Origin of the sequence: Lysobacter sp. 5GHs7-4, assembly GCF_021284765.1 — a bacterium.
Classification (GTDB): domain Bacteria; phylum Pseudomonadota; class Gammaproteobacteria; order Xanthomonadales; family Xanthomonadaceae; genus Lysobacter.
This window is the reverse complement of sequence record NZ_CP089924.1, coordinates 3,130,613-3,188,283: the sequence shown is the minus strand read 5'-3', so window position 1 is coordinate 3,188,283 and position 57,671 is coordinate 3,130,613. Positions and strand designations below refer to the sequence as shown.

Below are 57,671 nucleotides of genomic sequence, written 5' to 3'. Positions count from 1 at the left end.
ACGCACCGCCTACGTCTGTTCCGAATGCGGCGCCGACCACACCAAGTGGCAGGGCCAGTGCGGCGAGTGCGGGGCCTGGAACACCCTTAGCGAGTTCGTGGTCGAGCCCGCGGCTAAGGGCGGCGGCGTCGCGGCCACGCGCCGCAGCAGTTGGGCCGGGCGCGCCGACGCGCCGGCGGTGACCGCGCTCAAGGACGTGCAGCACGGCGAGGAATCGCGCGTCAGCACCGGCATCGGCGAGTTCGACCGCGTGCTCGGCGGCGGCCTGGTGCACGGCGCGGTGGTGCTGGTCGGCGGCGATCCGGGCATCGGCAAATCGACCCTGCTGCTGCAGGCGATCGTGCGCATGGCCCAGAGCCTGCCGGGCCTGTACGTGACCGGCGAGGAATCGCTGGCCCAGGTCGCCGGCCGCGGCGCGCGTCTGGGGCTGCCGCTGAACGGTGTGCACGCGCTGGCCGAGACCGGCGTGGAGCGCATCCTCGAACACGCCGTGCGCATGAAGCCGGCGCTGATCGTGGCCGATTCGGTGCAGACCTTGTGGACCGAACAGCTCAGCGCCGCACCGGGCTCGGTCAGCCAGGTGCGCGAGAGCGCCGCGCGGCTGGTGCGCTACGCCAAGGAAACCGGCACCTCGGTGTTCCTGGTCGGCCATGTGACCAAGGAAGGCGGCATCGCCGGTCCGCGCGTGCTCGAGCACATGGTCGACGCGGTGCTGTACTTCGAAGGCGAGAGCGGCAGCCGTTTCCGAGTGCTGCGCGCGTTCAAGAACCGCTTCGGCGCGGTCAACGAGCTCGGCGTGTTCGCGATGGGCGACAAAGGCCTGCGTGAGGTGCCCAACCCGTCGGCGATTTTCCTGTCCGGCAGCCGCAGCCCGCAGCCGGGCAGTTGCGTGATGGTGACCCGCGAAGGCACCCGGCCGCTGCTGGTCGAGGTGCAGGCGCTGGTGGATTCCTCGCCGCTGTCCAATCCGCGCCGGGTCGCGGTGGGCATGGAGGGCAACCGCCTGGCCATGCTGTTGGCGGTGCTGCACCGCCACGGCGGGGTCGGGGTGGGCGATCAGGACGTATTCGTGAACGTGGTCGGCGGCATCCGAGTGCAGGAGACCGCGGCCGACCTGCCGGTGCTGCTGGCGGTGCTGTCCTCGCTGCGCGACCGGCCGCTGGCCGATCAGACCGTGGCCTTCGGCGAGGTCGGCCTGTCCGGCGAGATCCGCCCGGTGCCCAACGGCGAGGAGCGCCTGAAGGAAGCCTCGACCCACGGCTTCAAGCGCGCGATCGTGCCCAAGGCCAACGCGCCCAAGAGCGGGCGGGTGGGGGAGATGACGGTGATCGGCGTGGAACGGCTGGCCGATGCGCTGGAGGCGTCGGCGGACTGAGGGCGGGCGATGGCGCGCCGCGGCGAGCGCGCCGGATGGCCGACGTGCTGCAGGCGTCGTACCGCGGAGCGCTCCGTCGGGCTGGCGTTATCCGGCCGGCGCGGGCGACGGGGCAACCGTCGGCTCGGGCGCGGGTTCCGGCATCGTCACCGGCTTGGGCTCGGCGGCCTGCGCGCGCTTGGCTTCTTCCACGCTCGGCAACGGTATGTCCTTTTCCTCGGTCGGCAGGCCCAGGCCCTTGCGGCTGAATTTGATGGCGTCGGGCATCGGCGGCGGGCTGAGGCCGCGGGCTAGCGCGAACATCTGGCACTTACGCTGCCATTCGACCATGTGAGGTTTCACCGGCAGCCAGAAGATGCTTTCCAAAATCGGCTTCCGCAACGCCAGCTTGGCGCCGTCCTTGGTATCCGGCGGCACCCACATGCTCCTGCCCGGATCGGCGCCGTGCTGCAGCAACCAATAGGCTTTGTCGAAATTGCCCAGGCGCGCGTACCAATTGAGTACGGTGTCGTGGCCCTCGTAGCTCTCCGATTTGGCGAACAAGGGCTCGTTGATGCGTGCGCCGCGCTGCAAAAGCAGTTGTATGTTCTGCCAGCGGCCGGCCAGATAGGCCACGTGCATCAGCGACTCTTCATTGGAGCTGAGCGCGTTCGGGTCGCCGCCGTGGTCCAACAGCAGTTTGAGATAAATCGGATTCTCGGTGCGCGCCGCCAGCACCATCGCATTGTTGCGATACTGTCCCCGTTTGCGTTGCGGGTCGTATTTGCGCGCGTTCGGGTCGGCGCCGTTCTCCAGCAGCAGACGCAGGCCTTCGGGGTTCTCGTTGAACACCGGCCAGGCCACCAACGGCATGTCGCCCTTGTCGAACAGCCGATCCGGATTGATGCCCTGGTCGTGGATCATCCAGCGGATCTGTTCTGCCTTGCGACGATCGCTGGCCAGCGCCAATTGCAGCGCCGGACCCTCGAAGTAATCGCCCGGATCCCAGGGCAGCCGATCGCCACCGGCGGGCGGCATCGCCCAGCACGCGGTCAGCGCGCACAACATCAGGCCGGCGAGCCACCAGCGACGTAGCGGCGAGGGCGGTAGCGGCAGCGTCATGGCGGCGGTCGTCCTTGGCGTGGGGCGGCCCGAATGTAACAAAGCCGACGTTTGACAGGGGCGGGGCGAAGTGGCAGTTTCGGCCTCAGCTTAGCGCCGTTCAGGGATAGAACCGCCATGTCCACGCCCGAGCAGGAACTCCCGTCGCAAACCCCGCGCACGGTCGAGGAGAAGATCGCTCAGCTGCGCGAACAGCAGGCCCTGCTGGCCTCGATGCGCGCCGGCGGCGACCGCGAGTCGATGGCCCAGGCGGATGCCTTGCAACGCCAATACCACGCCCGTGAAATGGCCGGTCTGGCCGCCGATGTCTACCGTTCCGCCGAGCATGTCGGACAGCCGCCGCCGGGCTGGTTACGCGGCAGCGAACATCCCGAACTCCTGCGCGGCTCCGGCGTGGCCTGGAACAACGCGCGTATCGATCAGTTGCTGCAACCTGACGATTCCGCGTTCCGGGCCGAGATCTATTTGCCCGACCCTCGGGTGTTCGGCCCCGAAGTGAAGCCGGTGCTCAGCTACAAGGGTTCCAACGGCCCGGTCGTGTTCGATGAGGGCGGCAGGCAGGTGACGCGCGAATCCGCGCCAGAAGACTGGATGAACAACGGCAGGCAAGGCCTGGGGCTGCAAAGCAACTACTACGACCGGGCGATGGAGGTTGCGGTCGAGTTCAGAAACTCCGGAGTGGGCAGTAATTTCGAAATCGTCGGCCACTCCCTCGGCGGCGGCATGGCCTCGGCCGGTTCGGCCATCACCGGCGTGCCCGCCACCACCTTCAACGCCGCCGGCCTGCACCAAGCCACCGCGCAGCGCTACGCGGATCAGAACGGCCTGACCGTTCACAACCCCAACCAGAACGTTGTCGCCTACCAGGTCACCGGCGAGGTGCTGACCGACGTGCAGACCAGCATCGACCGCATGAACGGTCTGCGCCGGGCCGAACTCGGTCGCGTCGCCAATCAGGCCTCGGACCTGATGCGTCTGCCGGGCGCGAAGGAACTGCTGGGCCAGCAACTCGCGCAGCACCTGCCGTACAGCCGCGAGGCGCAGGCCGATGCGCGCGGGCTGGTCGACGCCTTGGCCACGCAGTCGGGCAACCGCGCCCTGCGCGAGATGCCGCTGGCGGCGGGCCAGGTGCAGCCCTTGCTGACGCCCAAGACGCGCGATGCGCAGGGCAGCCTGATCGACCGCCCGCAGGCGATGTCCTTGGGGCAGGCGGGCGAATTCGCAGGCCCCTTGCTGCGCGTGGCGACGGTGTCGCTGGCCGGCGCCCAGGTCGGCCGGCAGGCCGGCGAAGTGGTCGCCGGCGGTGGCCGCGTGGTGGATCGCGGCCTGGACCTGGCCGGCGATGGCGCCCGCGTGGGCCTGCAGACCAGCGGCCGCGTGGCCCAGGCCGGCACCCACACGGTCGGCCAGATCGGCAGCTGGCAGGTGCGCACCGGCGGCGAAGCCGTGGCCCAGGTGCAACTGGTGTCCGGCCGCGCCGCGGCCGCGGTCGACATGGTCCAGTGCGAAGGCGCCAAATGGACCAACAGCGCCACCAACAGTTTCCTGCGCGGCGCCGGGCGTTGGGTGCCGATGCTCAACGACATCGCCGACCAGCGCGACCGCGCCACCGCCCAGTATTGCGAAACGCAGCGCGGCGAAGCGCGCGCGGCGCTGGCCGGCTCGCAGCAGGCCGCCAATAACACCCGCGCCAGCGCCAACCAGGGCGCGCGCGCGATCGAGCAGACCGCCGACGCCCTGGGCGCCAACGTGCGCCGCGCCGCCGACGGCGCCGGCCATTCCATCGACGCCACCCTCGACGCCACCGGCTACCAGATCCGCCGCACCACCAGCTACGCGCCGCTGGGGTTCGCCCTGACCGGCGCGACCGTGGCCGGCATCGGCGGCGCGGCGGTGACCTTCGATCCGACCCGTCCCAGTGGCATCGGCAATATCGTCCAGACCAAGGTGCTGTTCGACAACATCGGCCAGGCCGCCGGCGAGGCGGTGCAGCGGCACGGCATGGTCGACACCGTGCTGCCCAGCCTGGATTTCCGCACCCGCGAGATGGAGCAGGCCGCGCTCAGGCGACTGCCGACGATCGCGCCGCCGGGCCAGGACGCGCCGGTGACGCCGCAGCCCGAGCCGGGCGCGCGCGGCGCGAACGCCACGCCGACCGGCGCGCGGTCCAGTCCCGACGGCGACGGCGTGCTGCTCAACGACCCTCGCCATAGCCAGTATCCGCTGTACCGCGGCGCGGCCGAAGGCGTATATGCGCTGGACGCGCGCCACGCGCGCGCGTCCGATCCGCGCAGCGACCAGCTCGCCGGCTCGCTTGCGGTGGCGGCGATGCGCAGCGGCATGCAGGAAATCCACCACGTCGAACTCAGCCGCGACGCCAGCCGTGTGTTCGCGGTGCAGGGCCGGCTGGACGACCCGGCGCGCCTCAACGCCAGCGTCGAGACCGCGCGCGGCATGGACACGCCGTTGCGCGAGAGCACCCAACGCGCGGCCGAGATCGAAGCCGCGCGCGCACCGGCCCAGGCGCAATCGCAGCAGCAGGGGCAGGACGCGCAGAGCGCGGAACGCGCCGCACGCCGCGCCTGATCGCCGCGCGCGGCGACGCGGCGCGCATTCGTCCGCGCCGCGTCGGCCAGTCGAAGATCGCCGTCCGCATCCGCCGGAATCCGGCACGCCGTTCGTCGGCAAGCCGCTAGTCGGCACCGCGGCCGAGGCCTGCCGTTCGTGCACCCAACGCGGCCTCGCGCCGCATCCGCGCCCGTTCCCACGCAGGCCTGCGACTCGGTATCCGACCGCCGTCCAGGTTTGACCGGTCCGCCGCGAAGAACGCGTAAGAACTGTGACTAGGGAGCGAGTTTGCCCGTCGGCCTTGGCCGACAGTGAAGTCACACGGACGAACAAGGACTGTTCGATGGCACTGCGCATATTGCTCTTGTGCACGGCGTGCAATGGACTGTCGCAGCTGGCCGCATGCCGGCTGTCGGAGCTGGGCCACGACGTCGTCATCCAGGTCGCCAGCGACCCCGAAACCATGCAGCAGGCGGCGCAGCGCGAGCGCCCCGACCTGATCGTGGCACCGATGCTGAAATCGGCGATACCCGAGGCGATCTGGAATCGCACCACCTGCCTGATCGTGCATCCCGGCATCGTCGGCGATCGCGGCGCGTCCTCGCTGGACTGGGCCATCCTCGACGGCGAGCGCGAATGGGGCGTGACCGTGCTGCAGGCGGCGGCGGAAATGGACGCCGGCGATATCTGGGCCAGCGCCACGTTCCCCATGCGCGAGGTCGGGAAGAGCGAACTGTATCGCCACGAAGTCGCGCAAGCCGCGATGCGCGCCTTGCTGCAGGCGGTAGAACGCTACGCCTCGGGCCTGCACACGCCGCGCGCGCTGGACTACCGCGACGCCGACGTGCGCGGGCGCCTGCGTCCGTCGATGCGCGCGGCCGACCGCGCGGTCGACTGGGATCTGCCCAGCGCCACCGTCCTGCGCCGCGTGCGCTGCGGCGACAGCGCGCCCGGCGCGCGCGCGATCCTGGCCGGGCTGCCGTGCCAGCTCTACGACGCGTGGCCGGAAGCGCAACTGCGCGGGCGGCCGGGCGACCTGCTGGCGCAGCGCGAGGGCGCGGTCTGCGTGGCCAGCGGCGACGGCGCCGTGTGGCTGGGCCATCTGCGCATCAAGGACGGGGTCAAGCTGCCGGCCGCGCAGGTGCTGGGGCCGCGGCGCATGGCGCGCGTGCCGGAGCGATCGCTGCCGATCGACGCGCCCGATCGTGGCGACACCTGGCGCGACATCCACTACCGCGAGGACGGCGCGGTCGGCTACCTGCATTTCGACTTCTACAACGGCGCCATGTCGACGCGGCAGTGCGAGCGGCTGCGCGCCGCGTTCCTGCATGCGCGCGCGCGGCCCACGCGCGCGATCGTCTTGATGGGCGGCCGCGACGTGTGGAGCAACGGCATCCACCTCAATCAGATCGAGGCCGCCGCCGATCCGGCGCTGGAATCCTGGCGCAACATCCTGGCCATGAACGCGCTGGTGCGCGAGATCGTGCTGACCGACAGCCACCGCGTGGTCGCCGCGATGCAGGGCAACGCCGGCGCCGGCGGCGTGGTGCTGGCGCTGGCCGCGGACCAGGTCTGGGCGCGCGAGGGACTGGTGCTGAATCCGCACTACAAGGGCATGGGCGGCTTGTACGGCTCGGAGTACTGGACGTATCTGCTGCCGCGCCGTGTCGGCGTCGCGCGTGCGCAGGAACTCACCGACAGCCTGCAGCCGTTGACCAGCGAGCATGCCGAACGCATCGGCCTGATCGACGCCGCGTTCGGCGCGGATGGCGCGGCGTTCCGCGCGCAGGTGGAGACGCGGATCCAGGGCCTGATCGAGCCGGACGCCTGGCGCAAGGCGATGGGCGTGAAGCGTCGCCGCCGCGCCAGCGACGAGCGCCGCAAGCCGCTGGAGAGCTACGCCGCCGAGGAACTCAGCCACATGTACCGCAACTTCTTCGGTCCCGATCCCGCCTACCACGAGGCCCGCCACCGCTTCGTGCGCAAGGGCGCGGCGCTGCCGTCGGCCGAGCCGTTGCGCGACCCGCACACGGCGCCGTCGCTGGCTTGAGCCTAAAAAAACAGGGCCGGAACAATCCGGCCCTGTTCGTATGCGCGCCGCGTCGCGCTTAGTGACCGCCGCCCGCCGGCGCGCCGGCCTTGGCCTGGAACGGCGGCTTGGCGAACCACACGAACACGATCACGCCCAGGAAGATCAGTCCCAGCAGGTGGAAGATCTCGTTGAAGCCGATCTGCGCGGCCTGGTTGGAGATCATCCGTTCCAACATCGCCGCGCCGGTCTGCAGATTGCCGCCGCCCATGCGCGTGGCGGTCTCGATCAGGTTGGGATCGTAAGCCGACAGCTTCTCGGTCAGGTGGGCGTGGTGCACCGCGCCGCGCTCGGTCCAGGCGTAGGTGGTCAGCGAGGCGGCGAAGCTGCCGCCCAGCGTGCGCATGAACGTCGCCAGGCCGGAGCCGGCCGCGATCTCGTGCGGCTGCAGGTCCGACAGCAGGATCTGCAGCACCGGCATGAAGAACAGCGCCACGCCGAAGCCCTGGAACAGCTGCACCATCGCGATGTGGTTGAAGTCGACGTCCAGGTTGAAGCCCGAGCGCGCGAAGCTGGTCAGCGACATCGCGATGAAGGCGAACGTGGCCAGCCAGCGCAGGTCGAACTTGTGCGCGTACCTGCCCACGAACGGTGTCAGCAATACCGGCAATATGCCGATCGGCGCGGTCGCGAAACCGGCCCAGATCGCGGTGAAACCCAGATTGCGCTGCAACCACAGCGGCACCAGGATGCCGACGGCGAAGAAGGCCGCGTAGGCGATCACCATGGCCGCGGTGCCGGCGGCGAAATTGCGGTGCCGGAACAGGCGCAGATTGACGATGGGATCCTTGTCGGTGAGTTCCCAGATCACGAACACCGCCAGCGCGATCGCCGACACGATCGCCAGGATCACGATCAGGTTGGAGCGGAACCAATCCTCGTCGTTGCCCAGGTCCAGCAGGATCTGCAGCGCGCCGACGCCGATCACCAGGGTGATCAGGCCGATGTAGTCCATCTTCGGCTTTTCCAGCTTCTCCGGCCGGCCGCGCAGCTGGCTGCCGACCACCAGGCTGGCGAAGATGCCGATCGGCACGTTGATGAAGAAGATCCATTCCCAGCTGTAGTTGTCGGTGATCCAGCCGCCCAGGATCGGGCCGGCGATCGGCGCGACCACGGTGACCATGGCCAGCAAGGCGATCGCCTGTCCGCGTTTGTGCGGTGGATAGATCGAGATCAGCAGGGCCTGGGTGATCGGGTACATCGGGCCGGCGACGAAGCCCTGCAGCGCGCGCGCGGCCACCAGCAGGCCCATGCTGTTGGCCAGGCCGCACAGCAGGGAGGCGATCACGAACAGGAACGTAGCCCACACGAACAGCTTGCGCTCGCCGAAGTGGCGGGTCAGCCAGCCGGTCAGCGGCAGCGCGATGGCGTTGCTGACCGCGAAGGAGGTGATCACCCAGGTCGCCTGATTGGCGCTGCCGCCGAGGTTGCCGGAGATGGTCGGCAGCGACACGTTGGCGATGGTCAGGTCGAGCACCTGCATGAACGACGCCAGCGCGAGGCCCAATGTGGTCAGCGGAATGTTCGGCGGCCGGAAGCCGGCTTGCGGGGCGGGCGCGGCGGCGGTGGCGGTAGCGGACATGGGTCGGCCTTGAAATGGAGCGGCGTGCGTTGTGTTTGCTCGTCATTCCCGGCGATGCGGGAACGACGAGCCGATACCGAAGTGACTAGCCAATGCCTTGACGACGAACGGAACCGGCGGGGGGGCGAATGCGCTGGCGGCGAGACCGTTCAGCCGTGACGGTTGGGCAGGTTCTCGTTGACGATCTTCTCGATCAGCGCATCGGCGTCGGCCAGCTGCTTGGCGTAGGCATCAGTGGTCAGCACCGGCTTGGCCGGCGCAGCCTGGGCCAGCATCGCGCCGTCCTGGCCGCGGATGTTGACGTCCACGTGCATGCTCAGGCCCAGACGCAGCGGGTGTTCGGCGACCTGCTTGCGGTCGACCTCGATGCGCACCGGCACGCGCTGCACGATCTTGATCCAGTTGCCGCTGGCGTTCTGCGCCGGCAGCAGGGCGAACGCGCTGCCGGTGCCCATGCCGATCGCGGCGACCTTGCCGTCGAAGGCGATGTCGCTGCCGTAAAGATCCGAATGCAGTTCCACCGGCTGGCCGATGCGCATGTTGTTGAGCTGGGTTTCCTTGAAGTTGGCGTCCACCCAGACCTGTTCCAGCGGCACGATGGTCATCAGCGTGGCGCCCGGCTGCACGCGCTGGCCCAGCTGCACGTTGCGCTTGGCGACGTAGCCCGAGACCGGCGCGACGATCGCCGCGCGTTGCAGGTTGAGGTAGGCCTGGCGCAGCTGCGCGGCGGCGGCGGCGACCTGCGGCTGCTTGCCCAGGGTGGTGGCGTCGACCAGCGCGCGGTTGCGCGACAGCGTGCCGCGCGAGGACGACAGCGAGGCTTCGGCGGCGGCGAGTTCGTCGCGCGCATGCGCCAGTTCCTCGGCCGAGACCGCGCCGCTGGCGACCAGGCCTTCGCGGCGCTTCACGTCGGCGCGCGCCTTCTGCACGGCGACTTCGCGCGCGCTCAGGTCGGCCTGGCCGGCATCGACCGCGCTGTACAGGCCGCGCACTTGGCGCACCGTGTTGGCGAGGTTGGCCACCGCCTGTTCGTAGGCGACCTGGGCGTCGTTGGGATCGAGCTGCACCAGCACCTGGCCGGCCTCGACTTTCATGCCGTCGTCGGCGCCGATGCTGACCACGGTGCCGATCGATTGCGGCGTGATGCTGACGACGTTGCCCTGCACGTAGGCGTCGTCGGTGTCCTGATGCCAGCGCGCGACCAACAGGTACCACGCCGTCCATGCGATCGCGGCGATCACCACCACGGCCAGCAGGAGGAGCAGGAACTTGCGGCGCTTGCCGTTGGTCGGCGCGGCCGGAGCCGCGGCTTGCGGATTGATTTCGGTGGTCATGGCGTGGAGGCCTTGGCGATGTCGGAGTTGGAAACTTCGGTAGTGGGAGCGGCCAGCACGAGCCCGCCGCCGAGCGCGCGATCGAGGTCGATCGAGGCGCTCAGGCGCTGCGCGCGCAGCGCGGTGATCTGTTGGTCCAGCTGCAGCAGCGGGCGCTGCGCGGACAGCACGTCGAGTTGGGTGCCCAGGCCGCCGCGGTAGCGCGCCGTGGCCAGCTGCCAGGCCGCCTGCGCGGCGTCGCGCGCCTGTTGCGCCGATACCAGCTGCGCATCCAGCGAACGCGCGGCCTGCAAGGCGTCGGCGACTTCGCGCAACGCTCCGACCAGGCTCTGGTTGTAGTTGGCCACGGCCAGGTCGTAGTCGGCGTCGCTCTTAGCCAGTTGGTTGCGCAGGCGGCCGCCGTCGAAGATCGGCATGCTGATCGCCGGGCCGCCCTGCAGCAGCAAGGCGTCGCTGGAGAACAGGTCGGACAGGCCGCCCGATGCCAGGCCGATCATGGCGCTGAGGTTCACGGTCGGATAGAAGTCGGCCTTGCTGGCGTCGATGCCGTGCGCGGCGGCTTCCACGCGCCAGCGCGCGGCGACCACGTCGGGACGGTGGCCGAGCAATTCGCTGGACGCGACCGAGGGAATCGCCGGTGCGGCGGCGCTGAGCAAGGCCGGCTTGGCGATGCTCAAACCGCGGTCCGGGCCCTTGCCGAGCAGGGCGGCGATCGCGTTGCGGGTGGCGTCGATCTGCTGCTGCGCGGCCTGCGCCTGCTGCTGCGCGGCGGCGACGGTGCTTTCGGCGTTGCGGATCTGCAGTTGGTTGTCCAGGCCGGCCTTGACGCGCTGGCGGCCAAGACCGAGCAGACGGCTGGCGCGCTCCTGCTCGGCGACGGCGACGTCCTGCGCGGCATGCGCCTGCGCCAGCGAGACGTAGGCGCGCGCGATGTTCGACGACAGCGTCAGACGCGCGGCCTGCGCCTCTACCTCGGCGGCGCGGGCCTGGCCCAGGGCCGATTGCCAGCGCGCGCGGTGGCCGCCCCACAGGTCGGGGCTGTACTTGAAGCTCAGCGACAGCAGTTCGACGCCGCTGTAGTGGCCGCCCAGCGGTTCCGGGGCGACGGTTTCGGGTATGCGCACGCCCGCGTACTGCGCGCTGGCGCCGACCGTGGCCTTGCGCGCGGCGTCGGCCAGGCCGGCCTGCGCGATCGCCTGGCGCACGCGCGCGTCGGCGGCGTCCAGGCCGGGCGTGCCGGCCAGGGCCTCGGCGATCAGCGCGTCGAGCTGCGGATCGCCCAACCCGGTCCACCAGTCCTGCTTGGGGAACGCCGCGTCGGAGACCGCATAGGCGCCCAGGCTGCGCTGGCTTTCCAGCGTATCGGCGTCGAGCGCACGGCCTTCGGGGGACAGGCCGTGGGTGCTCGCGCAGCCGGCCAGGATCAGCGCGGCGGCCAGGGCGGTGAGCAGGGGACGCAGCGCGCGTCGGGGCGGGGCGGTGGTGTGCATGGCTCAGGAACCGGAGGGAGTGAGGTTGTCGCGCACCTGTTCGAGCAGGCGCGTGAGGGTGTTGCGTTCTTCGTCGCTCATGCCGCTCAACGCCTGCTCGCGCACGCGCTGGCCGCACTTGTTGATGTCCTGCCAGATCGTTACACCGGCGTCGGTGAGATGGATGTTCAAAGCCCGGCGATCCGACGGATCGGCGACGCGCTCGACCAGGCCGCGCGCTTCCAGCTTGTCCAGCAGACGGGTCATGGCGCCGGGGTTGAGCTCGGCGGCCCGGGCCAGGTCGGTCACGCCGGCGGTGCCGTCGGCCAGCTTCTTCAGGGTGATGTACTGGCTGAACGTGAGCTCATGGCCGGCGGCGGCCAGCTCGCGTTCCATCTGCGCCCACATGGCGTCGCGGACTTGGCGGAACAGCAGGCCCAGGGTGGAGCCGCTGCAGGCGATAGGGGGAGGGGCGGTCGTCATGGGGCGGCATATTGCTACCCCGTGCAATAGTTGTCAATGCAAATATTGTTACGTCAATGGAACGCCGTGTCGCGACGCGCGCAGGCGCCGCCGCTGGCCCCGGAGCGGGGGCGACGATTCTGGGTGTAAATCAATTAAATCAGTCAGATAGACTGAATTTATCGGCTAGGACAGGGCCGCGAACGCAATCGCATCGAGCAGGGCATGGGCCAGCACCAGCGGCCACAGGCGCCCGCTGCGGGCGTACCAGCCGGCGAAGATCAGGCCCATCGGCACGATCCCCAGCACCCCGGCCGAGCCCTGATAGAGGTGGTAGGCCACGCGGATCGCGGTGCTGACGTGGATCGCCGGCCACAGACCCCAGCGCTCGCGCAGCGCCACCAGGACATAGCCGCAAACGAACAGCTCCTCGTAGAGGCCGTTCACCGCCGAGGCCGCGAGGATCAGGATCCAGTTCACGCCCGGCGTCATCTGCGCCGGCTTGAGTCCGGCGCCGCTGGACAACGCCAGCGCCGCGAGCAATTGGAAGGACACGATCGACACCGCCACCAGCGCCAGCGCCGGCAGCAGATCGCGCGCCTGCGCCGGCGGCCCGAAATGCGCGAGGGTCCAGCCGCGCAGGCGCAGGAAGTAACCGAGCATCGCAATCACCGTCAGCTCGACGATAAGCACGCTCCACAAGTCGGCGGCGCTGAAGGTGTAGGCCGCGTCCGCCTGCGCCGACGCGCCGGACAGCACGCTCTGCAAGCTGGACAGCAAGGCCCAGCCGAACGCCAGCCCGATCACCACCACGAACTCGCTGCGCGGCGACAGCGAGCGTATCCAGTCCTGCATGCGGATTACCGTTGGTTGGGCCTTGGACTCAGGAGCGGCGCAGCACCAGTTCCAGCACGAACTTGCTGCCGAAGAACGCCAGCACCAGCAGCGCCATCGCCGCCAGCGTCCAGCGCACCGCGGTGCCGCCGCGCCAGCCGTAGCGCCAGCGTCCGACCAGCAGGCCGCCGAAAGCCAGCCACGACAGCACGCTGAGCGCGGTCTTGTGCACCAGATGCTGGGCCAGCAGGTTCTCCACGAACAGCAGACCGGTCAGCAGGGTCGCCGTCAGCAGCACGAAGCCGACCGCGATGGTGCGAAACAGCAGCGTCTCCAGCTCCACCAGTGGCGGCAGCCCGCGCAGCCAGCCGTGGAATTCGCGCCGTCGCAGCGCGCGTTCCTGCAGCCACAGCATCACCGCCAGCAGCGCCGCGATCGCCAGCGTGGCGTAGGCGAGCAGGGCGAACCAGGCGTGCAGCTGCAGGCGCCAGTCCAGCGGCTCGGCCAGCACGTGGCCGTAGCTGTGATAGCCGATCAGGGTCAGCGCGGCCAGCGGGAACACCACCACGCCCAGCGCCGCCATGCGCCCGGACGCGCCGACCACCGCGGTCAGCACCGCCATGCCCAGGCCGACCAGCGACAGCGCGGCGAAGAAATGCAGATCGGCGCCGCCGGCCAGTTTCCAGGCCATCAGGTGCGCCGCGCCGTGCAGCAGCACCGCCAGGTCGGCCGGCAGCAGCCACAGCCGGGCCTTGCGCCCGCCGTCCTTGCGCACGGCCGCGACCAACAGCCCGGCGGCGACCAGATAGAGAGCGACGGCGATGAGAACGATTGTCATCGCCGCAGTGTGGCATATCGGCCAGGATTCGGGATTCGCTTTCCTCCCCTTTGGAGAAAGGGGATCGAGGGGATTTGCGTTTCGCCCTAAGAACCCCGCCCACAGCCTCCCGCCCCTCGGACGCTATACTTGGCGATTCCGCCCAACGCCCCCGACGCCCCATGTTCGAATCCCTGACCCAACGCCTGTCCGGCACCATCGAGCGCCTGCGCGGCCGCGGCCGGCTGACCGAGGAGAACATCCGCGAGGCCACCCGCGAAGTCCGCATCGCGCTGCTCGAGGCCGACGTGGCGTTGCCGGTGGTGCAGGCCCTGATCGAGCGCATCAAGGTGCGCGCGGTCGGCCAGGAAGTGCTGAAGTCGCTGACCCCGGGCCAGGCCCTGATCAAGGTCGTGCGCGACGAGCTGACCGCGGTCATGGGTTCGCAGGCCGCCGACCTCAATCTCAACGTGCCGGCGCCGGCGGTGATCCTGATGGCCGGCCTGCAGGGCGCGGGCAAGACCACCACCGTCGCCAAGCTCGCCAAGCACCTCAAGGAACGCCGCAAGAAGAAGGTGATGGTGGTCTCGGCCGACGTCTACCGTCCGGCCGCGATCGAACAGCTCAAGACCCTGGCCGAGCAGGTCGAGGTGCTGTTCTTCGCCTCCAGCGCCGACCAGAAGCCCGAAGCCATCGTGCGCGCGGCCATCGACGACGCGCGCAAGTCCTACGTCGACGTGCTGATCGTCGACACCGCCGGCCGCACCAGCATCGACGAAGCGATGATGGCCGAGATCAAGGCGCTGCACGCGGCGGTGACGCCGGTGGAAACCTTGTTCGTGGTCGATTCGATGACCGGCCAGGACGCCGCGGTCACCGCCAAGCACTTCAGCGAAGCGCTGCCGTTGACCGGCGTGGTGCTGACCAAGACCGACGGCGACGCGCGCGGCGGCGCCGCGCTGTCGGTGCGCTACATCACCGGCCGTCCGATCAAGTTCATCGGCGTCGGCGAAAAGCCCGACGGTCTGGACGTGTTCCATCCCGACCGCGTCGCCAGCCGCATCCTCGACATGGGCGACGTGCTGTCGCTGGTCGAGCAGGTCGAGCAGCAGGTCGACAAGGACAAGGCGCAGAAACTCGCCGAGAAGGTCGCCAAGGGCAAGAAGTTCGATCTCAACGACATGAAGGACCAGCTCGAGCAGATGCAGAACATGGGCGGCCTGCACGGGCTCATGGACAAGTTGCCGGGCATGGGCCAGATCCCCGACGCGGTCAAGAACCAGGTCACCGGCAAGGAAGTGCCGCGCATGGTCGCGATCATCAACTCGATGACCAAGAAGGAGCGCCGCAACCCGGCGCTGCTCAACGGCTCGCGCCGCGCGCGCATCGCCAAGGGGTCGGGCATGACGCCGGCCGACGTCAACAAGCTGATGAAGCAGTTCCAGCAGATGGAAAAGATGATGAGCAAGCTCTCCGGCGGCGGCATGAAGGGCCTGATGCGCGGCATGAAGGGCATGATGGGCGGCCGCGGCGGCATGCCGTTCCGCTGATCGGCGCGATAGCGCGTTGCACATGAAACGGCGGCCGATGGCCGCCGTTTTCGTTTGCGGCTGGCGCGGTGTCAGGTCTTCGCCAGTCGACGCTCGCGGCACACGGCACACGGCACACGGCACACGGCACACGGCACACGGCACACGGCACACGGCACACGGCACACGGCACACGGCACACGGCACACGGCACACGGCACACGGCACACGGCACACGGCACACGGCACACGGCACACGGCACACGGCTAGCGGCTAGCCGCTCGAGCCCGCGATAGCGCGTCACGCATTCTGTGGGAGCGGCGTAAGCCGCGATTGCCCCCCGATCGCCTGGTCAACCGGCTCAATCGCAAGCGGCGCATGCGGCGAACGCAATGCTCCTGGCCCGCGTCGTCGTTCGCCTTTCGCTATCGCGGCTCACGCCGCTCCCACAGAAAGCCGCGCGCCCGCTTCGGAGTAGGAGCGGCGTAAGCCGCGACCGCGAAACCGCATGCGCGAACGCAAGCTCGACGGCCTCGGTCCTCACCGTTCGCCACGCATCGGCATAGGTACACCACACGCGTATCGCCCATTGCGATTACGCGCGCCGCGCATCGCCGGACAGGCGGCATCCGCAGTCTCGGTCAGGGAGACGCCCGAATCCGATCATATCCCTCGTCGCGCGATGCAGGACCGCAGCGCACGACGGAGTCGCCACGACTCGCCGCCGTCGCATTCGCGCCGGCGCATTCGCCATAGGCCGAGCCGTTCCCGTCCCGGGAGCCGCCGGCCGCCCTCAAGGAGTGAACGAGCCCATGACGAAGTTCCACCCGACCTGTTTTGCCGCTGCTCTCGCGTTCGCAAGCGTTGTCGCCGCGCCCGCGCAAGCGGCCACGCTGTTCTCCACCACCAGCCAGCCCGGCGATCCCGTCGGCCTGGGCCAGTCGGCCGTGTACACCGATGCCGACGCCAGCCTCACGCTCGACGCCGATGCGCGTTCGATCCGCCTCATGGTCTCGCGCGACGACGACAGCTGGTACGTGTCGCTGGGCGCGCCGCGCGACCGCAAGTTCGAGGTCGGCCGCTACTACGACGCCGAAAACCCCACCCGCCGTACCGGGCGCGCGCCTTACGTTTACTTGGCCAACAACGGCCGCCGCTGCGACGACGCCTGGGGCGAGATCCACATCCAGCAACTGGAACTGGACGCCGACGAGCGTGTGGTCGCGTTGGAGGCCACGGTGCTGCAGCACTGCAACAGCGCCGACGCGCCGGTGCTGGCGGCGGTGATCCGCCACAACGTCGCGCCGCTGTCGCTGAAGATCGACAGCGACCCCGGCGACGTGGTCGGCGAAGGCCTGCAGAAGTCGTACTACGGCGACACCTCGGTGTTCGAGCTGTGGGGCGGCGGACAGTCGGCGATGTTCAACGCCCACGGTCAGCGCGACTACTGGCGGGCCAGCCTGTTCGCGCCCTATGGGCAGACCTTGCAGGTCGGCACCTACGCCATCGGCGACACCGCGCCGGCCGGCAGCGCCGTGTTCGTGTTCGAGCGTCCCAACCGTCCGTGCATGCGGGTCAGCAGCGGCACGCTGCGCATCGAGGCGGTCGAGTACGACCCCGATGGCGTGATCACCGCGCTGCACGCGCAGTTCGAGCAGCACTGCGACGGCGCGGCCGAGGCGCTGCGGGGCACGATCCGCTACCGCCTCTGAGGAATCGCCTACAGCCCTGCCAGGGGAAGGCGGGGCCGGCCACGGACGGCCGAACAACGAGTGGCGTGGCGGGCCAGGGAGGGCCCGCCGCGCCACTCTTCTTTTTTTGAGCGCCCCTGCGCCTGGGCTGCCTGGACGGACAGGGCTCCTGCAGCGCGGGGAGGCAGGGCGGGGGAGGGGTCGGGCGCCTCCGGTCGGGCCGGCAGCGCAGGGTGGGCAAGGTTCGCGAGGAAGGCGCAGGCCGCTCCGCACCGTGCCAAGGCCCCCGCAGGAGGCCGCTGAGGCCCGTTTCAGGACCCCACGGGCCGGTCAGGCCGGGCCGCAGTTTGCCTAAGCCCACGAATCCGCTACAATTTCCGGCTTACCTCGCCAATCCGGCGACTGGGCAACACAGGAACTGTAAAGATGGTCAAGATTCGCCTGACTCGTGGCGGCGCCAAGAAGCGTCCGTTCTACCACATCATCGTCACCGACAGCCGCAGCGCCCGCGACGGCCGCAACATCGAGCGCGTCGGTTACTACAATCCCGTTGCCACCGGCAACGAGAAGCGCGTCGAGCTCGACCTCGAGCGCGTCAAGCATTGGGTGAGCCAGGGCGCTCAGCTGACCGAGAAGGTCGCCAGCCTCTACAAGCAGGCCGGCAAGGCCGCTCCGGCCGCCTAAGCCGTTTCGCCGCGCGCCCCGTGCGCGCGGCGACCGCCTCACGGCCGCATCGCAATGACCGATTCCACGCGTCGCATCCTGCTGGGCAGGGTGCTGGGCGCTTTCGGCATTCGTGGCGAGCTCAAGCTCGAGTCCTGGACCGAGCCGCGCAGCGCCATCTTCCGCTACCAGCCCTGGATCGTGCGCGACCCGCAAGGCCGCGAGCGCGAACTGTCGGGCGTGCGTGGCCGCGAAAGCGGCAAGTACCTGATCGCCAGCTTCCCCGACGTCGCCGACCGCGACGCGGTCGAAGCCCTGCGCGGCACCGAAATCTACGTCCCGCGTTCGGCCCTGCCGCCGCCCAGCGAAGGCGAGTACTACTGGGTCGACCTGGAAGGCCTGCGCGTGGTCACCGTCGACGGTGTGGCGCTGGGCACGGTCTCGCATCTGTTCGCCACCGGCGCCAACGACGTGCTGGTGGCGCGCGACGACGAGCGCGAGCGCATGATCCCGTTCGTGGTGCCGCAGTACGTGACTTCGGTGGACTTCGAGCAAGGGCTCGTCACCGTCGATTGGGATCCTGATTTCTGAGACAGTGAGCCTGGAGCCGTGAGTGGCGTACGCGCCGCTTGCGTTTGCTTACTTCTCACTCCTCCACGCTCACTCCTGGCCCATGCGCATCGACGTCGTCAGCCTGTTCCCCGAATTCGTCGCCCAGTGCGCCGCCTTCGGCGTGGTCGGACGCGCCGTCGAGCGTGGCCTGCTGTCGATGCAGGGCTGGAATCCGCGCGACTACGCCGAGGGCAACTACCGCCGCGTCGACGACCGTCCCTTCGGCGGCGGTCCCGGCATGGTGATGCTGATCGACCCCTTGCGCGCCAGTTTGCGCGCCGCGCGCGCGGCCGACCCGGCGCCGGCGCGGGTGATCTACCTCAGCCCGCAGGGCGCGCGCCTGACCCAGGCCAAAGTCCGTGAGCTGGCCCAGGCCGAGCGCCTGATCCTGCTGTGCGGCCGCTACGAGGGCGTGGACGAGCGTCTGATCCGGGCCGAGGTCGACGAGGAACTGTCGATCGGCGACTACGTGCTGTCCGGTGGCGAGCTGGCCGCGGCGGTGGTGGTGGACGCGGTCGCGCGCCTGCGCGAGGGCGTGCTCAACGACGCCGAATCGGCGGTCCAGGACAGCTTCGAGGACGACGGCCTGCTGGACTGCCCGCACTACACCCGTCCGGTCGAACACGAGCTGGGCGCCGTGCCGGAGGTGCTGATGTCCGGCAACCACGCCCGAATCGCGCGCTGGCGGCGCCAGCAGGCGCTGGGCCGCACCGCCGAGCGGCGCCCCGATTTGCTCGACGAAGCCGGATTATCCAAGGTGGATCGCGGCTTGTTGGCCGAATATCGTGCCGAGCGCGCTGCCGAGGCCGCCGCCGGGGCGGCCGCCACAACGACACCAGCGGCGGGCGAGGGCGCCGGGACCGACCCGGTCGGTCCGGCCGAATCGGCTAAGCCCTAGTCACGCAACGAAAAAGGCCGTTATAATGCGCGGCTTCATTGCTCCATCCATGCCATGACGCGGGTCCTCGTGCACTCGCGCAACAACTAATCCAACAGGCCGTGCCATGAACAAGCCCTCGCTCAATACCCTGCTGCAGAATTTCGAAGCCGAACAGGTCCAGCGCCAGCTGCCCGACTTCGGCCCCGGCGACACCATCGTCGTCAACGTGAAGGTCAAGGAAGGCAACCGCGAACGCGTCCAGGCCTACGAAGGCGTGGTCATCGCGAAGAAGAACGCCGGCCTGAACTCCTCGTTCACCGTGCGCAAGATCTCGCACGGCTTCGGCGTCGAGCGCGTGTTCCAGACCCACAGCGCGATCATCGACTCGGTCGACGTCAAGCGCCGCGGTAAGGTCCGCTCCGGCAAGCTGTACTACCTGCGTGGCCTGGAAGGCAAGAAGGCGCGCATCAAGGAAGACCTGGCCGCCTACGCGCGCGCCAAGAACGCCGCCGAGTAATTCCGCCTCGCGCGCATTGCGCGCAGCGCAGAAAACGGCCGCCGCGAGGCGGCCGTTTTCGTTGCAGCGGACGCGCGCCGCCCACGCGTGCCGCGCAACTGTTCCCCCTTTTTTAGTTCCCCCCTTTGAAAAAGGGGGGCTAGGGGGATTTGCTTTTACTCTTGCCCCCGCCCAGAAAAGCCAACAGCAAATCTCCGCTAATCCCTCTTTTCCAAAGAGGGGAACCCAATGCGAGCTCTGCGTGCCTCACGCCGGCTTCGAAGAGATCCGAGCGGCGGCGATCGCGCCGTCATGGCATGGCATCTCGTCCAAGCCTCTGAATGCAGCGCTCAACGCAACGCCGCTATCCCGGTCGCGGTCCATTGCGATCGCACACGCCCGGCCCCAAAGTCCTGATAACGGACGCCGCATCCTCTACCGTCAATCGCGTGCCGCTACACCCGTTGCCGATCCGCCCATCGCCTCACTCGCCAAGCTCATGAAACCGAACGCCGACGCTTCCTCCTCTCCCGCGACCGCGACCGCGGCCAGCATGCGTCTGGATCTGTGGCTGTGGGCGGCGCGCTTCTACAAGACCCGCAGCCTCGCGCGCACCGCCATCGAAACCGGCAAGGTCGAGGTCGGCGGTCAGCGCGCCAAGGCTTCGCGCGCGCTGCGTGCGGGCGATGGCTTACGCATCTCGCGCGGCGAGGAACAGTTCGAGGTCCACGTACTCGCGCTCAGCGACACGCGCGGGCCGGCCAGCGTCGCCCAAACCCTGTACGCCGAGACCGAAGCATCGCGCGCCGCGCGCGAAGCCGCGCGCGCCTTGCGCGCGGCCGAACGCAACGGCTACCAGGCGCCGGAGACCAAGCCCGACAAGCGCGCGCGGCGTCTGATCCGCGCCCTGGGCGACATCGACGCGCTGTAACGGCGCTGGCGCGAGCGGCCGCAGCCCCGCAATCGCGGCTCACGCCGCTCCCACAGAAAGCCAGTAGACGCCGCGGCCGCAGCGCGAACCGCACTTACCGCACGGGCTGTAACGGCGCTGGCGCGTGCGGCCGCAGCCCCGCAATCGCGGCTCACGCCGCTCCCACAGAAAGCCAATAGGCGCTGCGGCCGCACAGCGCACCGCACCTACCGCAAATGCCGCACCGCCCCTGTAGGAGCGGCGTAAGCCGCGACCGATCCAGGCCGAACCCCAGCTATCGCGAATGCCACGCAGCCTCTTGTAGGAGCGACGTAAGCCGCGGCCCGATCCAGGCCGATCCGTTTCTTCGCCGCGAACGCCGCGCTGCTGCTGTGGGAGCGACGTGAGTCGCGATCGATACAGGACGCCGCTCGGCCGCCACAAATGCTACGAGTCCAGCTTGGCGGCCGGGCGGCCGCGCTCCCAATCCGCAGCACGCGCCCCAAAACGACTGCGGCCGCGTCGAAACGCGGCCGCAGTGGCGTGCAAGTCGGCCGATACTCGTCAGCGGTTGCCGCCGCCGCCCAGCAGGCCGCCGCCGATCTTAAGCAGATCGCCCAGGCCAAGCTGGCCGTCGCCGTCCTGGTCCAGCACCGCCCCCAGCAGGCCGCCGGCGCCGCTGTCCTGCTGGATGCGCTGGCGCTCCTGGCCGAGCACGTCGCCCAGCGCCTGCGGCGAGGCCGCCGCGGCCTGGCCGCCGCCGGAGAACATGCGCTGCGCCAGATACGACAGCACGATCGGCGCCAGGATCTTGAGCAAGGTGTTGGCCTGGCCGCCACCGAGGCCGGTGGCCTGGCCCAGGCCCTGGGCCGCGGTTTCCTGGCGGCCGCCGAAAATGTGGCCGAGGATGCCGGCGCCGTCGGTCTGGCGGCTGGCACCGCCGCCGCCCAGCACCGCGCCCAGCACGCTGCCGATGTCCAGGCCGTTGCCGCCGGCGTGGTCGCGCTGCAAGGCGCCGAACAGCGCCTCGGCGCCCTGCGGCTGGCTGGCGTTGCGGCCCAGCGCACCCATCAGCAGCGGCAGCGCCGCCGACACCGCGCCCGCGGTCTGCGACTGCGACAGCCCGAGCTGACTGCTCATCTGCTCCAGCGGCTGGCCCTGGAGTTGGCGGAGGAGGTCGTCGGTCAAAGAGCTCATGGGGGCGCGTCCTTATGGCAGTGGAAGCCGATCCTAGCGCCGTTTGAGGCGCCCGTGGTGACGCCGCCGACGCGTCCGTCGGCGGGTGTGGCCGCGCGCTCGCGGGCGCCTCGCGGAATGGCACAAGAACGGTGCCGGTGGATCGATCATGTGCGGCCGGCCGGGTGCGAGATCGATACCTGGTCGTGCCGACGCAGGCCGACCCCCCGGTTCGATCTGGCCCATGTCGCTCGCGGCTTCGACGGGTTCGCGGCGAACCGAACGGCGGCTTGCTGCGTCGCCGAAACGAAGGCAGGGAAGGAGCGACCGCTCGCGCCGCGCAACCGACCGATCCGGTATCCCCCTCGACGTACGACTGCGGTCACGATAGGCACTCAGCCTGTGCAGCCAACGCACACTCGCAGGCACTCCGTGCCCGCCCACGACTCAAGACGAGCCGCCACGCCATGACCGAATCGCCCACCGCCCCGCGCGCCGACCTGTCCAGGCCCGATCCCGAGAGCGCCCTGCGCCCCTGGCGTCAGCGCTGGAATCTGCACGCCGACGGTGCCGCGTTCGACACCCCGTCCAGCGCCCTGCAACCGGTGCTGCTGGCCGGTGCGCCGGCCATGCTCAAGCTGGCTTACGACGCCGAGGAGCAGTGGGGCGGCGCGCTGATGCGCTGGTGGAACGGCGATGGCGCCGCGCGCGTGCTGGCCTACGACGGCCACGTGCTGCTGATCGAACGCGCGACCGGCCGCGACTCGCTGCTGGCGATGGCCTCCGACGGCCGCGACGATCAGGCCTGCCGCATCCTGTGCGAGGTCGCGCGCCAGCTGCACACGCGCACGGCGCCGCCGCCGGACGGCTTGCAGCCGCTGGCCAGTTACTTCGAGTCGCTGGCGTCGGCCGCGCAGGCGCACGGCGGCCTGTACGCACGCGCGTGGCGGATCGCCGAGCCGCTGCTGCAGGCCGGCGCCGATCCGGTACCACTGCACGGCGACCTGCACCACGAGAACGTGCTGGACTTCGGCCCCCGGCGCGGCTGGCTGGCGATCGATCCCAAGCGGGTGATCGGCGATCGCGGCTACGACCACGCGACGATGTTCGGCGACCCGCTGCAGTTGGGCCGCGAACTGCCGCGCCGCCTCGAGCACCGCCTGCAGGTGGTCGCCGACGCCAGCGGTTTGGCGCCGTCGCGGCTGCTGCGCTGGATCGCCGCCCAGCAAGGCCTGTCGGCGGCCTGGCATCTGGAGGACGACGAAGCCGAGGAGGCGCAGTTGCCCTTGTCGGTGCTGGCCGCGGCCCTGGCGCTGGGCGCGGACGAACGCGACGACTGATCGCGCGCGCGGCGCGCGCAAAAAAAGGGCCCGGCGGTTGCCGGGCCAGAGGTGCTGCACAGGAATCGGAACGATGCGGCCGCCAGGCATCGCGCCCGACGGCCGCTGCGGGCGTTACGCGAGGTCGAACCGGTCCAGGTTCATCACCTTGGTCCAGGCCGCCGCGAAGTCGTCGACGAACTTGTCCTTCGCGTCCGAGCTGGCATAGACCTCGGCCAGCGCGCGCAGCTGCGAGTGCGAACCGAAGATCAGGTCGGCGCGCGTCGCGGTCCACTTGGGCGCATTGGTTTTGCGGTCGCGGCCTTCGAACACGTCCTTGGCGTCGGACACCGCCTTCCACTGCGTGCCCATGTCGAGCAGGTTGACGAAGAAGTCGTTGCTGAGCGTGCCGACGCGCTGGGTGAGCACGCCGTGCTGGCTGCCGCCGGCGTTGGCGCCGAGCACGCGCAGGCCGCCGACCAGCACGGTCAGCTCCGGCGCGGTCAGAGTCAGCAGTTGCGCCTTGTCCACCAGCAGCGCTTCGCTGGACACGCCGACCTTGCCCTTGAGGTAATTGCGGAAACCGTCGGCGATGGGCTCGAGCACAGCGAAGGAATGCGCGTCGGTCTGCTCCTGCGAGGCGTCGGTGCGCCCGGCGGCGAAGGGCAGCTTGAGCTCGCGCCCGGCCTGCTTGGCGGCCTGCTCGACGCCGGCGTCGCCGGCCAGCACGATCAGATCGGCCAGCGACACTTTCTTGCCGCCCGACTGCGCAGCGTTGAAGTCGCGCTGTATGCCTTCCAGCGTCTGCAGCACCTGCGCCAGCTGGGCGGGCTGGTTGACCTCCCAATCCTTCTGCGGCGCCAGCCGGATGCGCGCGCCGTTGGCGCCGCCGCGCTTGTCCGAACCGCGGAAGCTGGACGCCGAGGCCCAGGCGGTGGACACCAGCTGCGACACCGACAAGCCGCTGGCCAACACCTTGGCCTTGAGCGCGGCGACGTCCTGCGCGTCGATCAGGGCGTGATCGACGGCCGGCACCGGGTCTTGCCAGATCAGTTCTTCGGCCGGCACTTCCGCACCGAGGTAGCGCGAGCGCGGGCCCATGTCGCGATGGGTGAGCTTGAACCAGGCGCGTGCGAAAGCGTCGGCGAACTGGTCGGGGTTTTCGAAGAAGCGACGCGAGATTTTCTCGTAGGCCGGATCGAAACGCAGCGACAGGTCGGTGGTCAGCATGGTCGGCGCGCGCCGGCCGGTGCCGAACGCGTCGGGGATGGTGCCCGCGCCCGCGCCGTCCTTCGCGATCCACTGGTGCGCACCGGCCGGGCTCTTGCTGGGCTCCCATTCGTAGCCGAACAAGTGCTCGAAGAACTCGTTGCTCCACTGGGTCGGGTTGCGGGTCCAGGTCACGTCCAGTCCGCTGGTGATCGCGTCGCCGGCGATGCCGCTGTTGTAGCTGCTGGCCCAGCCCAGGCCCTGCTGCTCGATGTCGCCGCCCTCGGGCTCGCGGCCGACGTGCGATTCCGGACCGGCGCCGTGGGTCTTGCCGAAGGTGTGGCCGCCGGCGATCAGGGCCACGGTTTCCTCGTCGTCCATCGCCATGCGCGCGAAGGTGTCGCGGATGTCGCGCGCCGCCGCCACCGGATCGGGATTGCCGTTCGGACCTTGCGGATTGACGTAGATCAGGCCCATCTGCACGGCGCCCAGCGGGTTCTCCAGGTTGCGGTCGCCGCTGTAGCGCTGGTCGCCCAGCCAGGTGGTCTCGGCGCCCCAGTACACCTCTTCGGGCTCCCACACGTCGGCGCGGCCGCCGGCGAAACCGAAGGTCTTGAAGCCCATCGATTCCAGCGCGACGTTGCCGGTGAGGATCATCAGGTCGGCCCAGGAAATCTTGTTGCCGTACTTTTGCTTGATCGGCCACAGCAGGCGGCGCGCCTTGTCGAGGTTGCCGTTGTCCGGCCAGCTGTTGAGCGGCGCGAAGCGCTGTTGGCCGGCGCCGCCGCCGCCGCGGCCGTCGATGGTGCGGTAGGTGCCCGCGCTATGCCAGGCCATGCGGATGAACAAGGGGCCGTAGTGGCCGAAATCGGCCGGCCACCATTCCTGCGAATCGGTCATCAGCGCGGTCAGGTCGCGCTTGAGCGCCTGCAGGTCGAGCGTTTTGAACGCCGCGGCGTAATCGAAGTCCGGGTCCATCGGATCGGACTGCGGGGTTTGCTGGTGCAGAACCTTGAGGTTGACCTGATGCGGCCACCAATCGCGGTTCGAGGTACCGCCGCCAGCGGTGTGGTTGAACGGGCACTTCGCTTCGTTGGACATGGGTGGTTTGCCTCTTCGCTGTTGACGATGCGGACGCAACGATTGGGTAGGTGGAAGCGGGATGCCGATGGACAGGAGGAATCCAGTCCGGCGATCGCGGGCGCGGTGCCCGGCGCGGCGCAGGAGCCACGACCTTAATCCGGCCGATCATTCATGGGAAATAGATCGTTTCGACAGCATCGATAGGGGTGGGCTATGAATGCGGTTCGCAACCTCCTACGGGTTGCGTTCGCGTCCACCGCCGCGAATCGGCGCCGCGGCTGGGCTAAGGTCGGTGCGTGCGTGGGCCAGGGATTCGGGCGCAGCGCGGGCCGGGCCGATACGCATCGCAGCCGTCATGGAGGATCACACGATGAAGCGTTTCCGCATCCGTTATCTGGCAGTGGCCTTGCTCGCCTTCGGGCTGGGCTTCGGCGGTACCGTGTTCGCGTTCGGCGACGACCCGTTCTGCGTGGCGTCGTGTCAGGAGCAGTTGAACGATTGCCGCGCGCAGAATCCGGGCAACAGTTCGCACTGCGGGCCGATCTATCGCGCCTGCATCGCCGCCTGCGACGCTCAGTAGGATCGAGACGCGAGGGCATCGCGACAGGCGGCGATCCGGCCGCCTGTCGCGTTCCGGATCTAGGCCAGCGCCTTGATCCGGTACAGCGCTTCCAGCGCCTGCTTGGGCGTGAGCTCGTCGGGGTCCACCGCGGCCAGCGCATCCAGCGCGGCGGAGGACGGCGCGAACAGGCCGAACTGCTGCGGCTGATCCAGCGCGGCCTGGGCGAACGACGGCGTGGGGTTGTCGCGGCCTTGCTGCTCCAGTTCGATCAGGCGCCCGCGCGCCTGCTTGACCACCGACTTGGGCAGGCCGGCCAGCGCCGCCACCTGCAGGCCGAAGCTGCGGTCGGCCGGACCGTCCTTGACCGCGTGCATGAACACCAGTTGCTCGCCGTGCTCGACCGCGTCCAGATGCACGTTGGCGATGCCGCTGCCGGGTTCGGCCAGGGCGGTGAGCTCGAAGTAGTGCGTCGCGAACAGGGTGTAGGCGCGATTGTGCTGGGCCAGATGGCGCGCGCAAGCCTCCGCCAGCGCCAGGCCGTCGTAGGTCGAGGTGCCGCGGCCGATCTCGTCCATCAGCACCAGCGACTGGTCGCTGGCGTGGTGGAGGATGTAGCTGGTTTCGCTCATCTCGACCATGAAGGTCGACTGGCCGCGCGCGAGGTCGTCGCCGGCGCCGATGCGGGTCAGGATGCGGTCGATCGGGCCCAGCGTCGCGCGCGCGGCGGGCACGAAGCTGCCGATGTGCGCCAGCAGCACGATCAGCGCGTTCTGGCGCATGTAGGTCGACTTGCCGCCCATGTTGGGGCCGGTGATGACCAGCATGCGGCGGCCGTTGGCCTCGTCCAGGATCAGGTCGTTGGGCTCGAACGGCTCGCTGCGCACCGCCTCGACCACCGGATGGCGGCCGCGTTCGATGCGCAGGCCGGGTTCGTCGCGCAGTTCCGGCGGCGACCAGTCCAGCGATTGCGCGCGTTCGGCGAAGCCGCACAGCACGTCGAGTTCGGCCAGCGCGGCCGCGCAACGCTTGAGCGGCGCCAGGCGTTCGTTGAGCGCGTCCAGCAGTTGTTCGTACAGCAGGCGCTCGCGGCTGAGCGAGCGCTCGCGCGCCGACAGCACCTTGTCCTCGAACTGCTTGAGCTCCTCGGTGATGTAGCGCTCGGCGTTGCTCAGGGTCTGACGGCGCGTGTAGTGCGTCGGCGCCTTCTCGGCCTGGGCCTTGCTGACTTCCAGGTAGTAGCCGTGGACGCGGTTGTAGCCGACCTTGAGGGTGGGAATGCCGCTGGCGACGCGCTCGCGCGCTTCCAGGTCGACCAGGAACTGGTCGGCGTTGGTCGAGAGCGTGCGCAGTTCGTCCAGCTCGGCGTCGAAGCCGGTCGCGAACACGCCGCCGTCGCGCGCCAGCACCGGCGGCTGCGGCACGATCGCCTGGGTCAGCAAGTGCGCATGTTCGGCGTGTTCGCCCAGTTCGGCCGCCAACTCGTTCAGCAGCGGCGCGTCCAACGGCGCGAGCAGGCCGCGCACGTCGGGCAGCAGGCACAGGCCGTCGCGCAGCGTCGACAGGTCGCGCGGGCGCGCGCTGCGCAGGGCGATGCGCGAGAGGATGCGTTCGAGATCGCCTAGCGCGCGGAAGCGTTCGCGCACGCCGTCGCCGGCGCGCGAGTCGATCAGGGTCGCCACCGCCTGATGGCGCAGGCGCAGGGTGGGGCGGTCGCGCAGCGGGCGGTGCAGCCAGCGCCGCAGCAGGCGGCCGCCCATCGGCGTGACCGTGCTGTCGAGCACGCCCAGCAGGGTGGTGCGGCTGTCGCCGTCGATGCGGCTGTCGAGTTCGAGGTGGCGGCGGGTGGCCGCGTTCATCGCGATCGCGCCGTCGCCGGATTCCACCGCGATCGAGGTCAGGTGCGGCAGGCGCTGCTTCTGGGTTTCCTCGACGTAGCCCAGCAGCGCGGCGGCGGCGGCGATCGCCAGCGGGCGGTCCTCCAGGCCGAAACCGGTCAGGTCGTGCAGACCGAAGAAGCGCAGCAGCTGGCGGCGGCCGCTGTCGACGTCGAACAGCCAGGGCGCGCGCCGGCGCAGGCCGCTGCGCTCGGCCACGAACGGGGCCCAGCCTTCCTCGTCGGCGATCAGGGTCTCGGCCGGTTCCAGGCGCGCCAGTTCGGCCTCCAGCGCATCCTCGCTGGCGACTTCGTTGACCAGGAAGCGGCCGCCGGCCAGATCGGCCCAGGCCACGCCGTAACCGTGCTTGCCGCGCGCGATGGTCAGCAACAGGGTGTCGCGGCGCTCGTGCAGCAGGGCCTCGTCGGTGACCGTGCCCGGGGTGACGATGCGCACCACCTTGCGCTCGACGATGCCCTTGGCCAGGGCCGGGTCGCCGATCTGCTCGCAGATCGCCACCGACTCGCCCAGCGCGACCAGGCGCGCCAGGTAGCCCTCGGCCGAATGGTGCGGCACGCCCGCCATCGGAATCGGCTGGCCGGCCGAATTGCCGCGCTGGGTCAGGGTGATGTCGAGCAGCCGCGCCGCCTTGCGGGCGTCGTCGTAGAACAGCTCGTAGAAGTCGCCCATGCGGAAGAACAGCAGCACGTCCGGGTGCTCGGACTTGGCGGCGAAGAACTGCCGCATCAGCGGGGTGTGTTCTTCGTGGCCCTTCCCTGAACCGGTCTTTGGATTGTTATGCATTTGATTCAAGGCTTTACGAATCTCGGGTTCGGTGGAGTGCGGGCGGGCGCCAGGACGATGGCGCTCGCGGCCACGGCGGCCTGGGACAGCGCGGGTTCGCGCGTATCCCGTCATCGGCGGTACCGGCAAGGCCGTCAATTTTGCCCCGAATACGCCCCGGTAGCGCTATGCGGTGTTCGGCGACCACCGGTACGCAGCACTCGGGCTCGGGCGGAGGTCGTGCCAGGGCATGAAAGTCGCGATCGGCAGCGGCCGGTTGCGGTCCCTGTCAAAACATACGCATGCGTACTGTTCGACTCTTGCCAGCGCCCGCACGCGGGTTGGTTTGCTCGTTTCGCAGGGGCGCGAGCACCGCCGCTTGCAAGCCACCGACGTTGGGGCTGCCGCTCCTTACCGTGCCCCGCGGTCCGAAGGCGTCCCTGGATCGCGTTGTTCTTGACGTCATGCGCCAGATATTCCATGCCGCCGTGCTGCTGGCCTGCTGCTGGACGGGCGGCAGTCCGGCTGCGCAGCCGGCATCGCGGGCTGCGACTTCGCCGGACGCATCGCCGCGCGCGAGGGGCGGATCCGCTACGCCGCCGAATATCGACGCCGTCCGCGATTCGATCGCCGGCCCCTTGATCGACGCGATATCGATGCGGCTCGGCGGTCGTGCCGTGGAGCTGCGATTGGGGGCCGTCGATATCCGGGCCATCGACGGCGATGAACGCGCCATCAGCGGCACCGGCGACGCGCAGATCATAGGGCTGCAGGGCTGGATCGGCTTTCGGTTCGGCTTGCGATACGACGGCCGCCTGCGCAGATTGAGCGCTCCGGATGTCAGCATCGATCGCGTCGCGGCCGGAGAGCGCGATCTTCCCAACGACCCGCTGCTGGTACGGCAGCTCGAAGCCCTGGTGACCGCGGATCTGGCCCAGGAGTACCGCAAGCCGTCGGCCCGGCTCCATCTCGAACGGGTCTCCACGGTCGAAGGCGATGGCCAGCGCCTGCGGATCGACGCACAGGCCACCGCCTACCTCGATCCTTATGGCCCCGGCATGCCGTTGACCGTCGTGGCCCTCTACGATCGTTCCGGCGGCGCCTGGCTGAAGCTGGAATACCGCCCCGGCCTCGATGCCGCAAGCCATGCCTGGGATCGGCAAGCGTCGGCCCGTTGATGCGCCATGGCCGCGGCGCGCACCGGTGCATCGGCGCGCCGCCCGCGCAGGCGCGGCGGATAGCGCCGACACGTCGCCCGCCTGAGCCGGGGTTGCGGCCGGATGGTTTCGATGACGATGGGCAGGATCGACGGTCCCCGCGCATCCGACGGCCGGAACGCCACGATTCTGTCGTTGCTCAGGTTGAGCCAGCCCGTTTGGATAGCGAGCGTCCTTTGCCCGGGAACGGGGTAGCCAGGAGTGAGGGCTACGTATCGGCAGGTAGAGCGTCATGAAGGGCCACCCGGCAGCGTACCTTCGCTTCGATCCTAGTTCAGCGCGGAAACCAAGCAGACCACATCCGTCGTCGCGTGCGTCGCACGCAAGGCGGGTGGCGTCGTGAGCATCGCACTGGCCAGTCGCAAGAATCGCGCGTTGCTGCTGCTTTGGCTGGGCGAGACCTGGCTGCTGATCCTGTCGGTCATGGTGGCGGCATGGCTGCGCTTCCAGGACACATCGCAAAGTTTGTTCAGCTTCTTCCAATGGGCGCCCGTGCGCGCGTTCGTGTTCGCCGTCTTCATCACCGTGTCGATGGTGGCGTTCGGCTTGTATCAGGTGCACGTGCGCCACAACCGGATGGAGTTCTTCGTCAGGTTGCTGCTGTCCTTCGCATCCGGCGGCATCGTGTTGCTGGTGCTGTACTACGTGGCCCCCGCCGCCTATATCGGCCGCGGCGTGTTGGCGATGGCATTGGTGATCGGCTTCGTCGTGGTGGCCGCGCTGCGTATGATCGTCGAGCGGGTGTTCAAGACCGATTTGTTCAGGCGCCGGGTACTGGTGTTCGGCGCGGGCAAGAACGCCGATCTCATCAATACCCGCTTGCGGCGGGGATCCGACCGGAGATCCTTCGTGGTCGTGGGCTTCGTGCCGGTGCCGGGGCAGCCGGTACTGGTGCGCGAGAACCTGCTGCTGAGTACGGATTTCGCGTTGTCCGAAATCGCGGAGTGGCTGCACGTCTACGAGATCGTCGTTGCGCCCGACGAGCGACGCGGCGCGCTGCCGATGGAGGAGATGCTGACGTGCGCGCAGCGCGGAGTCACCGTGACCGATCTGTCGACGTTCTTCGAACGCGAGGCCGGCATGGTGAAACTGAACGTGGCGGACCCGTCGTGGCTCGCGTTTTCGGGCGGCTTCGACCACTCGATGCCGCGCCGCCTCAACAAGCGCTTCTTCGACCTGGCCGCGGCTTGCGCGCTGTTGCTGGTCGCCTGGCCCTTCATGCTGCTGGTCGCGGCATGCATCACGCTGGAGTCGCGCGGTCCGGTCCTGTATCGGCAAACGCGGATCGGTGAGAACGGACGCACGTTCGAGCTGATCAAGTTCCGCAGCATGCGCGTGGATGCGGAATCCGACGGTGTGGCGAGGTGGGCTACCCAGAACGACGATCGCACCACCCGGGTCGGCAAGATCATCCGCCTGTCGCGCCTCGACGAGCTTCCGCAATTGTTCAATATCCTGCTGGGGGAGATGAGCTTCGTCGGCCCGCGGCCTGAGCGGCCGAAGTTCGTCGACATGCTCAACCAGGAAGTGCGCTACTACAACGTCCGCCATTGCGTGAAACCCGGCCTGACCGGCTGGGCGCAACTGCGCTATCCCTACGGCGCGTCCGTGCAGGATGCCGAGGAGAAGCTCACGTTCGATCTGTTCTACGTGAAGAACCACGGGCTGGTATTCGACCTGCTGATCCTGCTGCAGACGGTCGAGGTGGTTCTGTTCCGCCGCGGTTCGCGCTGATGCCGCCGGCGTGCGCTGGCGCCCGTTCCCGAGATCAGTTCGCAGGCTCGGATGCGTCCGCGTCGTTGTGCATGCCGGCGAAGGAGAATCGCACTTCGCCGTAGCGTTTCGCGATGTAGTTCAGCAGCGCATGGATGAAAACGATGACGCCTGTCATCTCCATGCCTTCTTCCAGGCTGACCAGCAGGTGATAGGTGAGGTTCCTGTGTCCGTGCGCCTCGCGCCACCATCCCTCGACGAGTTCGACGCCCAAGGCGCCGCCCAGGTAGATCGCGGCGGAAATCACGAAGGCGATCGCCGTCCGGCGCGGCAGGCGGAACAGGAAACGCAGGAAGAACGCGCCTAGGGCGGCGACCAGCGCGAAGCCCGGAATCACCCAGGCGAAAAAGAAGATCCCCAGGTGCTGGCCGCCGAGCAGCGTGCGCAGCGGCGCGATCAGCAATTCGTGGAACGACAAGTCTTCGTCCAGGGTCATCAGCATGAAGCCGGCGGCGAGAATCGCCCACTTCGACACGTCGACACCCTCGTGCTGCCTTTCCAGCACGGCGATCAGCGACAGGGTCAGCGAGGCGCAGAACAGCAGCAGGGTCGAAAACAACGCCGGCAGGTTGTTTTCTCCGTCCAGACTGATCATCGCCAGGCCGACGACATGCTCCTGGTGCGCGATCAGCCGATAGGCCTGCAAGCTGATGTTGGCGGCCACCAGCAAGACCGTCGCGAGGGACAGGGGCCCGGTGATGGCCCATGGGTTGAGCGGGATCTTCCTGGCGTCCATCGTTTCACCAGTCGCCTGTGTGGTTTGGTTTCCGCCTCGCGCCTGCCTCATGAACAACGGGCCTGGGCCGCGTCTGCGGACATCGCGACCAGGTGTGGCGCCTTCGTAAATGCGGATGCCGACAGGCGCGGATGCGCGATCGCGGGCCTGCTACCTCAGCCATTCCCCGGAGGCGAGCGCCAGCAGGCCGAACAAGAGGATCAGGACCGCGACCGCCAGTACCAATGCGGCCCGCGACGGCGCGGGCGGGCTAGGGTCGGAGGAAGGGCGGGACTCGACAGGGCGTGAGTCGAAAGGGCGAGACTCGTAAGGGCGTGGGCTGTAGGCGGCATAGGTCCGAGGCGCGCCGGCCTGCGATGGACCGCCACCGCCGATCCGGCGCGGGGCTTCCCCGGGCAGGCGCCCGTAGCGGCGATGGAAGCGGGTGGCCGTGGTGTAAAGGCCGATCAGATCGCACAGGTAAGCCGATTCCTGCGATGGCAGCTTCGCTCCGGGGCGCCGGGGGTGCAGCTCGGAAATCCGCCGGCGATAGGCAAGCTGAAGTTCCTCCAGGCTGCAGTTGGGCCTCAGCCCCAGTTCGGAGTAGAGCAGCGTCAGGTCGGCTTTCATCGGAGACCTCCCATGGCCCCATCGTAGCGCGCAGAGCGCGCGTGGGAAGCGATTTGCCTGCAATTCGCGCATGGCCGCATGGCCACCCCGACGGCGTTTGTCATGACATCGACGCGCGATCCTGACCCTGCCGGATGCCGAAAGGGGAGACACGACTGGGATGTCATCACGGGAGGGTCGCCAGGTGCTGCGGGCGAGGGCAGGGGAAACATGGGTAAGAACGAACTATCCGATGATTCTTCGCAGTACCGCCCGCTCGCCTGCATACCGCAACTGGTCGAACAGCAGGCGGCCGCGCAGCCGGATGCGATCGCCGTCAGCTGCGACGGCGCCAGCCTGAGCTATCGCGAGCTGAACCGTCGTGCCAACCAGCTCGCCCATCGCCTGCGTTCGCTTGGGGTGGGGCCGGAGACCTTGGTGGCGATCGGTTTGGAACGCTCCTTGGATATGGTGGTTGGGTTGCTCGGCATCCTGAAGTCGGGCGGCGCCTACCTGCCCGTCGATGCCTCCTATCCGCGCGATCGCGTGCAGTTCATGTTCGAGGACGCGCGTCCCGCCGTCTTGCTGACATCGACGCGGCAGCGCGACGCCTTGCCCGCGACCGGCATAGCGACCTTGATCCTGGACAGCGACTGGGCCGAGTTCGCCGCGGAGCCGACGCACGATCCCGAGCCGCTGGCGCAGCTCGAAAATCTGGCCTATGTCATCTACACCTCCGGCTCGACGGGAACGCCCAAGGGTTGCCAAGTCACCCATGCCAACGTCGCGCGACTGTTCGTCGCGACCCAGCCCTGGTTCGGCTTCGGCCGCGACGATGTGTGGACCTTCTTCCATTCGCATGCCTTCGATTTCTCGGTGTGGGAGATATGGGGCGCCCTGATCTACGGCGGTCGCGTCGTGGTCGTGCCGTTTCTGGCCAGTCGCTCGCCGGAAGCGTTCCACGCGCTGCTGCTGCGCGAGCGGGTGACCGTGCTCAATCAGACGCCGTCGGCGTTTCGCGGGCTCATCCACGCCGACCTCGCGTCCGCCAGCGGCCCCTCGGAGCTGGCGCTGCGCTACGTGGTGTTCGGCGGCGAAGCCCTGGAACTGCAGATGCTGCGCCCGTGGTTCGAGCGTCACGGCGACCGATCGCCGCGGCTGATCAACATGTACGGCATTACCGAAACCACGGTCCATGTCACCTACCGGCCGATCGCGCTCGCGGACGTGGAGCGCAACGCGGGCAGCGTGATCGGCGACCCCATCCCCGACCTGCGCCTGTATGTGCTCGATCCCGAACTCGTGCCGGTCGCGGTCGGGGAAGTCGGCGAGATCCACGTTGCGGGCGCCGGGGTGAGCCGCGGCTATCTCAATCGCCCCGATCTGACCGCCGAACGGTTCTTCCACTGGCGCTCGCCCCAAGGGCAGAGCGTGCGTCTCTACAAGACCGGCGACCTTGCCCGTTCGCTGGTCGATGGCGATCTGGAATACCTCGGCCGCAGCGATCACCAGGTCAAGATCCGCGGCTTTCGCATCGAGACCGGCGAAATCGAGAGCGTGCTGGCGAGGCACCCGTCCGTCCGGGCCTGCGCCGTGATCGCTCTCGACGACCGCGCCAGCGGCGAGGCGCGGCTGGTCGCCTACATCGTTCCAGCCGACGCGCACGCTTCCCACGCGTCCTTGCGCGACCATCTCGCGACGGTCCTGCCGGACTACATGGTCCCTAGCGCGTTCGTCGAACTGCAGGCGCTGCCGTTGACCGAAAACGGCAAGCTCGACCGTCGCGCGCTGCCGGCCCCGACCCGGCAGCGGCCCGAACTCGCCCATGCGTTCGAGCCGGCGGTCGGTGCGCTCGAGGCCGCGCTGTGCGCCGCGTTCGGCGACATCCTCGCGGTCGACGACGTCGGGCGGAACGACAACTTCTTCGAACTCGGCGGCGATTCATTGCTGGCGGCAAGGCTGCTGCAACGGCTCCAGCAAGCCGGAGCGCACGCCAGCGCCATTCCGACCGCGCAACTGTTCCGCTATCCGACGCCGGCGACGCTGGCCGACTCGCTCGAAGGCCGCGGCGCTGCGGGGATCGATCCGGCACGTTATGCGTCGGCGCATCGGAAGCAAGGCGGCGGGACCGTCGCCGAGCCCATCGCCATCGTCGCCATGTCGGGGCGCTTTCCGGGCGCTACGGATGTCGAGGCGTTCTGGCGCAACCTCTGCGACGGACGCGATTCGATCACGGTGTTCGGCCCGGAGGATCTGGATCCCGCCGTCGCTGCGCGCGATCGCGACGATCCGGCGTATGTGCCCGCGCGCGGCGTGATCGACGGCGTCGAGCGGTTCGACGCGGCGTTCTTCGGCATCGGTCCGAAGGAAGCCGAGCTGATGGACCCGCAACACAGGATCTTCCTGGAACTCGCTTGGGAGTGCCTGGAGCGCGGCGGCCACGTGCCCGACGCCAGCTCGGCCCCGGTAGGCGTGTTCGGCGGCATGTTCAATGCCAGCTATTTCCAGCGGCATGTGTCCGCGCACCCGGACCTGGTCGACAAGGTCGGCGCGTTCCAGGTGATGTTGAACAACGAGAAGGACTTCGTCGCCACCCGGGTGGCGCATAAGCTCAATCTGACCGGCCCGGCGGTCAGCGTGCATACGGCGTGTTCGACATCGCTGGTGGCGATCTGCCAAGCCGTCGACAGCCTGACGCTCGGCCATTGCGACATGGCCCTGGCCGGCGGCGTCGCCGTCACTTGCCCGCCGCGCAGCGGCTACTTCTATCAGGAAGGATCGATGTTGTCGCCCGACGGCCACACCCGGCCGTTCGATGCGAGCGCGCAGGGCACCGTGTTCAGCGATGGCGCGGCGATCGTGCTGCTCAAGCGCCTGTCCGATGCCTTGGCGGACGGCAACCCGATATTCGCGGTGATTCGCGGCAGCGCGGTCAACAACGACGGCGCCGGCAAAGCCAGTTTCACCGCCCCCAGCAGCGAAGGCCAGGCGGCGGTCATTTCCATGGCCCACGATCGCGCGCACGTGGATCCGCGCAGCATCGGCTACGTCGAGACCCACGGTACCGCCACGCCGGTAGGCGATCCGATCGAGATCGAGGGCCTGACGCGCGCATTCCGCAGGGGCACGCAGGAATGCGGCTTCTGCAGGATCGGCTCGGTGAAGAGCAACGTCGGTCACCTGGTCATAGCCGCGGGCGCGGCCGGCGTGATCAAGACCGCGCTGGCATTGGCCGAACAGCGCATTCCGGCAACCGCGCATTTCAAATCGCCGAACCCGGCCATCGATTTTTCCGGGTCGCCGTTCGTAGTCAACGACGCGCTGACGGACTGGCCCGCCACGGACGTCCCGCGTCGAGCGGGCGTGAGTTCGTTCGGCGTGGGAGGCACCAATGCGCACGTCGTGCTGGAGGAGGCGCCGACGCGGCCGGTCTCGGACCCGGCGCATGGGCCGCAATTGCTGGCGCTGTCCGCGCGCACGCCGGCGGCGCTCGCGCGCGCGGCGACGCGCCTGGCCGACCATCTGGATTCGGATGCGACCATCAACCTGGCCGATGTGGCGTGGACGCTGGCCGTGGGCCGCAAGGCGTTCGCACATCGCATCGCCGTCGTCGCCGACGACGTCGCCGGTGCGGTCGCGCAGCTGCGCAGTCCGGAAATCGCAGCGGCTGCGGCACGCGGCCAGCCGGTACGGCAGGGCGAGGTGGTGTTCCTGTTTCCCGGACAGGGCGCGACCTACCCGGGCATGGGGCGTGGCCTGTACGGCACCGAGCCGGCCTTCCAGGCAGCGTTCGACGATTGCGCCGATGCGCTGCTCGCCGAACTCGGCTTCGACCTGCGCGAACGCGTTTTCTCGGACGACCCGGAAGCGCTGCTTCCCACCGCGATCATGCAGCCGGCGACGTTCGCGATCGAGTACGCGATCGCGCAACTGTGGATGAGTCACGGCATCGCGCCGAAGGCGATGATCGGACACAGCATCGGCGAATTCGTCGCCGCGACGCTGGCCGGCGTGTTCACCTTGCCCGACGCGCTGAAGCTGGTTGCGCGGCGCGGCGCGCTGATGCAGGCGCAGCCGGCCGGCGGCATGCTGTCGGTACGGCTGGCGTTGGACGAACTGCTGGCCGCAATGCCAGCGGACCTGTCGCTGGCCGCCGAGAACGCGCCGGGCAGCGCCGTCGTATCGGGCAGCTTGGAGGCGGTTGCGCGCTTCCAGGCCGAACTCGAGGCCCAGGGCGTTGCATGCCGCGCGCTGCGTACCTCGCACGCCTTCCATTCGCAGATGATGGAGCCGGTGGTGGCGCCGTTCCGTGCCGAGGTGGCCGCGCTGAAACTGTCCTCGCCCCTGATTCCCATCGTTTCGACCGCGACCGGGGATTGGCTGGAGGCACAGTCGGCGAGATCTCCCGACTACTGGGCCTCGCACCTGCGCGAACCCGTGCGCTACGCGAAAGCGCTAGCCAAGGTGCTGGAAACACCGGCGCGGGTGCTGCTCGAAGCGGGCCCGCGCGCCACCCTGAGCACGCTGTCGCGTCAGCAGCCTGCGATGCTGAAACAGCAGGCCACGGCGGTGCCGTCGCTTGCCGACGACCCTGCGCTCGAAGCTGCCAGCATCCTGTCCGCCGCGGGTCAGCTGTGGTGCCGCGGCACGCCGCTCGACATCGCCGCGTTCGACCGTCGCCACTCGCGTCGGCGCGTATTGCTGCCTACCTATCCGTTCGAACGTCAGCGCTACTGGGTCGAGGCTGCGGCCAGCCCGGGCGTCGTCCAACTCCCCGACGCGGGTGTTGCGCCTGCGGTTGCGTCGGCGCCCGCACCCGCTCCCGAGGATGCGGCCGTGTCGGCCGCCGTGGCGGCGCCGGATCGGCGGACGAGGCTGGTCGCGCGGCTTTCGGACATCTTCGAGGACGTGGTCGGCTTGGACCTGTCCGAAGTCGACGACGAAGCCAATTTCATGGCGCTGGGCTTGGACAGTCTGATGCTGACCCAGGTGGCGCTGCGCCTGCAGAAGACATTCTCGGTCAAGCTGACGTTCCGGCAACTGATGAGCGAGTGCAGCAGCCTGCGAAGCCTCGCGACCATGCTGGATGCGCAACTGCCGCCGGAGCCCGCGGGCGTGCCGGTGTCGACGGCCGTGGCATACGGGCCGGAGAGCGCGGAAGACCCGGCGCGCCGTCTGCCGGAACAACAGAAGCCGCCGCTGCAGCAACCGCTTGTCGGGCTCGATCCGTCGAAGGACGCAGCGGCATGCGCGGCGTCCGGCAACGACGCCACCGAGCTCGTGCATGCCGGCTACGACCTGTCCATAGACGGCGCCCTCGTGCGCGTCGCGCCGACCACGGAGCCGCAGCGCGAGATTTGGCTCGCCGATCAGCTCGGGCGGGATGCGTCGCTGGCCTTCAATCTGTCAGTGTCGCTGCGGTTCCAGGGCGGGTTGAACCTGGAGTTCATGCGCGACGCACTGCAGGAGCTGGTGGATCGGCACGAGTCGCTACGCGCCAGCATCGGCCCGGATGGCGAGAGCTTCCGTGTCCTGCAACGGTGCGCCGTTCCGCTGTCGATCAAGGATCTTTCGTCGTTGGTTCCCGCCGACAGGCGGGACGCCGTCGACGAGAGCATCCGGATCACCGTGGAAACGCCCTTCGATCTCGCCCAGGCGCCGCTGTTTCGCGCCGAGCTTCTGCGCCTGGCGGAAGACGACCATCTGTTGTTGCTGACGGCGCACCACATCGTCTGCGACGGGTGGTCGTGGTGGGCCATCGTGCGCGAGCTCGGCGCGCTGTACGGAAAGCGCTTCGAAAACGCGGCCTCGACACTGCCTGACGCATCCTCGTTCGTCGCCTACGCAGTGGCGGAAGCCGGGCATCAGAACGACGCGGCCCATGCGGCCGACGAGGCGTACTGGCTCTCGCGTTTCGCCGCCGGCACGCCCGTATTGGAGCTTCCTACCGATCGGCCGCGGCCGCCGATCCGGAGCTTCGCCTCGGCGCGCCTGGATCACGTGCTCGACGCCGGCTTACTGGATGGCCTGCGCCGGCTGGGCGCGGCTCGCGGCGTCGGTATGTTCGCCACGCTGCTGGCGGGGTTTTCGGCGTTGCTGTCGCGTCTGTCGTCGCAGTCGGACGTGGTGGTCGGGATTCCCGCGGCGGGGCAGGCGATCTGCGGCGCCGACCACCTGGTGGGCCACTGCGTCAATCTGCTGCCGCTGCGCTTCGAGCTGGATTCGGCGAACTCGTTCGCAGACGCGATCGACGGCGCGCAGGCGATGCTGCTCGATGCGCTGGAGCACCAGCGCTACACCTTCGGCACGCTGCTGAAGAAGTTGCGGATACGGCGCGATCCCGCGCGGATACCGCTGGTGAGCGTGCTGTTCAACCTCGACCAGGCCATGGATCAGGAATGCACCGCGTTTCACGGCGTGTCCATGGAGTTCGATAGCAATCCACGCAGCTTCGAGACGTTCGAGCTGTTCGTGAACGCGGTACAGGTTCACGGCCAGCTGCGGCTGGAATGCCAGTACAACCGCGACCTGTTCGATGCCGCCACCATCCGGCGCTGGCTGTGCGCCTATGAAGCCTTGCTGCGCGCCGCGGTAGAGCGCGAGACGGCGGGCTTCGCGAGCCTGCCGCTGGTCGATGCGGTTGCGCGGCAGGAGCTGTCGTCGTTGCAGCCGGTTGCGGTCGCCTACGACCGCGAATGCAGGATGCACGAGTATTTCGAGGCCCAGTGCGACCGTGCGCTGGGCGGTGTCGCGCTGCACGCAGGTCGGGCGTCGGTGAGCTACGCCGAGTTGGAGGCCCGCGCCAACCGCGTTGCCCATGCGTTGCGCAGCCACGGCGTCCGCCGCGGCGCCTTGGTGGGCCTGGCGCTCGATCGCGGTCCCGACATGCTGGCCGCGCTGCTGGGCATACTCAAGGCAGGCGCGGGCTACGTGCCGCTGGACCCGCAATTCCCGCCGGAACGCCTGGCCTACATGGCCGCCGATGCCGGACTGGCCCTGCTGCTGACCACGCGCGAGCATGCCGCGAACTTCGATCTGCGCGGCAGACCGGTGCTGTTGTTCGACGAACCCGCGCCCGAGCTTGCGACAGCTGCGACGACGCGGCTTGGCCGCGACGAACACGCCGCGCAGCCCGAGGATCCGGCCTACGTGATCTACACGTCGGGGTCCACGGGCCGCCCCAAGGGCGTCGTCGTGCCGCATCGGGCCGTGTCCAACTTCCTCGACAGCATGCGCCGCGAGCCGGGGCTGGTCGCGCAGGACCGGCTGCTGGCGCTGACCACGCTGTCGTTCGACATCGCGGTGTTGGAATTGCTGCTGCCGTTGGCGGTCGGCGCGCAGATCGTGCTTGCGGATCGCGAAACCGCCGGCGACGGAGCCGCGTTGCGCAGGCTGCTGGAAAGCAGCGGCGCGACGGTGATGCAGGGCACGCCCTCGAGCTGGCGCCTGCTGATCGATGCGGGCTGGCACGGAGGGCGCGAGTTCAAGGCCCTGTGCGGCGGCGAACCGATGGCCGTCGATCTGGCCACATCGCTGTTGTCGCGTTGCGGATCGCTGTGGAACGTCTATGGGCCCACCGAGACCACGGTGTGGTCGACCTGCGCGCGCATAGTCCCGGCTGACGATGGACAGGCGCCCGACATCCATATCGGCCGACCGATAGGCAACACCAGCGTGTGGATACTGGATGCGCACGGCGAGCTTTGCCCGCTCGGCGTGCCGGGTGAGATCTGCATAGGCGGCGAAGGCGTCACCAAGGGCTATCTGGAGCGGCCTGAGTTGACGGCCGAGCGCTTTGTGGCCGACGGCTACACGGCGACAGCCGCCAGCACGCCGGGGCGCGATGTCGCGGCTTTGCTCTACCGCACCGGGGATCGCGGCCGCTGGCGCGCGGACGGCAATCTCGAGCACATGGGCCGTCTCGATCACCAGGTCAAGGTGCGTGGCTATCGCATCGAACTGGGTGAGATCGAGACCAACCTCGCCACGCGCGAGGAGGTCGCCCGTGCGCTCGTGATCGTGCGCGAGGATCGCGCGAACGACCAGCGCCTGGTGGCCTATCTGGTCGCCGCGCCGGGCGCGAGCATCGACGAAGCGGCCTTGCGCGCGCATCTGCGCGGACTGCTGCCGGCCTACATGCTGCCGCAGCATTTCGTCGTGCTCGAAGAGATTCCGCTCTTGCCCAACGGCAAGATCGACCGGAACGCGCTGCTGCCGCCAGTCGCTAAAGAGGAGGCGGTTGCGCCTTCTCCGAGCGCGACTGGGGCGGCAGCCGACCCACGTGTCCGTTACCTGTCGCAGATCTGGTCCGAGTTCCTGGGCCTGCCTGCAGGCCCCGACGACAACTTCTTCGAACTGGGCGGCCACTCGATGCTTGCGGTACAGATGGCCAATCGCGTCGAGCTCGATACCGGCAGGCGGATCAAGTTGATCCGCCTGGGCGTGGAGACCCTGGCCCAGGTCGCCGCGGACCTGCCCGTTCCCACGGACGGCGCCATACCCGCAGGCGGCGTGGGCGGGCGCATCAGCAACGGTTTGCGACGCCTGTTCGGACTGCATCAGGGATCCCGCCCATGAACCTGGCTGCCTTCAACTGCGATCCCGACAATGCGCGGAGGCGGTGGCGATGAGCCTCGATGGTTGGGAGCCGTTCTGGCTTGGACCTGCGTCGCACCGGCTGTATGCCGCGCTCCACGCCGCGTCGGGTGCGCCGGAGACCGGCGTCGTCCTGGTGCCGCCGTTGCTGCATGAAATGCCGCGCAGCCGCCGGTTCGTCACCGAAGTCGCCAGCGAACTGGCGAGCCTGGGCCTGCCGGCCCTGCGTTTCGATTTTCACGGCACCGGCGATTCCGCGGGCAGCGGGGAGGGATTGGATCTCGCCTCGATGCATCGGGATCTGGATTTGGCGACGGCCGCGCTGCGCGAAAAGACCCGGATCCGGCGGCTGGTTCTGATCGCATGGCGCGGCGGCGCGCTTGCGGTGCGCGGATGGCTGGAGCGCGGCGGTTGCGCCGACCTGATCCTGCTTTGGGAGCCGATAGTCGATGGCGGCGCCTGGGTGCGGGAACTGGTGGAGGGCGATGCGCGCGAACGTGCGCTGCGTCCGCCGCCGCGTGCCGGCGTCGCGCGCGCGACCGATCCGTCGGACGGCCAGTTGATGGGCTTCCCCGCGCCGTCGCGCCTGCGTGCCGACCTGGAGAAAACCCGCCTGGACGACGGCATGCATCGCCACGCCGTACCCGTGTGGGCGATCGTTCGCGACGATCTGGCGGCGCTCTCCATGAACATCGCCAGGAGATTGCCGCTGCCTGCCAATGCGCCCAGCTTCAGTATCGGCGCGGCGATGGACGCGACATTCTTCCTCACGCCTCCGGTTCGCGAGCTGGTCGGCAAGTTGGGACAAGCGGTTCGCGAGGAAGCATGGGCATGAATGCGCTGCTGGATGCCGCGCCCGTCGAGGCCGCCGCGGCCGAGGATGTGTTCGTGCGCTTCGGCCCCGGCGGACGCTTGCACGGCGTACTCAGCGGCGCGCCCGGCACCGGGCCGACGCTGCTGTTGCCCAGCGCGGGCCTGCAACCTCGATCCGGGCCGTTCCGATTGCATGCGCTGCTGGCCCAGCAGCTCGCGGCGCGGGGCATTCGAAGCTTCCGATACGATATTCCCGGCGTGGGAGAGGCGCCGCGCATGCCGGAGTGCGACGCCACGCAGGCGACGATCGCCGCCTTGGACCAGCTCGAGGCGATGCACGGCTGCCGCGTCTTCGCGGTGGGTGGAATCTGCAGCGCCGCCGATACCGGCTGGGATGTCGCCAACATCGATGCGCGGGTGTCGGCGGTATTGCAGCTGGACGGTTTGTGCTTCACCGGTCCCTGGTACCACTACGCGCGTACGCTCGAGCTGCTGCGTCGCCTGCCCAGGGAATGGCGGCACTTCGCCCGCAAGATGCGCGGGCGCATGCGCGGAAACGCCGGTCTGGATTCGAACGCGTTTCGCACCTGGCCCAGTCATGCGCAGGCTCGGGAACAGTTCGCGGCGATGGTGGCGCGCGATGTCCGCCTGCTGTGCATCTTCAGCGGCGGCTTCGCCGATCGGTTCCTGCATACGCGCCAGTTCGAATGGGCCTTCGGCGCCGCGGCGCGCGACCCGCGCGTGACGATGCACTACTGGCCCGATTGCGACCACACTTATTTCGGGCGGACGCAGCGCGAGCGCCTGATCGCAGCGATCGTGGACTGGATGGCCCGGTTGCCGGGGCGGCAAATCGGATGACAGGCATCGGCACGCGAGCGCGAACCCCGCTCTATCCCGCGCCAACGGTCGCCGCGCGGCCGTTGCGCGTAACCCTGGTAGGTCCGCCGCAGGTGCCGGGCTGGTTACGGGCATTCCACGGTCTGGCGGCCGACTATGCCTGGATCGAGCTGACGACGCTGATCGCCGACGACGCGGCGCTGCCCGAGGTCTCCGGAATTCCCGGAAGCGTCCGCGCCTTGCTTGCGTTCGAGCATGCCTTGCTCGGCGGCAGCCGCAGCCTGGCGGCGACGCCGATGCCGTCCGATCCGCAAGAGGCCACCGGACGCGGACGCGAGGTCTCCCTGCCTGACCGCATCAGCGGATCGCACCCCGATCTCGTCATCGTGCTCGGTACCGAACCCTGGGCGTCCGCCCTGGCCAGCCGGATCGAATGCGCTTGCTGGCATATCGACGCGAGCCTGCTCGACCCTCGCAATGCGGGGCTCTCGCTGCTAGGCCCGATGATGCGCCGCGAAACCGCGACGCAGATGGCTCTGGTCCTGCGCGAGCCGAACCAGGCTCCCATCGACCTCGCCGCCAGTTGGGGCCGGACCCGGGCGACTTCATTTCTCAAACAGCGCGAAGATGCGTTCCGCAAGCTGCCCGCCTTGCTGCTGCGCGCCCTGCATCGCAGGGCCCGGGAAAACCTCGCCGCAGGCTCCGTTTCGATGGCGACGTTGGAACTTCAGCCGCAGGCGCCGATCGGGCGATCCGCCGGGCTACGCGCATTCGCGTCGATCGTGCGTGCGTCCCCACGTTGGCTGACCGGCTGGTTCAGGAACGCTCGCGTCGGCTGGACGCTGGTGCTGCGCCTGGGCGGAGCGCCGCTGGATCCGCAGTCGCCGGTGATCGGATCGCATGCGCTGCTGAAAGCGCCGAAGGGGTGGTGGGGCGACCCCTTCGTAGTGATGGCGCAGGATCGCAGGCTGCTGTTCGTGGAGGAAATGCTGGACCCGCGCCTCAAGAAAGCGACCATCGCCTGCGTGGAACTGACGGCGGGGCGCGCGCGCGCGCTCGGCGTCGCCTTGGACGAGCCCGGGCACCTGTCTTTCCCGCAAGTCTTTGCCTCCGATGGGCAGTGGTACATGACGGTAGAGTCCAGTTACGACCAGCGCGTCAGCCTGTATCGGGCCACCGACTTCCCGTTGGGATGGACGCGGGTGCGGGATCTCGTCACCGGACGCGTCTGCGTGGATCCCACCCTCCATCATCACGAAGGCCGTTGGTACCTGTTCGCCAACGTCGCGGAGAACCAGAACAATACCTGCGACGAACTGTTCCTGTTCGTCGCCGATAGGCTCGACGGACCGTACGTGCCGCATCCGGAATCTCCCATCGTCTGCGACGTGCGCCGCGCACGGATGGCGGGAAAGCTGTTCCGGCGCAACGGCAGGTTGATCCGGCCGGCGCAGGATTGCGGGCCGGGCTATGGCAATGCGGTCGTATTCAACGAAGTGCTGGAGCTGGGGCCCACTACGTACCGCGAGCGGCCACTTTCGCGGCTCGCTCCCTACCTGACGCGCAGTGTCGATGGATGCCATACCTACAACGCGGCCGGCGGCGTCGAAGTCCTGGACGTGCTCGGGCGCCCGCCGAACAGCGCGTATGTGGAGGTGCTGGACGAGCGGGCCGCAATGGACGCAGGTGCTCGCGCGTCGTTTGCCGGCCCAACGCAGTCGGTGGCGGCTCCCCATCCGGCGTCGGTCAACGGCCCGGCTCATCCGGACTCTCCCCGGCGGTGATGCGAAATGGCGTTCCACGGCGATCGAGGTTACGCGGTATGAACGGTTCGGCCGAGCGCGCGTCGGGCGCGGACGAAGGCATGCGCACCATGCCGCGGGAGCGGCCAAGCATCATTACCCATTACCTGCGCTACTCGATCTCCAACGGGCTGGTGATGTTGGCGGGTTTCATCTCGTTCCCGATCCTGACCCGCTTTCTCGACAACACCCAGTTCGGCATTCTCCGGTACTACGAAACCATGATGCTGCTGGGCGTTGCCATCATCAAGCTGGGCACGCCGCACGCGATCGTGCGCTTCTACCCATACGACGGAGACGAGCGGCGAATGCAGGAGTTCGGCACCAACATGGTGCTGCTGCCCCTGATGCTGTCCGGCACGATATGGCTCGCGGGGGTGTCCGTCATCGCGCTCTGGTCCTGGCTCGGGGAAGGCGCGTTCTCGCCATTGGTCTGGTGCGCGGTGGTGATGATGCCGATGTTGGCGGCCGTCAATATCGTGCAGATGGTGATACGCGCCAGCGAGCGCTCCGACATCGTCATGGCCATGCGCGTCATCGGACGCATGCTGGAGCTGGTGCTGGTGTTGGGCGCGGTGATCCTGGTGCAGAGGAGCGCTTTGGCGGTATACGGCGGCAAGATCGTCGCCACCGTGCTGTTGCTGGCCTGGCTCGCGCACTGGATGTACCGCAACGTCAGCGTCGCGCGCGGTGCGTTGGATTGGCATGCCGTGCGTAGCGGATTGGTCTATGGGCTACCACTGATGGCGCATGAGCTGGCCTTCAGCATCCTGGCCAACGTGGATCGCGTTCTGATCAAGCAGATCACCGGCGATTTCGCGGCCGTCGGCATCTACGCCATCGGCTATTCGCTGGCGATGCAACTGAACGTGTTCATAGACGCGACCCTGTCCGAGGCGTTCACGCCGGTGGTCATGCGCGCCTACGAAACCGGCGGCAGCGACGCCGTGCGTGCGCTCAAGGAGAAAGTATTGCTGCCGATGACCTACGCGGTGGTGGCGGTGATCGGAATTCTGCTGGTGTCGGGACAGGACCTGTTGGTGGCGCTGAGCGGGCACGACAAGGCCGCATCCGGCGAAGTGTTCATCGTGATCGGGATCACCGTGTCGACCTATGCCGTGCTCGCCATCTCGAACTACGGCCTGCAATTGAAGAAGCGGACGATGCAGGTGCTGGTCATCACCCTGGGCGCGGCGCTGCTGAATGTCGTCATGAATTTGATCCTGATTCCGAGAATGGGCTACATGGGCAGCGTGTGGTCGACCGCGATCGCCTACGGCGCGTTGGCCGTCGCCCAGTTCGCGATCTGTCCCAAGGGATTGGCGCGCCTGCCGGACGCGCGTGCGGTCGCGGTATCGCTCGCATGCCTGGTGGTGCTGGTGTGCGTGGCGCGCAGCACCGACCTGTTCGGGCTGCACGTCGTTTGGCAGCGGTTGGCGGTCGCCGGCTTGCTGTTCGTGTCGTTGTATGCGTTGCCGGTCATGGTCCTGGATCGAAAAATGCGCGGGATGGCGATGGCCCTGATCGCGCGGTCGCGATGAGGTGACGACCTGGCTGCTCTCTCCGCTCGCGTGGCTGTTGCTGGCGGCTGCGGCGATGCCTTGGGCGTGGGGCCGTCGCCAGCGCCGGCGATGGCCGTTGATCGCGAGCGCTACGCTGGCGGTCGTAGCGCTGGCGAGCATGACGCCGCTGGTGGCCAATCTGCTCGGGAAGCCGCTGCAAGCTCCGGTCGCTGCGCCGCTCGCGTGCCGAACCGCGCCGCCGTCGATTGCCGTCGTGCTGGGTGGCGGTAGCGACGGGCGCCCGCGCGGCCCTGCCGATTTCTCCGTGCTCAATCTGGCCTCGCGGCGACGGATGGACCGCGCGGTCGCCTGGTGGCGCGAGCGCGAAGGGCGCCTGCTGGTGCTGGAAGGCGGCGAGCCCCGCGGCGGCATCGGCGTGGCCGAGCTGATGGCGGCGTATGCGCAAACGCAGGGCATTCCGGCGGCGGCCCTGCGCGTGGATAGCCGATCCGACGATACCTGGGACAACGCTCGTCATGCCGCGGGCTTGTCGCCGCCGCTGCCCGGCCGCATTGTGCTGGTGACTTCGCTGATCCACATGCCGCGTGCACGCGCGGCGTTTGCCGGTGCGGGTTTCGAAGTGTGTCCGCTGGCCACGGATGCGCGCAGCTTGCCCTCGCGCCTGCCTTGGGCGCTGGTTCCGCGAACCAGCGCGCTCGCCAATACCGAGCTTGCCCTGCACGAGTGGGTGGGGATCGCCTACTACCGCTGGCGCGACCACGGCGAGCGGCCCGCGAGCCGATGAGGAGCGCGCAGCGCGTCGGGCCGCGACCATCCCGCCGGTGAAAAGATCGGCGCAAAAAAAAGCCCCGGATAGCCGGGGCTCTTTCTTGCTTCGGTACGGCCGCTTACTTGTAGACCGAGAAGGTCGTGGTTGCCGTCTTCGTCAGGCTGCCGGAGGTGGCCACCGCCGAGAGCTTGTAGGTACCGATCGAGCTGGAACCCACGCCGGAGGTGAAGGACACCTTGGCATAGCCGTTGGCGTCGGTGGTGGCGCTCAGGATCACGTGGTTGACGCCGTTCGGCTTCAGCGCGTCGAACGCGACGCTCGCGCCCGAGACCGCCACGCCGTTGTTGAGAACACGGGCGGTGATCGACACGACTTCGCCGGCCTTGTAGCTGGCCTTGCTGGTGCTGACGGTTTCGGTCAGGCCGACGGCGGCCGCGGCGACGTTATAGGTGACCGAGGCGTTGCCGGTATGGGTCGCACCGTTGGCGCTGCTGGTGCCCACGCCGATGCCGTAGCTGCCGACGGCGGCCTTGGTGTTCGACATCACGGCCAGGGTCGCCGTGCCGCTGGCGCCAGGAGAAAGCGCGATCGCGGTCGTCGACAGTTCGCCGGTCCAGCCGCTGGGAACGCTGCGGGCGATAGCGAACGAGGTGTTGGCGCAGGCGCTGCTGTCGTTGTTCTTCAGGCTCAGCGTGTACTTGTTCTCCGTGCCGGCGGCGACTGCGGCGGTCGGACCCGTGAGGGTCACGGTTGGCGCTGCGCGGGTGCAGGTCGGAGTCGGCGGCTGCGGCGGCTGCGAATTGCCACCGGCCTGGACTTCGTAGGCGCCCACGTCGTTGGCGGCACCCGAAGGACGCGGCTGCAGGACGAAGTCGGTGGACATGCCGCTGATCATCGGGGCCTTGTCGGTCACCGGGCTACCGGCGAGCGGCTCGGCATCGAACGCCGCCAGGGTCATGTTGGTCAGCTTCGGGTCCTGGGTGCAGGTGGTTCCGGTCTGGCAGGTGCGCACTTTCCAAGCCATGTTGCCGGAGAAGGACTTGGCTGCCGGAGCGCTGCCGCCGCTGAACAGCGTCGCGGTGGCGTTGTTGGCGTAGTACGGGAAGCCGACCACCAGATTGTTCTGGATGTTGACCTTGTCGGTGGAAGCGCCTTCGCCATAGGCGATCTGCGCATCGCCTTCGCCGGCGATGGTGTTGTGGCGCACGGTCGCGGTGTCGTTGCCGGTCAGGATCAACAGCAGCGTGCTGCCGTAGGCGCGGCACAGGTCGGCCTCGGCCATGTAGTACTTGCCGTGGAAGTAGGTACAGTTGCCCACCAGGACGGAGTTCTCGATCAGCGAGTTGCCCTTGATCTTGACCTGGTTGCCGGCGTTGGCGACCGAGTAGATGCGGCGCAGCGTCACGTTGGTGGTGTCGGCGCCGTTCATGTAACGCAGGTCCAGGCCGTCGGACGTGTTGTGGTGGATGAAGGCATCTTCGATCAGCCACTGGCCGCCGGTGTCGACGGTACCGAAACCGTCGCCGTAGCCGCCGGTGGTCTGCGCCCAGCAGGCCCACGGCTCGCCGGTCGCGACGCGCTCGCCGCAGCCGTTCCAGCCGATCTCGATGTCGCGCATGATCATCTGGCCCGAGTTCGAACCGGTGCCGACGTTGCCGTCCCAGCCAGCGCTGCCGTTCTTGTTCATCTTGACGCGTTCGAGGGTCCAGTTGGACAGGCCGCCGGCGTTGAAGCCGCGCGCCGCCATACCGTGCACGTTCACGTCGTGCATCCACACGTTGTCCGAGGCCGTGGCGTAGACGCCCACACGGGCCCAGGCCATCGCGCTGGTGCAGGTCGCGGCGGAATTGGAATGGTTGTAGACGCAGTCGCTGTTGTCGGTGATTTCGAGATTGCCGACTTCGACGTTCGAGCTGCCTTCGAGGTTGAGCACGCGATGCGTGCCGGCGACGCCGACCAGCTTGGTGCCGGCCTTGCCGAGGATGCGGGTGCGCGAGGCCGAGTTCGGGCCGCTCGGAATCTTCTGCATGTAACCGCCGCTGCCGATCTGGAAGCTACCGGCGCCGATCAGCAGCGTGTCGCCGCCTGCGATGCGTGCGCTACCCGAGGAGGGCATGGCGATGTTGGGGTTCTTCCAGGCGCAGGCCTGGGCGGTTCCGCTACCGGGATAAGCCGCATCGGCGCGGCCGTTGCACTGGGCGGCATCGCCACCGTCGGTGCGGACGTAGAAGGTTGCGGCTTGAGCGGTGCCGAATGCGGCGAAGCCAAGCGACGGAAGTAGAAGCGAAAGAAGAACTCTGGGCAGCTTGTGGCTGCGAAGGGAGGATGGGGACATTTAGACTTGCGACTCCGTAGGGTTCGGGTTGGCGATTGGTGGCACCTCCTTTGTGGCCGGGGGCGGATGCTAGGGACGGGGGGCTGTTTTTTTTGTGACATTCATCGCAATTCACACGATCTTCACGTGTCGCAGATCAGCCAAGAGTGACTTTTGTGACGCAGAACCTGACAAATTCGGTCATATTCAGCTGGGGTTCGAAGACATAAATGCTGAACGGGGCGTTTTCGGCAAAGTCTGCGGCATGGCGCGGCTTCGCTCGGCCGTGTTGGCCTTAAGCGCCTGATGGCGGGGTTGCGCAAAAGCCGGCTCGGATAGACCCGGAATAGAGCGTGCCAAGGGACGGGCACGTCTTCACCCGTCAGTGACTTGGCTGACTCCGTCTGCGGCGCTTGCGTCGCATTTGCGGGTGAGACGGGCGCCCCCAAAGCGCGTCTGCGCAGACGTTCGCGGGTACGACGGAGACGGGTAGGGCGCCTGGGACGGCACCGTCACGCAGGGTCGTTGCGGTCGCGGCCGGCGGGGTCCAGGCCGATCCTCGGGCGGCGAAAGGACGGCCTGGCCTTAGCCCAACTTTCCGTCGTAATCCGTCCTGTTGACGTAACCGGCCGCCCCCGCCTGGGAGATGATTCTGCCCGGTATGCCGACCACCACCGAGTCGTCCGGGATGTCGGTCGTGACCACGCAGTTGGCGCCGATCGCCACGTTGTCGCCGATACGCACGCTGCCGGCGATCACCGCTCCAGGGCCGATATAGATGTTGTTCCCCAGGACCGGATAGCCCTGATTCCTGCCGCGGTTCGCGCGCCCGATCGTCACGCCCTGGGAGATGTTGCAGTTGCGCCCTATCGTGGCCTTCTGGCTGACGACGATGCCGCCGAAGTGGCCGATGTAGAAGCCGCTGCCGATGGAAGTGCCGGCAGGGATGGAAATTCCCAGCTTGTAGACCAGGTGCCCGAGCACGAGGCGCGCGAACGGATAGAGCGTGTACCTGAGCAGGGGATTGCCCTTCGCGTAGGCGCAGGTGCGCATCCAGAAATTGTATCGGTACGACTCGCCGTGGAAGATGTAACGAAGCAGCGAAGTCCGTTTCGCGTTTCCGGTGATCCGATAGAGATCGGAAAGCACCAGGAACCGGTACTGCGAAAACGTCATGGGCGTTCCCGCCTGCGCGCGTTCCGAGGACGTGTGGCCGATCCTGGAGACATCGTTCGACGGGCGCGCGCTGTCGTCCATCAGCCGTTCGCCTTGATGTGCGAAATCACGGCCTTGAATTTGCCGTTCGCCGATCGCGGTATCGATTCGACGGGCTCGACGATCACGCTCACGTCTCCAAGGCGCTGGCGAACGCGCTGCGCGATGTCGGCGGCATCGGCAGGGCCGTAGGCCGCGGCCGGCACGATCTTCACGCGGATACGGTCCAGCGCCTCCTGAACGATCTGGCCTTCGACGACCTGGTCCTGGCCGACGAAGATCCCGTGGAACCGGACCATCTGACGCCCGTCCGGACCGACCACCACGTCTTCGACCCGGCCGATCACTTCCTTCAATACCGGCATTGGGCGGCCGCAAGCGCATGGCTCCGGATCCCAGGCCGCGACGTCGCCGACGCGATACCTGATGAAGGGCTGGTACTGGCGTACGAAGCCGGTGGCCACGACTTCTCCGGCTTCGTCTGGATCGCAGGCGCTGCCGTCGGGGCGCAGGATCTCGACGACACCCGCATCCGGACTCACGTGGAGGCGGTGATGCGCGCATTCGCTGGCGAAGACGGCGTTCTCGACGGTGCCGTATTCCTCGAACACCGGGCACCCGTAGGCCTGTTCCATGACCGTGCGCATGCCCGCCGTGAGCTTTTCGCTGGTCGTCACGACGGCCTTCAACGGCGGGACGTCGAGGCCAAGGTCCTGGATGTGGCGCGCGAGCAAGTAGTACGAGACGGCGTATCCCGTCAGCCACTGCGTCTTGTGGCGCCGCAGCGCCTCCACGTATCGGCCGGCGTTGGCGCGGCTCAGATGGAAGGCCGAGAAGTAGACCTGGTTTTCCACCCCGTTGTAGCGATGGAACGGGCCATCGCTGTTCGCGTCGGGAACGACGATGCGCCCGGAGAAGGTCGCGCGGCCCTCGCTGAAGGAGGTGCCTGCCCAGTTCGCGGATCGCGCTTCGCGCAGCGCCCTGGCGTCGCGCGCTTCCCGGGCCGTCCACAGGGTCGATACCGGCGTGCCGGTCGATCCGCTGGTGAGGAAGCGGTAGCGCAGCAAGGGACGCGCATCGTCGCGGGCGAAGTCCTGCGGATGGCTGCGGATCGGATCCTTCGACAGCAACGGAAGCTCCGACAGGCGTCCCGCGCGTGCCGCGGCTTTTTCGTCGGCGCTCCAACTCCGCCGGTAGTAGGGAATGTGGTCGGCGGCATTGCCGAGCATGACTTTCAGCCTTTCCGCCTGGTACGCGGCGAAGCGGTCGAGCGGCCAAGCGTCGCGATCGCGGTAGCCACGCAGCAGGTCGGCGTATCCCGGTCCCGAGCGCAGCCAATGGCGATAGAGACCGAACGCGGATGCGGCCACGTCCTGGCCCCGTTGCGGCAGATGCGCGTAGATCTTGTCCGTCAGGCCCATGGTGGATTCCGGTCCGTCAGCGGAGAGGTTGCTTGCCGCACGACACCGCGCCGGCCTTGCCGCTGGCGGGGCTGCCGGCCAGCGGTTGCGCATCGAAGGCGGCCAGCGTCATGTTGGCTAGGCGCGGGTTCCGGTCGCAGACCGTGTCGCCGGGGCAGGTGCGCACGTTCCAGGCGAGGTTGCCGGCGTAGTGGACGATGGCCCAGGTCCGGCCGCCGCTGAACGCGGTCAGGTCGCCGGGGCGCAGGTAGTACGGCGATCCGATCACGAGGTTGTTCGAGACCTGGATGCGGTCCGTCGGATTGCCCTCGCTGTGGCCGATCTGCACTGCGCCTTCGCCGCTGAGAGTGTTACGGCGGACGATCGCGGTGTCGTGGCCGGTCGTCACCAGTTGCAGCGTGCTGCCATCGGCGCGACACAGGTCGCGCTGCGTCATGAAGAACTTGTCCTTGAAGTAACTGCAGTTGCCCACGAGCACCGAGTTCTCGATCAGGGAGTTGCCCTTCACCTTGACCTGGTTGCCCGCGTTGGCCACGGCGCGGACGCGACGCAGCGTGACCCGGGTCGTGTCGGCGCCGTCCATGTAGCGCAGGTCGAGTCCGTCGGAGGTGTTGTGGTGGACGAATGCGTCCTGGATCAGCCACTGCCCGCCGGTGTCGGTGGTGCCCAGGCCGTCGCCGTAGCCGCCGGTCTGCTGCGCCCAGCACGCCCAGGGTTCGCCGGTGGCGACGCGTTCGCCGCAGCCGTTCCAGGCGATCTCGACCTGTCGCAGGACGATCCTGCCGGAGTTGGAACCGCCCTGGCCGATGTTTCCGTCCCAGCCCGCGGTGCCGTTGCGGTTGAGCTTGACGCGCTCGACGGTCCAGTTGCTGAGACCGCCCGCGTTGATGCCGCGCGCCGCGAGTCCGTGGATGTCGAGGTCGTGCAACCAGACGTTGCTGGAGGCACGGGCGTACAGCCCCACGCGCGCCCAGGGCATGGCGCCGGCGCAGGCCGCAGCGGGGTCGGGGTGTTTATGGACGCAATCGCTGTTGTCGGTGATTTCGAGATGGCCGACTTCCACGTTCGAGCTGCCGTCCAGGTTGAGCACGCGATGCGTGCCCGCGACGCCGACCAGCTTCGGTGTCGCGCCGGGTTTGCCCAGCAGGCGGGTCGGATTCGCGCGGCTGGGTCCGCTGGGGATGGCCTGCAGGTACCCGCCGTTGCCGATCTCGTAGGTGCCAGCGCCGATCAGCACGGTGTCGCCGCCCGCGATGCGCGCGGGACCGGAGGCGGGCAGGGCGATGGCCGGACTGTTCCAGGCGCAGTCGTTGGCGGCGCCGCGGCCGCCAAGGGCGACATCGGCGCGGCCGTTGCATTGGCCGGCATCGCCGCCGTCGGCGCGGACGTAGTAGGTTCTGCCGCCCGCCGATGTCGTCGCTATCGGGATATCGGACTCGCCAGGGAGACCCGACGGACACAGTTCCGATGGGGGTTCGGTTTCGTCGGCGCACGCGGCCAAGGACGCGAACGCGAACGCCGCGAGCGCCAGTCGTCGCGTTCGGCGATGCGCGTTCCCGATGCGGCCGCAATGGTGATGGACGATGCTGATGGCTAACCCCCTGGCCCGCGCACGAACGTCAACGGAACAAGCGCCGCGAACTTGCGGCTTGCGCGAGACGCGGCAGCGCACGGGCCGCGAGCGGGAACCGTTGGCCCGCAGGTATCGGCGTCGGAGTGGGCGCGTCGCGGACCGCCACCTCCTGGCCGGCCTGCGCCTTGAGGATGCCGTAGCGCTCCATCAGCCCGCACAGGATCCAGAAGTTCGCCATAACGACGCTGTCGAAGAAGGGGCTGCCGTACATGTTGCCCAGCGCCATCGACAGGACCGCGAACGTGAAGCCCAGCTCCAAGGTGCGCGGCGCCGACGGCGCCAGGGCAGCGGCGGAACGACGCAGCGAACCGGCCAGCCGCCATAGCCGCCAGAACACCCAAAGCAAGGCCAGCAGGCCGAGCGGCCCGCACTCGGCCAGGGTCAGCAGGAAGCCGTTGTGCGCGTCCTTGCCGGCGTAGTCGGTGTAGTTGCCGATGTGATCGCTGAAGCGTCCCAGGCCCACGCCGGCGGGATGGTCGCGCAGCATGTCGATCGTGCCGTTCCAGATCGAGAAGCGGCTGGTAGTGCTGACGTCGAGCGTCACCGAGCCGGTGCCGGAGACCTGCTGGGTCTGCTGGACGCGGTCGACGACGCTATTGGGCAACAAGGTCGCCGAGGTCGCCACGATCAGCAATGCGGCGAGCATCGCCGCAGGAATGCTGCGCGATACCAGCAGAACCATGATCGAGAACAGGCCGATCAGATAGGACTGGCGCGAATAGGTGAGCAAGATGGCCATGGCCAGAATCGCACTGCCTCCGAACGCCGCCCAGCGTACCCATCGGCGCTGCCGGAACTGCAGGGTCGGTGCGAACAGCATCGGCAGGAACATCGCGAAGAACACGCCCGCGCGGTTCGCCATCTTGATCTGGCCGAAGGGCCCGGTGGCGCGCTGGGTTTCGGAAAACTCGCCCAGGTTGAACGACCGCCCTTGCAGGACCGCTTCCAGGCCCGCTGCCACGGCGACCAGCAGCACCAGCAGGATGAGTTGCCGGGTCTGCTTCATGTCCAGGCCGCATTTCCGGTAGGCGATGTACAGCAACGGATACAGGACCGCGACCTTGGCTTCGCGCAGATCCTTTTCCACGTTGGCCAGGTCGTGCCAATGCGCCGCGATGAACCCGATCAGCATTGCCAGGAGCAGGGCGAGCAACGGCGGAATCAGGTAGGCCGGACGCCTCAGGTAGGTGGGATCGCGCTCGCCGACGAGCATCGCGATCACGAGCAAGGCGACCGAAGTGCCGACGCTGACGTCCGGCGGCAGGTGCGCCGTGTTCGGCAGCAGGATGATCGGAATGGCATAGAGCAGGCGCATCGGATCAGTCCGTCCCGCCGGCGGTGCCGGTCGCAGGTGTCCTGGATGAGGATGCGGCGTTCATTTCGCCTGGCCGCGGGCAGCGCGCACGATCGAGTCGTTGTCGGCGGAATCCTCCGTCCGCAGGCAGCGCTCGTAAACGGCCGATGTCGCGGCGCCGAGCGCGCGCTGGCTATGGTGCCGGCTCACGTGTTGGGCGGCCGCCTGTGCGAGCTGCGAGCGCAGTAGCGGGTCGGCCATGCGCGAGATCGCGGCGGCCAATGCGTCGGCGTCGTCGGGGCGGAACAGCAGGCCGGTACGCCCATCGTCGACCAGTTCGAGATTGCCGCCCACGGCCGAGGCGATCACGGGACAGCCGGCGGCCATGCTTTCGAGCAGCGCGTTCGAGAGCCCTTCGAAATGCGAGGGCAGCACCAGGAAGTCGGCTGCCTGCATCAGCGCCGTCGTATCCGAGCGCTCGCCCAGGAAGCACAGATCCGCTTCCACGCGATGCTGCACTGCCAGCGCTTCGATCGCGACCCTCAGCGGCCCGTCGCCGGCGAGCGCGATCCACGGGCGCTCGCCGGGCCGCATGATCGCCAGCGCGCGGACCAGACAGGGCAGGTTCTTGGCCGATACCAGCCGCCCGACGAACAAACCGAACGGGCGCCCGTCCGGTGCCCCGAGCGAGCGCCGGATCGACGCACGTTCATCGCGGGAGATGGCTGCCGGAATGCCGACGCCGTTGGCGATGGTCACGAACATCGCTTCAGGCCTGCCTGTGCGGCGCGCGGTAGCCTGCGCGCCCGCCTTCGAGTTGGCCACGACGGCGGCGCTTTGGCCGACGACGAGGCGCTTGAGCCACCAGAACCAGGCCGGCCTGTCCAGCGCGAAGCTGCGCTCGGATGCGACCAGGGCCGGTCGCCGGCGCGATAGAAGACGCGCTAGCACCGTCGACCATTCGGCGGTCAACGAGAAGGCGTGGACGATGGCGTAGTCGCGATCCCGCAACAGGCGTGCGTACGCGAGCAGGAACGCAAGGTCGATCCGGCGGCGCTTGGGCAGGTAGTGGACCGGAATGCCGTCGCGCCGGATCGCGTCGGCCAGGAAGGAATCGCAACGGAAGAACGCCAGCTCGGGTTCCCACCGCTGGCGATCCAGGCCTGTTAGCAGATGCTGCACCTGGCGCTGGCTGCCGCCAACTTCCATGCCGTCGATCACCACCAGCAGCCGGTCACGCCGCATTGTTGATGGCCCCCGCCATCAGCCCATGCAGCTTGAGCGCTTCCTGGCGAGCGTCGAATTCCAGTTCGACGCGTTGCCGGGCCGCGATCGACAGCCTCCTGCGCAGCGCAGCATCGTCCAGCAATCGCTGCAAGGCGTGCGCGAGCGATTCGGCGTCGCGCTCGGCCGCCAGCAGTCCATGCACTTCGTTGCCGATCAGTTCCGGCACGCCGGACACCGGGCAGCTGACGACCGGGCAGCCCGCGGCCATCGCCTCCATCAGGGCCACCGGAATACCGTCGCGGCTGCCGTTGGCGGCGATCTGGCAGGGAAGGGCGAACACCGTGGCTTTTTCCAGCGCGGCGCGCACGTATTCCTGCGGTTGCGCTCCGGCCAGTTCCACATGTTGCCGCAGCTGGTGGCGATCGATCAGGCTCTGCAGCTCCTGACGCGCCGGGCCTTCGCCGACCAGGGTGCATTGGAACAGCGTGCCGTTGTCGCGCAGTATCGCCAAGGATTCGATCAGCGTGTGGAATCCCTTTTCGGGAGACAGGCGGCCGACGCCGAGTATCCGGTTTCCGGACGGGTCTTGCGTTCTCATGGAAATCTGCCGCAGGTCGACGCCGCAGTGCACGACCTTCAGTTTGTACGGCGCCAGCGCGGAGATGTTGCGATCGAGCCAGCCGATATTGTGGCGCGAAATCGTGACCGCCAGCGCCGCTTCGGCGATCTTGCGCGGCAGCAACTGGTGGTTTCGAAATACGTCGTGCGCATGGCAGGTGAAACCGAACGGACGCCCCATGGCGCGCGCCAGCGCCCAGGCGGCTGTGGTCGGATACGTCGACCAGTGCGCGTGAATGAACTGCGGGTCGAACGCCTGCAGCCAGGTAATCTGGCTCAGGCTGCGGGTCAGGGTCGCCAGCGATTTCGCCAGCACGGCCGGCGTGCGCCAGGTGTCCACGGCGATCGTGGCGACAGCGCTGCCGACACGGACGGGATGGGCGAACAGGACGCGCAGGGTGTTCCATACCGTCGGCAGCAGGGCCGGCGGCTGGCGAACGCGATCCAGCAGCGCCGCGGCGTCCGCCTGCACCATGGTTTCGTCGGAGCGTTTCAGGGAAAGAATCCGTACGTCGACTCCGACCTCGATCAGGGTGCGGATTTCGCGAACGATGAAGGTCTCCGACCAGCTGGGAAACTGCGAGACCACGTACACGACCCGTTGCAATGGCTGGTGCGAAGCCGGCGCGAACTCCGTGTAGGCCGAGTCCTGCGGCATCGCGGCCGCAGCGCCTTCGGAGCTGGAGAAGTCATGGGTGGCCCGCGACCGCATTATCGTTACCCGACTCCTGTTCAGTAGAAACAACGTTGCCTGGCGCCATCGACGGCCAGTCGGGCGAAGGCGTCACGCTCAGCGTTGCGGCGTCCAGGTCACGATGCGTTCGCCGCGCAGGAACCGGAACAGACTGACCGCGGAGGCCAGGTTGGTCAGCAG

General features: G+C 68.4%; 39 protein-coding genes and 1 pseudogene (2 of these 40 running past the window's edge). 20 read left to right on the top strand and 20 right to left on the bottom strand.

The features are described from left to right. A protein-coding gene (gene radA, locus LVB77_RS14325; protein ID WP_232906766.1) for a DNA repair protein RadA crosses the window boundary here: on the top strand, positions 1-1,375 show its 3' portion. The gene continues 35 nt to the left of window position 1, outside the view; only the last 1,375 of its 1,410 coding nucleotides appear in the window; its start codon lies beyond the left edge, outside the window; its stop codon occupies positions 1,373-1,375. An 87-nt stretch (positions 1,376-1,462) separates the two neighbouring features. Here the strand turns inward: radA and LVB77_RS14320 are convergent, their stop codons facing one another. Continuing rightward, complete coding sequence (locus LVB77_RS14320; RefSeq protein WP_232906765.1) at positions 1,463-2,476, bottom strand: ankyrin repeat domain-containing protein; 1,014 nt, start codon at positions 2,474-2,476, stop codon at positions 1,463-1,465. Positions 2,477-2,593: 117 nt separating this feature from the next. On the opposite strand from LVB77_RS14320, the gene LVB77_RS14315 reads away from it, so the two are divergent. Beyond that, the gene (locus LVB77_RS14315; RefSeq protein WP_232906764.1) at positions 2,594-5,062 is read left to right on the top strand and encodes an XVIPCD domain-containing protein; all 2,469 of its coding nucleotides are present in this window, start codon (positions 2,594-2,596) and stop codon (positions 5,060-5,062) included. 325 nt (positions 5,063-5,387) lie between these two features. Further along, positions 5,388-7,094: an enoyl-CoA hydratase-related protein gene (locus LVB77_RS14310; protein ID WP_232906763.1), complete on the top strand. Its 1,707-nt coding sequence runs from the start codon at positions 5,388-5,390 to the stop codon at positions 7,092-7,094. A 58-nt stretch (positions 7,095-7,152) separates the two neighbouring features. On the opposite strand, the gene LVB77_RS14305 is transcribed toward LVB77_RS14310, so the two are convergent. The 6 genes from LVB77_RS14305 to ccsA form a co-directional block, all read right to left on the bottom strand. Continuing rightward, positions 7,153-8,715: a DHA2 family efflux MFS transporter permease subunit gene (locus LVB77_RS14305; RefSeq protein ID WP_232906762.1), complete on the bottom strand. Its 1,563-nt coding sequence runs from the start codon at positions 8,713-8,715 to the stop codon at positions 7,153-7,155. Positions 8,716-8,864: 149 nt separating this feature from the next. Further along, positions 8,865-10,049 (bottom strand): efflux RND transporter periplasmic adaptor subunit, encoded by a 1,185-nt coding sequence (locus LVB77_RS14300; RefSeq protein WP_232906761.1) that lies wholly within the window; start codon positions 10,047-10,049, stop codon positions 8,865-8,867. Then, on the bottom strand, positions 10,046-11,539 hold the full coding sequence (locus LVB77_RS14295; RefSeq protein ID WP_232906760.1) for an efflux transporter outer membrane subunit: 1,494 nt from the start codon (positions 11,537-11,539) through the stop codon (positions 10,046-10,048). The genes LVB77_RS14300 and LVB77_RS14295 overlap by 4 nt, the downstream gene beginning before the upstream one ends. Before the next feature lie 3 nt (positions 11,540-11,542). After that, the gene (locus LVB77_RS14290) at positions 11,543-12,001 is read right to left on the bottom strand and encodes a MarR family transcriptional regulator (RefSeq protein WP_232906759.1); all 459 of its coding nucleotides are present in this window, start codon (positions 11,999-12,001) and stop codon (positions 11,543-11,545) included. Positions 12,002-12,166: 165 nt separating this feature from the next. Next, positions 12,167-12,835: a CPBP family intramembrane glutamic endopeptidase gene (locus tag LVB77_RS14285; RefSeq protein ID WP_232906758.1), complete on the bottom strand. Its 669-nt coding sequence runs from the start codon at positions 12,833-12,835 to the stop codon at positions 12,167-12,169. A 28-nt stretch (positions 12,836-12,863) separates the two neighbouring features. Continuing rightward, entirely contained in the window at positions 12,864-13,652 is a 789-nt protein-coding gene (gene ccsA / locus LVB77_RS14280; RefSeq protein WP_232906757.1) for a cytochrome c biogenesis protein CcsA, read from the bottom strand. Between the two features lie 161 nt (positions 13,653-13,813). On the opposite strand from ccsA, the gene ffh reads away from it, so the two are divergent. The 7 genes and pseudogenes from ffh (at position 13,814) to LVB77_RS14245 (ending at position 20,434) form a co-directional block, all read left to right on the top strand. Further along, positions 13,814-15,181, top strand: a complete 1,368-nt coding sequence (gene ffh / locus LVB77_RS14275; RefSeq protein WP_232906756.1) for a signal recognition particle protein — start codon at positions 13,814-13,816, stop codon at positions 15,179-15,181. Positions 15,182-15,973: 792 nt separating this feature from the next. Next, positions 15,974-16,873, top strand: a complete 900-nt coding sequence (locus tag LVB77_RS14270; RefSeq protein ID WP_232906755.1) for a hypothetical protein — start codon at positions 15,974-15,976, stop codon at positions 16,871-16,873. Between the two features lie 405 nt (positions 16,874-17,278). Continuing rightward, on the top strand, positions 17,279-17,536 hold the full coding sequence (gene rpsP / locus LVB77_RS14265) for a 30S ribosomal protein S16 (RefSeq protein WP_232906754.1): 258 nt from the start codon (positions 17,279-17,281) through the stop codon (positions 17,534-17,536). Between the two features lie 54 nt (positions 17,537-17,590). Next, positions 17,591-18,106, top strand: a complete 516-nt coding sequence (gene rimM / locus LVB77_RS14260; RefSeq protein ID WP_232906753.1) for a ribosome maturation factor RimM — start codon at positions 17,591-17,593, stop codon at positions 18,104-18,106. An 82-nt stretch (positions 18,107-18,188) separates the two neighbouring features. Next, positions 18,189-18,920: pseudogene (gene trmD / locus LVB77_RS14255) on the top strand (tRNA (guanosine(37)-N1)-methyltransferase TrmD); the annotation flags it as partial. Between the two features lie 211 nt (positions 18,921-19,131). After that, entirely contained in the window at positions 19,132-19,524 is a 393-nt protein-coding gene (rplS, locus tag LVB77_RS14250; protein WP_232906752.1) for a 50S ribosomal protein L19, read from the top strand. A 532-nt stretch (positions 19,525-20,056) separates the two neighbouring features. Then, positions 20,057-20,434 carry an RNA-binding S4 domain-containing protein gene (locus tag LVB77_RS14245; RefSeq protein ID WP_232906751.1) on the top strand — a complete coding sequence of 126 codons (378 nt, stop codon included), beginning with the start codon at positions 20,057-20,059 and terminating at the stop codon, positions 20,432-20,434. Between the two features lie 543 nt (positions 20,435-20,977). Here LVB77_RS14245 and LVB77_RS14240 read toward each other — a convergent pair. Next, entirely contained in the window at positions 20,978-21,610 is a 633-nt protein-coding gene (locus LVB77_RS14240; protein WP_232906750.1) for a DUF937 domain-containing protein, read from the bottom strand. Positions 21,611-22,056: 446 nt separating this feature from the next. Between LVB77_RS14240 and LVB77_RS14235 the strand changes: the two genes are divergently transcribed. After that, positions 22,057-22,929: an aminoglycoside phosphotransferase family protein gene (locus tag LVB77_RS14235; RefSeq protein ID WP_232906749.1), complete on the top strand. Its 873-nt coding sequence runs from the start codon at positions 22,057-22,059 to the stop codon at positions 22,927-22,929. Positions 22,930-23,043: 114 nt separating this feature from the next. On the opposite strand, the gene katG is transcribed toward LVB77_RS14235, so the two are convergent. Continuing rightward, positions 23,044-25,218, bottom strand: a complete 2,175-nt coding sequence (gene katG, locus LVB77_RS14230) for a catalase/peroxidase HPI (RefSeq protein WP_232906748.1) — start codon at positions 25,216-25,218, stop codon at positions 23,044-23,046. A gap of 352 nt (positions 25,219-25,570) precedes the next feature. On the opposite strand from katG, the gene LVB77_RS14225 reads away from it, so the two are divergent. Then, positions 25,571-25,780, top strand: coding sequence for a hypothetical protein (locus LVB77_RS14225; RefSeq protein ID WP_232906747.1), 210 nt, complete (start codon positions 25,571-25,573; stop codon positions 25,778-25,780). A 59-nt stretch (positions 25,781-25,839) separates the two neighbouring features. Here LVB77_RS14225 and mutS read toward each other — a convergent pair whose 3' ends face one another. Next, the gene (gene mutS, locus LVB77_RS14220; RefSeq protein WP_232906746.1) at positions 25,840-28,440 is read right to left on the bottom strand and encodes a DNA mismatch repair protein MutS; all 2,601 of its coding nucleotides are present in this window, start codon (positions 28,438-28,440) and stop codon (positions 25,840-25,842) included. A 443-nt stretch (positions 28,441-28,883) separates the two neighbouring features. Between mutS and LVB77_RS14215 the strand changes: the two genes are divergently transcribed. Continuing rightward, positions 28,884-29,597: a hypothetical protein gene (locus LVB77_RS14215; RefSeq protein WP_232906745.1), complete on the top strand. Its 714-nt coding sequence runs from the start codon at positions 28,884-28,886 to the stop codon at positions 29,595-29,597. A gap of 378 nt (positions 29,598-29,975) precedes the next feature. After that, the gene (locus LVB77_RS14210; RefSeq protein ID WP_232906744.1) at positions 29,976-31,370 is read left to right on the top strand and encodes a TIGR03013 family XrtA/PEP-CTERM system glycosyltransferase; all 1,395 of its coding nucleotides are present in this window, start codon (positions 29,976-29,978) and stop codon (positions 31,368-31,370) included. A gap of 34 nt (positions 31,371-31,404) precedes the next feature. On the opposite strand, the gene LVB77_RS14205 is transcribed toward LVB77_RS14210, so the two are convergent. Next, positions 31,405-32,145 carry a hypothetical protein gene (locus LVB77_RS14205; RefSeq protein WP_232906743.1) on the bottom strand — a complete coding sequence of 247 codons (741 nt, stop codon included), beginning with the start codon at positions 32,143-32,145 and terminating at the stop codon, positions 31,405-31,407. Between the two features lie 150 nt (positions 32,146-32,295). Then, positions 32,296-32,754, bottom strand: coding sequence for a J domain-containing protein (locus LVB77_RS14200; RefSeq protein ID WP_232906742.1), 459 nt, complete (start codon positions 32,752-32,754; stop codon positions 32,296-32,298). A 210-nt stretch (positions 32,755-32,964) separates the two neighbouring features. Between LVB77_RS14200 and LVB77_RS14195 the strand changes: the two genes are divergently transcribed. The 6 genes from LVB77_RS14195 to LVB77_RS14170 are packed head-to-tail and all read left to right on the top strand — an operon-like array spanning position 32,965 to position 47,090. Further along, positions 32,965-41,310: a non-ribosomal peptide synthetase/type I polyketide synthase gene (locus LVB77_RS14195; RefSeq protein WP_232906741.1), complete on the top strand. Its 8,346-nt coding sequence runs from the start codon at positions 32,965-32,967 to the stop codon at positions 41,308-41,310. 49 nt (positions 41,311-41,359) lie between these two features. Continuing rightward, positions 41,360-42,163: a hypothetical protein gene (locus LVB77_RS14190; protein WP_232906740.1), complete on the top strand. Its 804-nt coding sequence runs from the start codon at positions 41,360-41,362 to the stop codon at positions 42,161-42,163. After that, the gene (locus LVB77_RS14185; RefSeq protein ID WP_232906739.1) at positions 42,160-43,002 is read left to right on the top strand and encodes a hypothetical protein; all 843 of its coding nucleotides are present in this window, start codon (positions 42,160-42,162) and stop codon (positions 43,000-43,002) included. The genes LVB77_RS14190 and LVB77_RS14185 overlap by 4 nt, the downstream gene beginning before the upstream one ends. After that, positions 42,999-44,765: a hypothetical protein gene (locus LVB77_RS14180; protein WP_232906738.1), complete on the top strand. Its 1,767-nt coding sequence runs from the start codon at positions 42,999-43,001 to the stop codon at positions 44,763-44,765. The genes LVB77_RS14185 and LVB77_RS14180 overlap by 4 nt, the downstream gene beginning before the upstream one ends. A 38-nt stretch (positions 44,766-44,803) precedes the next feature. Continuing rightward, positions 44,804-46,324, top strand: a complete 1,521-nt coding sequence (locus LVB77_RS14175; RefSeq protein WP_232906737.1) for an oligosaccharide flippase family protein — start codon at positions 44,804-44,806, stop codon at positions 46,322-46,324. 1 nt (position 46,325) lies between these two features. Then, the gene (locus LVB77_RS14170; protein WP_232906736.1) at positions 46,326-47,090 is read left to right on the top strand and encodes a YdcF family protein; all 765 of its coding nucleotides are present in this window, start codon (positions 46,326-46,328) and stop codon (positions 47,088-47,090) included. 103 nt (positions 47,091-47,193) lie between these two features. Here LVB77_RS14170 and LVB77_RS14165 read toward each other — a convergent pair whose 3' ends face one another. The 8 genes from LVB77_RS14165 to LVB77_RS14130 all read right to left on the bottom strand — a co-directional run. Further along, entirely contained in the window at positions 47,194-49,410 is a 2,217-nt protein-coding gene (locus LVB77_RS14165) for an NEW3 domain-containing protein (RefSeq protein ID WP_232906735.1), read from the bottom strand. 564 nt (positions 49,411-49,974) lie between these two features. Then, positions 49,975-50,646 carry a serine acetyltransferase gene (locus LVB77_RS14160; protein WP_232906734.1) on the bottom strand — a complete coding sequence of 224 codons (672 nt, stop codon included), beginning with the start codon at positions 50,644-50,646 and terminating at the stop codon, positions 49,975-49,977. Continuing rightward, on the bottom strand, positions 50,646-52,025 hold the full coding sequence (locus LVB77_RS14155) for a hypothetical protein (protein WP_232906733.1): 1,380 nt from the start codon (positions 52,023-52,025) through the stop codon (positions 50,646-50,648). The genes LVB77_RS14160 and LVB77_RS14155 overlap by 1 nt, the downstream gene beginning before the upstream one ends. Positions 52,026-52,041: 16 nt before the next feature. Then, entirely contained in the window at positions 52,042-53,697 is a 1,656-nt protein-coding gene (locus tag LVB77_RS14150) for a hypothetical protein (protein ID WP_232906732.1), read from the bottom strand. Continuing rightward, positions 53,645-54,973: an O-antigen ligase family protein gene (locus LVB77_RS14145; protein ID WP_232906731.1), complete on the bottom strand. Its 1,329-nt coding sequence runs from the start codon at positions 54,971-54,973 to the stop codon at positions 53,645-53,647. Before LVB77_RS14145 ends, LVB77_RS14150 begins: the two co-directional genes overlap by 53 nt. Positions 54,974-55,033: 60 nt before the next feature. Further along, complete coding sequence (locus tag LVB77_RS14140) at positions 55,034-56,197, bottom strand: glycosyltransferase (protein ID WP_232906730.1); 1,164 nt, start codon at positions 56,195-56,197, stop codon at positions 55,034-55,036. Beyond that, positions 56,187-57,509, bottom strand: a complete 1,323-nt coding sequence (locus LVB77_RS14135) for a glycosyltransferase (RefSeq protein WP_232906729.1) — start codon at positions 57,507-57,509, stop codon at positions 56,187-56,189. The genes LVB77_RS14140 and LVB77_RS14135 overlap by 11 nt, the downstream gene beginning before the upstream one ends. A 78-nt stretch (positions 57,510-57,587) precedes the next feature. After that, positions 57,588-57,671, bottom strand: the end of a protein-coding gene (locus tag LVB77_RS14130; protein WP_232906728.1) for a glycosyltransferase family 2 protein. It continues 1,053 nt past the right edge of the window; 84 of the gene's 1,137 nt are visible here — the last part of the coding sequence; the start codon falls outside the window, past its right edge; its stop codon occupies positions 57,588-57,590.

Excerpts from the sequence above, each read along its gene's own strand:
- LVB77_RS14160 (WP_232906734.1), bottom strand. The coding sequence starts at position 50,646 with ATGGACGACAGCGCGCGCCCGTCGAACGATGTCTCCAGGATCGGCCAC.
- LVB77_RS14155 (WP_232906733.1), bottom strand. The coding sequence starts at position 52,025 with ATGGGCCTGACGGACAAGATCTACGCGCATCTGCCGCAACGGGGCCAG.
- LVB77_RS14185 (WP_232906739.1), top strand. The coding sequence starts at position 42,160 with ATGAATGCGCTGCTGGATGCCGCGCCCGTCGAGGCCGCCGCGGCCGAG.
- LVB77_RS14180 (WP_232906738.1), top strand. The coding sequence starts at position 42,999 with ATGACAGGCATCGGCACGCGAGCGCGAACCCCGCTCTATCCCGCGCCA.
- LVB77_RS14320 (WP_232906765.1), bottom strand. The coding sequence starts at position 2,476 with ATGACGCTGCCGCTACCGCCCTCGCCGCTACGTCGCTGGTGGCTCGCC.
- LVB77_RS14135 (WP_232906729.1), bottom strand. The coding sequence starts at position 57,509 with ATGCGGTCGCGGGCCACCCATGACTTCTCCAGCTCCGAAGGCGCTGCG.
- LVB77_RS14215 (WP_232906745.1), top strand. The coding sequence starts at position 28,884 with ATGCGCCAGATATTCCATGCCGCCGTGCTGCTGGCCTGCTGCTGGACG.
- mutS (WP_232906746.1), bottom strand. The coding sequence starts at position 28,440 with ATGCATAACAATCCAAAGACCGGTTCAGGGAAGGGCCACGAAGAACAC.
- LVB77_RS14240 (WP_232906750.1), bottom strand. The coding sequence starts at position 21,610 with ATGAGCTCTTTGACCGACGACCTCCTCCGCCAACTCCAGGGCCAGCCG.
- LVB77_RS14145 (WP_232906731.1), bottom strand. The coding sequence starts at position 54,973 with ATGCGCCTGCTCTATGCCATTCCGATCATCCTGCTGCCGAACACGGCG.
- LVB77_RS14165 (WP_232906735.1), bottom strand. The coding sequence starts at position 49,410 with ATGTCCCCATCCTCCCTTCGCAGCCACAAGCTGCCCAGAGTTCTTCTT.
- LVB77_RS14190 (WP_232906740.1), top strand. The coding sequence starts at position 41,360 with ATGAGCCTCGATGGTTGGGAGCCGTTCTGGCTTGGACCTGCGTCGCAC.
- LVB77_RS14245 (WP_232906751.1), top strand. The coding sequence starts at position 20,057 with ATGCGTCTGGATCTGTGGCTGTGGGCGGCGCGCTTCTACAAGACCCGC.
- rimM (WP_232906753.1), top strand. The coding sequence starts at position 17,591 with ATGACCGATTCCACGCGTCGCATCCTGCTGGGCAGGGTGCTGGGCGCT.
- katG (WP_232906748.1), bottom strand. The coding sequence starts at position 25,218 with ATGTCCAACGAAGCGAAGTGCCCGTTCAACCACACCGCTGGCGGCGGT.
- LVB77_RS14300 (WP_232906761.1), bottom strand. The coding sequence starts at position 10,049 with ATGACCACCGAAATCAATCCGCAAGCCGCGGCTCCGGCCGCGCCGACC.
- LVB77_RS14200 (WP_232906742.1), bottom strand. The coding sequence starts at position 32,754 with ATGAAAGCCGACCTGACGCTGCTCTACTCCGAACTGGGGCTGAGGCCC.
- LVB77_RS14235 (WP_232906749.1), top strand. The coding sequence starts at position 22,057 with ATGACCGAATCGCCCACCGCCCCGCGCGCCGACCTGTCCAGGCCCGAT.
- LVB77_RS14295 (WP_232906760.1), bottom strand. The coding sequence starts at position 11,539 with ATGCACACCACCGCCCCGCCCCGACGCGCGCTGCGTCCCCTGCTCACC.
- ccsA (WP_232906757.1), bottom strand. The coding sequence starts at position 13,652 with ATGACAATCGTTCTCATCGCCGTCGCTCTCTATCTGGTCGCCGCCGGG.
- LVB77_RS14305 (WP_232906762.1), bottom strand. The coding sequence starts at position 8,715 with ATGTCCGCTACCGCCACCGCCGCCGCGCCCGCCCCGCAAGCCGGCTTC.
- LVB77_RS14315 (WP_232906764.1), top strand. The coding sequence starts at position 2,594 with ATGTCCACGCCCGAGCAGGAACTCCCGTCGCAAACCCCGCGCACGGTC.
- LVB77_RS14140 (WP_232906730.1), bottom strand. The coding sequence starts at position 56,197 with ATGCGGCGTGACCGGCTGCTGGTGGTGATCGACGGCATGGAAGTTGGC.
- LVB77_RS14270 (WP_232906755.1), top strand. The coding sequence starts at position 15,974 with ATGACGAAGTTCCACCCGACCTGTTTTGCCGCTGCTCTCGCGTTCGCA.
- LVB77_RS14175 (WP_232906737.1), top strand. The coding sequence starts at position 44,804 with ATGAACGGTTCGGCCGAGCGCGCGTCGGGCGCGGACGAAGGCATGCGC.
- LVB77_RS14285 (WP_232906758.1), bottom strand. The coding sequence starts at position 12,835 with ATGCAGGACTGGATACGCTCGCTGTCGCCGCGCAGCGAGTTCGTGGTG.
- LVB77_RS14205 (WP_232906743.1), bottom strand. The coding sequence starts at position 32,145 with ATGGACGCCAGGAAGATCCCGCTCAACCCATGGGCCATCACCGGGCCC.
- rplS (WP_232906752.1), top strand. The coding sequence starts at position 19,132 with ATGAACAAGCCCTCGCTCAATACCCTGCTGCAGAATTTCGAAGCCGAA.
- LVB77_RS14195 (WP_232906741.1), top strand. The coding sequence starts at position 32,965 with ATGGGTAAGAACGAACTATCCGATGATTCTTCGCAGTACCGCCCGCTC.
- rpsP (WP_232906754.1), top strand. The coding sequence starts at position 17,279 with ATGGTCAAGATTCGCCTGACTCGTGGCGGCGCCAAGAAGCGTCCGTTC.
- LVB77_RS14310 (WP_232906763.1), top strand. The coding sequence starts at position 5,388 with ATGGCACTGCGCATATTGCTCTTGTGCACGGCGTGCAATGGACTGTCG.
- LVB77_RS14290 (WP_232906759.1), bottom strand. The coding sequence starts at position 12,001 with ATGACGACCGCCCCTCCCCCTATCGCCTGCAGCGGCTCCACCCTGGGC.
- LVB77_RS14225 (WP_232906747.1), top strand. The coding sequence starts at position 25,571 with ATGAAGCGTTTCCGCATCCGTTATCTGGCAGTGGCCTTGCTCGCCTTC.
- ffh (WP_232906756.1), top strand. The coding sequence starts at position 13,814 with ATGTTCGAATCCCTGACCCAACGCCTGTCCGGCACCATCGAGCGCCTG.